The sequence below is a fragment of the Fictibacillus gelatini DSM 15865 genome (assembly GCF_000430745.1).
Classification (GTDB): domain Bacteria; phylum Bacillota; class Bacilli; order Bacillales; family Fictibacillaceae; genus Fictibacillus_A; species Fictibacillus_A gelatini.
On record NZ_AUMP01000025.1, the window covers coordinates 1 to 57,671 of the forward strand.

General features: G+C 43.5%; 51 protein-coding genes and 4 pseudogenes (1 of these 55 running past the window's edge). 14 read left to right on the forward strand and 41 right to left on the reverse strand.

From position 1 onward, the window contains the following. Nucleotides 1-220, forward strand: a 220-nt coding sequence (locus tag H538_RS0112845; RefSeq protein WP_026677952.1) for a transposase, incomplete at its 5' end; no start/stop codon positions are given. Between the two features lie 322 nt (nt 221-542). Continuing rightward, entirely contained in the window at nt 543-1,247 is a 705-nt protein-coding gene (locus H538_RS0112850) for an MBL fold metallo-hydrolase (protein WP_026677953.1), read from the forward strand. Between the two features lie 138 nt (nt 1,248-1,385). Here H538_RS0112850 and H538_RS0112855 read toward each other — a convergent pair whose 3' ends face one another. Further along, nucleotides 1,386-2,132 (reverse strand): Cof-type HAD-IIB family hydrolase, encoded by a 747-nt coding sequence (locus H538_RS0112855; RefSeq protein ID WP_035350822.1) that lies wholly within the window; start codon nt 2,130-2,132, stop codon nt 1,386-1,388. A 1,059-nt stretch (nt 2,133-3,191) separates the two neighbouring features. After that, nucleotides 3,192-4,229 (reverse strand): annotated as a pseudogene (gene ltaE, locus H538_RS0112860) (low-specificity L-threonine aldolase); the annotation flags it as partial. Between the two features lie 157 nt (nt 4,230-4,386). Between ltaE and H538_RS0112865 the strand changes: the two are divergent. Then, a complete protein-coding gene (locus H538_RS0112865; protein WP_026677956.1) occupies nt 4,387-4,794 on the forward strand; it encodes a VOC family protein in 408 nt (135 codons plus the stop codon). A gap of 55 nt (nt 4,795-4,849) precedes the next feature. Here the strand turns inward: H538_RS0112865 and H538_RS23840 are convergent. After that, nucleotides 4,850-5,731 (reverse strand): annotated as a pseudogene (locus H538_RS23840) (YitT family protein). Between the two features lie 426 nt (nt 5,732-6,157). Here H538_RS23840 and H538_RS23845 point away from each other — a divergent pair. After that, on the forward strand, nt 6,158-6,664 hold the full coding sequence (locus H538_RS23845; protein ID WP_035350825.1) for a hypothetical protein: 507 nt from the start codon (nt 6,158-6,160) through the stop codon (nt 6,662-6,664). A gap of 84 nt (nt 6,665-6,748) precedes the next feature. Here the strand turns inward: H538_RS23845 and H538_RS0112885 are convergent. The 3 genes and pseudogenes from H538_RS0112885 to H538_RS0112895 all read right to left on the reverse strand — a co-directional run bounded on the left by H538_RS0112885 (nt 6,749) and on the right by H538_RS0112895 (nt 9,784). Further along, nucleotides 6,749-7,700, reverse strand: a pseudogene (locus tag H538_RS0112885) (VanW family protein). Nucleotides 7,701-7,843: 143 nt separating this feature from the next. After that, on the reverse strand, nt 7,844-8,635 hold the full coding sequence (locus tag H538_RS0112890; protein WP_026677958.1) for a VOC family protein: 792 nt from the start codon (nt 8,633-8,635) through the stop codon (nt 7,844-7,846). Nucleotides 8,636-8,716: 81 nt separating this feature from the next. Then, a complete protein-coding gene (locus tag H538_RS0112895) occupies nt 8,717-9,784 on the reverse strand; it encodes a Gfo/Idh/MocA family protein (RefSeq protein WP_026677959.1) in 1,068 nt (355 codons plus the stop codon). 345 nt (nt 9,785-10,129) lie between these two features. Here H538_RS0112895 and H538_RS0112900 point away from each other — a divergent pair, with 345 nt between their 5' ends. Beyond that, nucleotides 10,130-11,008 carry an AraC family transcriptional regulator gene (locus H538_RS0112900; RefSeq protein WP_026677960.1) on the forward strand — a complete coding sequence of 293 codons (879 nt, stop codon included), beginning with the start codon at nt 10,130-10,132 and terminating at the stop codon, nt 11,006-11,008. 196 nt (nt 11,009-11,204) lie between these two features. Here H538_RS0112900 and H538_RS0112905 read toward each other — a convergent pair whose 3' ends face one another. Next, on the reverse strand, nt 11,205-12,629 hold the full coding sequence (locus tag H538_RS0112905) for an amino acid permease (RefSeq protein ID WP_026677961.1): 1,425 nt from the start codon (nt 12,627-12,629) through the stop codon (nt 11,205-11,207). 233 nt (nt 12,630-12,862) lie between these two features. Further along, entirely contained in the window at nt 12,863-13,627 is a 765-nt protein-coding gene (locus H538_RS0112910; RefSeq protein WP_026677962.1) for a MerR family transcriptional regulator, read from the reverse strand. A gap of 426 nt (nt 13,628-14,053) precedes the next feature. On the opposite strand from H538_RS0112910, the gene H538_RS0112915 reads away from it, so the two are divergent. Beyond that, on the forward strand, nt 14,054-14,254 hold the full coding sequence (locus H538_RS0112915) for a cold-shock protein (protein WP_026677963.1): 201 nt from the start codon (nt 14,054-14,056) through the stop codon (nt 14,252-14,254). A 35-nt stretch (nt 14,255-14,289) separates the two neighbouring features. On the opposite strand, the gene H538_RS0112920 is transcribed toward H538_RS0112915, so the two are convergent. From H538_RS0112920 to H538_RS0112960, 9 genes are all read right to left on the reverse strand, one after another. Continuing rightward, a complete protein-coding gene (locus H538_RS0112920) occupies nt 14,290-15,495 on the reverse strand; it encodes an acyl-CoA dehydrogenase family protein (protein WP_051291475.1) in 1,206 nt (401 codons plus the stop codon). Nucleotides 15,496-15,623: 128 nt separating this feature from the next. After that, entirely contained in the window at nt 15,624-16,889 is a 1,266-nt protein-coding gene (locus H538_RS0112925; protein WP_081412655.1) for a serine hydrolase, read from the reverse strand. Nucleotides 16,890-17,060: 171 nt separating this feature from the next. Continuing rightward, the gene (locus H538_RS25580; protein WP_081412656.1) at nt 17,061-17,183 is read right to left on the reverse strand and encodes an FbpB family small basic protein; all 123 of its coding nucleotides are present in this window, start codon (nt 17,181-17,183) and stop codon (nt 17,061-17,063) included. A gap of 161 nt (nt 17,184-17,344) precedes the next feature. Then, a complete protein-coding gene (locus H538_RS0112935) occupies nt 17,345-17,590 on the reverse strand; it encodes a hypothetical protein (RefSeq protein ID WP_026677966.1) in 246 nt (81 codons plus the stop codon). A gap of 28 nt (nt 17,591-17,618) precedes the next feature. Continuing rightward, the gene (locus H538_RS0112940; protein ID WP_026677967.1) at nt 17,619-19,082 is read right to left on the reverse strand and encodes an NCS1 family transporter; all 1,464 of its coding nucleotides are present in this window, start codon (nt 19,080-19,082) and stop codon (nt 17,619-17,621) included. Between the two features lie 88 nt (nt 19,083-19,170). Beyond that, nucleotides 19,171-20,586, reverse strand: a complete 1,416-nt coding sequence (gene hydA / locus H538_RS0112945) for a dihydropyrimidinase (RefSeq protein WP_026677968.1) — start codon at nt 20,584-20,586, stop codon at nt 19,171-19,173. Between the two features lie 22 nt (nt 20,587-20,608). Then, nucleotides 20,609-21,880, reverse strand: coding sequence for an NAD-dependent dihydropyrimidine dehydrogenase subunit PreA (gene preA, locus H538_RS0112950; RefSeq protein WP_026677969.1), 1,272 nt, complete (start codon nt 21,878-21,880; stop codon nt 20,609-20,611). A 29-nt stretch (nt 21,881-21,909) separates the two neighbouring features. Beyond that, entirely contained in the window at nt 21,910-23,283 is a 1,374-nt protein-coding gene (locus H538_RS0112955) for an NAD(P)-dependent oxidoreductase (protein WP_026677970.1), read from the reverse strand. 119 nt (nt 23,284-23,402) lie between these two features. Beyond that, complete coding sequence (locus H538_RS0112960; protein ID WP_026677971.1) at nt 23,403-24,293, reverse strand: nitrilase-related carbon-nitrogen hydrolase; 891 nt, start codon at nt 24,291-24,293, stop codon at nt 23,403-23,405. A gap of 499 nt (nt 24,294-24,792) precedes the next feature. On the opposite strand from H538_RS0112960, the gene H538_RS0112965 reads away from it, so the two are divergent. From H538_RS0112965 to H538_RS25585, 3 genes are read left to right on the forward strand one after another with little or no spacing between them, the layout of a single operon-like run. Then, nucleotides 24,793-25,155, forward strand: coding sequence for a CidA/LrgA family protein (locus H538_RS0112965; RefSeq protein WP_026677972.1), 363 nt, complete (start codon nt 24,793-24,795; stop codon nt 25,153-25,155). Then, nucleotides 25,152-25,844, forward strand: coding sequence for an LrgB family protein (locus H538_RS0112970; protein ID WP_026677973.1), 693 nt, complete (start codon nt 25,152-25,154; stop codon nt 25,842-25,844). Before H538_RS0112965 ends, H538_RS0112970 begins: the two co-directional genes overlap by 4 nt. A gap of 43 nt (nt 25,845-25,887) precedes the next feature. Further along, entirely contained in the window at nt 25,888-26,058 is a 171-nt protein-coding gene (locus H538_RS25585) for a Fur-regulated basic protein FbpA (RefSeq protein WP_081412657.1), read from the forward strand. 52 nt (nt 26,059-26,110) lie between these two features. On the opposite strand, the gene H538_RS0112980 is transcribed toward H538_RS25585, so the two are convergent. The 4 genes from H538_RS0112980 to purU form a co-directional block, all read right to left on the reverse strand. Continuing rightward, nucleotides 26,111-27,370, reverse strand: coding sequence for a M20 family metallo-hydrolase (locus tag H538_RS0112980; RefSeq protein WP_026677974.1), 1,260 nt, complete (start codon nt 27,368-27,370; stop codon nt 26,111-26,113). A gap of 399 nt (nt 27,371-27,769) precedes the next feature. Next, nucleotides 27,770-29,323, reverse strand: coding sequence for a PucR family transcriptional regulator (locus H538_RS23850; protein ID WP_154657976.1), 1,554 nt, complete (start codon nt 29,321-29,323; stop codon nt 27,770-27,772). Between the two features lie 94 nt (nt 29,324-29,417). Further along, complete coding sequence (locus H538_RS26135) at nt 29,418-29,567, reverse strand: hypothetical protein (protein WP_154657977.1); 150 nt, start codon at nt 29,565-29,567, stop codon at nt 29,418-29,420. 100 nt (nt 29,568-29,667) lie between these two features. Beyond that, nucleotides 29,668-30,519, reverse strand: a complete 852-nt coding sequence (purU, locus tag H538_RS23855) for a formyltetrahydrofolate deformylase (RefSeq protein WP_051291476.1) — start codon at nt 30,517-30,519, stop codon at nt 29,668-29,670. 339 nt (nt 30,520-30,858) lie between these two features. Here purU and H538_RS0113000 point away from each other — a divergent pair, with 339 nt between their 5' ends. Beyond that, complete coding sequence (locus H538_RS0113000) at nt 30,859-32,214, forward strand: arsenic transporter (RefSeq protein WP_026677975.1); 1,356 nt, start codon at nt 30,859-30,861, stop codon at nt 32,212-32,214. A 257-nt stretch (nt 32,215-32,471) separates the two neighbouring features. Continuing rightward, nucleotides 32,472-33,158: a hypothetical protein gene (locus H538_RS0113005; RefSeq protein ID WP_035350828.1), complete on the forward strand. Its 687-nt coding sequence runs from the start codon at nt 32,472-32,474 to the stop codon at nt 33,156-33,158. A gap of 169 nt (nt 33,159-33,327) precedes the next feature. Here H538_RS0113005 and H538_RS0113010 read toward each other — a convergent pair whose 3' ends face one another. From H538_RS0113010 to H538_RS0113080, 13 genes and pseudogenes are all read right to left on the reverse strand, one after another. Beyond that, entirely contained in the window at nt 33,328-34,176 is an 849-nt protein-coding gene (locus H538_RS0113010; protein ID WP_026677977.1) for a VOC family protein, read from the reverse strand. 221 nt (nt 34,177-34,397) lie between these two features. Beyond that, nucleotides 34,398-34,652 carry a GlsB/YeaQ/YmgE family stress response membrane protein gene (locus tag H538_RS0113015; RefSeq protein WP_026677978.1) on the reverse strand — a complete coding sequence of 85 codons (255 nt, stop codon included), beginning with the start codon at nt 34,650-34,652 and terminating at the stop codon, nt 34,398-34,400. 189 nt (nt 34,653-34,841) lie between these two features. Continuing rightward, nucleotides 34,842-36,089 (reverse strand): dihydrolipoamide acetyltransferase family protein, encoded by a 1,248-nt coding sequence (locus H538_RS0113020; protein WP_026677979.1) that lies wholly within the window; start codon nt 36,087-36,089, stop codon nt 34,842-34,844. Nucleotides 36,090-36,144: 55 nt separating this feature from the next. Continuing rightward, nucleotides 36,145-37,179 (reverse strand): alpha-ketoacid dehydrogenase subunit beta, encoded by a 1,035-nt coding sequence (locus H538_RS0113025; protein WP_026677980.1) that lies wholly within the window; start codon nt 37,177-37,179, stop codon nt 36,145-36,147. 15 nt (nt 37,180-37,194) lie between these two features. Continuing rightward, nucleotides 37,195-38,190 carry a thiamine pyrophosphate-dependent dehydrogenase E1 component subunit alpha gene (locus H538_RS0113030; RefSeq protein ID WP_026677981.1) on the reverse strand — a complete coding sequence of 332 codons (996 nt, stop codon included), beginning with the start codon at nt 38,188-38,190 and terminating at the stop codon, nt 37,195-37,197. A gap of 204 nt (nt 38,191-38,394) precedes the next feature. Beyond that, nucleotides 38,395-40,236 carry a sigma-54-dependent Fis family transcriptional regulator gene (locus tag H538_RS0113035; RefSeq protein WP_026677982.1) on the reverse strand — a complete coding sequence of 614 codons (1,842 nt, stop codon included), beginning with the start codon at nt 40,234-40,236 and terminating at the stop codon, nt 38,395-38,397. A 258-nt stretch (nt 40,237-40,494) separates the two neighbouring features. Continuing rightward, a pseudogene (gene panF, locus H538_RS23860) lies at nt 40,495-41,961 on the reverse strand (sodium/pantothenate symporter). Continuing rightward, complete coding sequence (locus tag H538_RS0113050; RefSeq protein WP_026677984.1) at nt 41,958-42,254, reverse strand: YhdT family protein; 297 nt, start codon at nt 42,252-42,254, stop codon at nt 41,958-41,960. The pseudogene panF and the gene H538_RS0113050 overlap by 4 nt, the downstream one beginning before the upstream one ends. A gap of 370 nt (nt 42,255-42,624) precedes the next feature. Further along, nucleotides 42,625-43,689 carry a Gfo/Idh/MocA family protein gene (locus H538_RS0113055; RefSeq protein ID WP_026677985.1) on the reverse strand — a complete coding sequence of 355 codons (1,065 nt, stop codon included), beginning with the start codon at nt 43,687-43,689 and terminating at the stop codon, nt 42,625-42,627. Nucleotides 43,690-43,919: 230 nt separating this feature from the next. Then, on the reverse strand, nt 43,920-44,162 hold the full coding sequence (locus tag H538_RS26725) for a Gfo/Idh/MocA family protein (protein ID WP_026677986.1): 243 nt from the start codon (nt 44,160-44,162) through the stop codon (nt 43,920-43,922). Continuing rightward, nucleotides 44,141-44,275 carry a hypothetical protein gene (locus tag H538_RS26965; RefSeq protein WP_281172191.1) on the reverse strand — a complete coding sequence of 45 codons (135 nt, stop codon included), beginning with the start codon at nt 44,273-44,275 and terminating at the stop codon, nt 44,141-44,143. Before H538_RS26965 ends, H538_RS26725 begins: the two co-directional genes overlap by 22 nt. A 66-nt stretch (nt 44,276-44,341) precedes the next feature. After that, a complete protein-coding gene (locus H538_RS0113075; protein ID WP_081412658.1) occupies nt 44,342-45,103 on the reverse strand; it encodes a sugar phosphate isomerase/epimerase family protein in 762 nt (253 codons plus the stop codon). Between the two features lie 599 nt (nt 45,104-45,702). Next, nucleotides 45,703-46,902, reverse strand: coding sequence for a Gfo/Idh/MocA family protein (locus H538_RS0113080; RefSeq protein WP_035350832.1), 1,200 nt, complete (start codon nt 46,900-46,902; stop codon nt 45,703-45,705). Between the two features lie 489 nt (nt 46,903-47,391). On the opposite strand from H538_RS0113080, the gene proB reads away from it, so the two are divergent. From proB to H538_RS0113100, 3 genes are all read left to right on the forward strand, one after another. Then, the gene (proB, locus tag H538_RS23865) at nt 47,392-48,531 is read left to right on the forward strand and encodes a glutamate 5-kinase (RefSeq protein WP_035350834.1); all 1,140 of its coding nucleotides are present in this window, start codon (nt 47,392-47,394) and stop codon (nt 48,529-48,531) included. An 88-nt stretch (nt 48,532-48,619) separates the two neighbouring features. After that, nucleotides 48,620-49,867 carry a glutamate-5-semialdehyde dehydrogenase gene (locus H538_RS0113090; RefSeq protein ID WP_026677989.1) on the forward strand — a complete coding sequence of 416 codons (1,248 nt, stop codon included), beginning with the start codon at nt 48,620-48,622 and terminating at the stop codon, nt 49,865-49,867. Between the two features lie 241 nt (nt 49,868-50,108). After that, nucleotides 50,109-52,199, forward strand: a complete 2,091-nt coding sequence (locus H538_RS0113100; protein WP_026677990.1) for a DNA topoisomerase III — start codon at nt 50,109-50,111, stop codon at nt 52,197-52,199. A gap of 59 nt (nt 52,200-52,258) precedes the next feature. On the opposite strand, the gene H538_RS0113105 is transcribed toward H538_RS0113100, so the two are convergent. From H538_RS0113105 to H538_RS25100, 7 genes are all read right to left on the reverse strand, one after another. Next, entirely contained in the window at nt 52,259-52,612 is a 354-nt protein-coding gene (locus H538_RS0113105; RefSeq protein WP_026677991.1) for an SCP2 sterol-binding domain-containing protein, read from the reverse strand. Between the two features lie 132 nt (nt 52,613-52,744). Beyond that, on the reverse strand, nt 52,745-54,265 hold the full coding sequence (locus H538_RS0113110; RefSeq protein WP_026677992.1) for an amino acid permease: 1,521 nt from the start codon (nt 54,263-54,265) through the stop codon (nt 52,745-52,747). A 37-nt stretch (nt 54,266-54,302) separates the two neighbouring features. Continuing rightward, on the reverse strand, nt 54,303-54,491 hold the full coding sequence (locus H538_RS23870) for a hypothetical protein (protein WP_245595237.1): 189 nt from the start codon (nt 54,489-54,491) through the stop codon (nt 54,303-54,305). 202 nt (nt 54,492-54,693) lie between these two features. Continuing rightward, nucleotides 54,694-56,058, reverse strand: a complete 1,365-nt coding sequence (eat, locus tag H538_RS0113120) for an ethanolamine permease (protein WP_026677993.1) — start codon at nt 56,056-56,058, stop codon at nt 54,694-54,696. A 330-nt stretch (nt 56,059-56,388) separates the two neighbouring features. Next, nucleotides 56,389-56,766, reverse strand: coding sequence for a BMC domain-containing protein (locus H538_RS0113125; protein ID WP_026677994.1), 378 nt, complete (start codon nt 56,764-56,766; stop codon nt 56,389-56,391). Between the two features lie 5 nt (nt 56,767-56,771). Further along, the gene (locus H538_RS0113130) at nt 56,772-57,044 is read right to left on the reverse strand and encodes a EutN/CcmL family microcompartment protein (protein ID WP_026677995.1); all 273 of its coding nucleotides are present in this window, start codon (nt 57,042-57,044) and stop codon (nt 56,772-56,774) included. Nucleotides 57,045-57,048: 4 nt separating this feature from the next. After that, nucleotides 57,049-57,671, reverse strand: the 3' portion of a protein-coding gene (locus tag H538_RS25100) for a hypothetical protein (RefSeq protein ID WP_026677996.1). The gene runs 58 nt beyond the window's last position; only the last 623 of its 681 coding nucleotides appear in the window; its start codon lies beyond the right edge, outside the window — the gene reads right to left on this strand; its stop codon occupies nt 57,049-57,051.

Below are 57,671 nucleotides of genomic sequence, written 5' to 3' on the forward strand. Positions count from 1 at the left end.
ATCAGGAGAACACCTTGAACAGGTAAAGTTCCAAGAAAGCGACTATTTCAAAGAAAAATCCAAAGAACGCTACAAAATTGAAGCAAAAAATAGTGAATTAAAAAACAGACACGGGTATAAAAACGCAAAATCCTCGGGTCTTTTTGGCATGGAAATACAAAGTGCCACGACCATATTTACCGTAAATCTTAAGAGGATAATAAAACTAATGAACCCATAAAACAGAAAAACAGCCCGCAAAAAAGAATAAAAAAGCCGACTTTTTTACATTAAAATTAGTAAAAAAATCGGCTTTTTTTCTTATGTAAAGAATGAATTAAAAAAACACCTTAGTTTTTCAGCGGCCTCGCCTTTTGCCATAGTGTTGTCCTCCAGCTCCTTGAGATTCATAATAGGTACTTTCGATAATTACCGCGAATACTCCTTCATGCTAACCTAAAATGAAAAATTCTTCTGATAGACGAATTAACGAAAAAAGAAGCTGCCCTCGCTTTGATCTCAAGTATACTTAAGATAGTATCTAATAAGGAGGACTCTGATATATGGAAATCATCCAATTGGATTTGAAATTCAACTACAATGACATGGAGATGGTTATACATCCTTCGGTAATTAAAGATGAAAAGGAGATTATTTTGGTTGATTGCGGGTATCCCAATATGCTCCCAATTTTGGAAAAAGAACTTGAAAATAAAGGAGTTTCACCTGAATCCGTAACGAAGGTGCTTATCACTCATCATGACGATGACCATATGGGCGCATTATATGAATTTAAGAAAAAATACCCCGGCATTAAAGTCTTAGCAAGCGATATCGAAAAAGACTACATTTCCGGAAAAAAGAAATCCCTGCGCTTGATCCAGGCTGAAGAAATGTTGAATCATTTGCCCGAAGAAGAGAAAGATTTCGGATTGGCATTTATTGAGAACTTAAAAAAAATAAAACACGTACCGGTTGATATTGCCGTCAAAGACGGCGATCATTTCGAATGGGCTGGAGGGTGTAAAATTCTATCAACTCCCGGCCATACCCCGGGCCATATATCCATCTATAATGAAAAATTGGATACAGTCATCACCGGCGATGCCGCGGTAGTTGAAAATGAAAAATTGAGCGTAGCCAATCCCCAATTTGCGCTAAACCTTACAGATGCAACAAAGTCTTTAGAAAAACTGGTTAACCTCAATGCCAGAAACTATTTTTGTTACCATGGCGGGACATATATAAATGAAAAACAAAAAGAGTAGCATGATTCATTTAATCCTGATGTCTAGCCGCTGCCGCCACAATAAAGTTAGAACGCCCGTTTGACCTTATTTCAAACAGGCGTTCTTTAGTTTAGTTCCATATAATCAAACTTCATTGTCAATGCTTTAGATCTATTCTCAATCTAGAACCCAATGCCGGATGGCCTTGGCCACGCCGTCTTCTTCATTTGTCCCGGTAATCCAATCTGCCGCTTCTTTCACCATATCCTGCGCGTTGCCCATCGCGACACCAAGGCCCGCTTCGGTGATCATCGCAATATCATTCAGGCTGTCCCCCATGGCGATCACTTCATCCATTGTGATCCCCAGCTCCTTACAGACTCTCTTCAACCCCCTCGCCTTATTGATCCCGAACGCATTCAATTCAATATTCGTCAGGCTGGAGTTGCTGATTTCAAGCGCGTCATTTTTTCTGAGTTCCCCTAAAATCGTTTCTCGTATTTCATCATCCACGACGTTAAACCCGAATTTCAGCCATTCAAGATCCGCGCAATTTTCCGGAAACTCATCACGCCAAACGTTATCTGTTGAAACCGCCCAAAACTTGGTTTGATGTGTTTTTGACAGTTCCAGCATGGCCTGTATATGATCAAATTCAATCACATTTCTCTCGATCAAATTTCCATTGTTATCCCATATTTCGCTTCCATTGACAGTGACAAGATAGGAAGAAAGCTTAAGGGATTGGGCATAATCCCGGCATGTCGTTAACGTTCTTCCCGTGCTCAGGACAACGTGCACTCCTCTTTCCTGCGCCTCTGCGATCGCCTTCCTGTTTCCTTCCGATACCTCCGAATGATCATTCAGCAATGTTCCATCCATATCAAGCGCAATCAATTTGAATCTGTTTTTATTGTCTCCCACTCCAAACACCCTCTCCTCTTTTTACTATTAGAGTAGCACATGTGAAAAGCGATCAGCATTCAGAAATACTTTATTTTTCCTTAAAAAAATAAATAATCGATTAGGGAGAGCAATTTCTTAATCTCGCGTGTTTATCTATTTATTCGAGATCGGTATCTTTCATTTTCGGTGTGTTATCTTTCAATTCGGGCTCGTTATCAATCAATTGTGCCAAGCAATTTCTTAATCCTGCGTTTATCGATTCATTCGAGATCGTTATCTTTCATTTTCGATGTGTTATCTTTCAATTCGGGCTCGTTATCAATCAATTGTGCCGAGCAATTTCTTAATCCTGCGTTTATCGATTCATTCGAGATCGTTATCTTTCATTTTCGATGCGTTATCTTTCAATTCGGACTCATTATCTATCAATAGTGCCGAGCAATTTCTTAATCCTGCATTTATCCATTCATTCGGGAGCCGTATCTTTCAATTTCGGTGTGTTATCTTTCAATTCAGACTCGTTATCAATTAATTAAGCGGAGCAATCACTTAATCCTGCATTTATCCATTCATTCGAGCTCGTTATCTTTCAATTTCGGTGCGTTATCTTTCAATTCGGGCTCATTATCTATCAATAGTGTCGAGCAATCACTTAATTTTGCATTTATCAATTCATTAGGGATCGGTATCTTTCAATTTCGGTGCGTTATCTTTCAATTCAGGAGCGTTTTCAATCAATTGTGCCAAGCAATCACTCAACCCTGCATTTATCGATTCATTCGGGAGCCGTATCTTTCAATTTCGGTGTGTTATCTTTCAATTCAGACTCGTTATCAATCAATAGTGCCGAGCAATCACTTAATCCTGCATTTATCGATTTATTCAAGATCGTTATCTTTCAATTCGGACTCATTATCTATCAATAGTGCCGAGCAATCACTTAATCTTGCATTTATCAATTCATTAGGGATCGGTATCTTTCATTTTCGGTGCGTTATCTTTCAATTCGGTATGCCAGGGCCCTGCAAAATAGCCGCATAAAAAAGCAGAAAGCCGGTCGCCGACTTCCTGTTTGCCTTATTTCCCTGCTATAATTTGAGCGATTCGCTCTATCGCCGTTTGCACCATTTCATTTGTCACTTCCCGATGGGTGACAAAACGAATGATTCCATCATCAAATGGTCCTGCCAAAATGCCAGCTTCCTTTAATTTTGTTAAAAATTGTTCGTTTGATAGTCCAGTTTCCCTTATATCGCAAAGAATGATATTCGTTTCAACGCCGTCGACATCGATCGTAATACCGGGAATAGCGGATAATCCTTCCGCAAACTGACGGGCATTCGCGTGGTCCTCTGCCAGCCGATCGACCATTTTTTCCAGAGCGACAATTCCCGGAGCCGCTAGTACACCGACCTGGCGCAATCCGCCTCCGAGACGCTTTCTCCATTTGCGCGCTTTTTGAATGAATGATTTGCTTCCAGCCAAAATGGATCCGACGGGTGCTGACAACCCTTTCGATAAACAAATTTGCACGGTGTCGGTATACTTCGAAAACTCTTTAACTGGTATACCCGAAGCTACTGCGGCATTAAACAGCCTTGCCCCATCAAGATGGACCGGAACATCTTTTTCTCGGGCAATCTCGTATATCTCTTTCATTGTCTGGATCGGAATAATTTTACCGCCCGCTTTATTATGCGTATTTTCCAAACAAATCAACCCTGTTTCGGGATGATGGATATCCTCGCCGCGGATCGCTTTTTTCACTTCAGATGGGTCCATCGCTCCTCTTGTCCCTTGTATTGGTCTTGTTTGAACGCCGGCAAGAGCTGACGCGGCCCCCGCCTCATATAAAAAAATATGGGATTCTGCTTCAAGAATCACTTCATCCCCCGGCTGGCAATGAGTCAAAATGGCAACTTGATTCCCCTGGGTGCCACTTGTGACAAATAGCGCATCTTCTTTCCCGAGAATCTCGGCTGCAAGTTTCTCCAATCGGTTAACGGTCGGGTCTTCCCCATACACGTCATCTCCAACTTCGGCATTCATCATCGCTTCTCTCATTTCTTTAGTCGGCTTCGTTACCGTATCGCTTCGAAAGTCCATGTCTCCTTCTCCCCAATGCGTTTTTTAATCATTATACACCGGATGTAGTTCAACCATCAGTAACGACGTTTGCATCTAATATGAACCGATCATTTGTATATATGCTCATTATTTTATATAGTTAACCAAATGGTAGTTTAAGTCATAAATAAGGTGGAAACTGAACATGAAAATCTCAAACCAAAAAATTACGACGTTTTTAACGTTTACGGGACAAGCTGAGGAAGCGATGAATTACTACACTTCCTCGTTTGATCGTTCAGAAATCGTCAGCATTACCCGCTATGGAGAGGAGGTGCCGGGCAAAGAGGGAACTGTAATGCAGGCCGTTTTTTCACTGAATGGACAAACGTTTATGTGCATTGATTCCCCTATTGAACATGAATGGACATTCACTCCTGCCGTTTCCTTATTTGTCACTTGCGAAACGGAAGAAGAGATTGATCGATTGTTTGAGGAGTTATCTAAAGATGGTGCAGTTCTCATGCCACTCGCCGAATACCCATTCAGCAAAAAGTTTGGCTGGGTCAATGATAAGTTTGGCGTTTCGTGGCAATTGAGCCTGGAAAAATAACGACTTGAAAAAGAAGCAACGGCATTTGCACCGTTGCTTCTATTTATGGAGTGAATTAATGAATATCCTTCTTCTTAAACCGGCCTCCGCGGACTTCCGCGATGTCGGCTACGGCAAGAAACGCGGATGGGTCAATTTCTTCGACGATCGTTTTCAGCTTTGCTTCTTCAAGGCGGGTAATGACGCAAAAGACAACCTTTTTATCATCCCCCGTATATGCGCCTTCTCCTTGTAAATAAGTTACGCCGCGCCCAAGACGGGCCATAATAACGTCTCCAATTTCGCGATGTTTGTCGCTGATGATCCATGCCGATTTTGATTCATCAAGCCCCTGGACAACGACATCGATGGTTTTATAGGCGATTACGTACGCTAAAATGGAGTACATTGCCCGATCCCAGCTGAATACAAAGCCAGCAGCGCCTAAAATGAACACGTTGAAGAACATAATGATTTCTCCAACCGAAAAAGGAACGTTTTTATTAATAAGAATGGCAAGTATCTCAGTGCCATCCAGTGCCCCTCCAAAGCGGATGACAAGCCCTACGCCTATGCCAAGTACCATCCCGCCAAAGATAGTGGCAAGCAAAATATCATCCGTAAATGCGGGAATCGGATGAAATAATGATGTAAAAAAAGATTAAACGATAATTCCAAAAAGGGTGGATATCGCGAAGGTTTTCCCAATTTGCTTTCGTCCGAGGAAGAAAAATGGAAGGTTGAGCAAGAAAATAAATAATCCCAGCGGCAAGCCCGACAGATGGGAAAGCATAATTGAAATGCCGGTGATCCCTCCGTCGATGACGCTGTTCGGCACGAGAAAGATTTCAAGTCCGGTTGCCATGAAAAGGGCGCCTAAAATAATGGCAATGGCCCGTTTTGCGATTTGAAGCTTAGGCAATCGTTGATGCTGCAGCTGTGATTTTACTAGTTCCATAGGATCCCTCTCTTCTATAAATGTTTTCTCGAAACAGAGGGAATGTTGTCGTTTAAAGGTGCTTTCTGCCAACTCAGATTCTGTTCTATTTCAATCTGCTTCATTCATCATGTGTCCCCGCACTTATGACCGACGCAAACGAGAATGTTCCTATTTTAGAATTCCTTTATTTAGATCTATTCTCTAGGAAGTCCTAAAATAGAAAATTCTGCAACTGTAAAAGGACTTCTTTTCTGAAATCCCCGGAACCTTTTGGCAAAGCGCCTCTTCCCTCGTCTCTCTATTATATATACGGTTTAAAGCGTAAAAGGTTTCATTTTTTTCAATGGTTACAAAAAAGAATCTACTTTGAGCGATTGCCTTGAAACAAGAGATTGATAACTTGAATACAATATAAGAGATTGCTAGAATCGAGGTGATCTTTTAGTGGATAACATAAATGAACATATCATCACAAGGCACTTGAAGGAAGTTGTCATTGTTCCAGAGCATGTAGAACGAACGGAATCCGCAGAGTTCCGAAAATCAAAGAAAAGGCTGAAAGAAGACGGTCATTATAGATGCTGGATGTGTGGATCGCAAGAGAATCTGCATGTGCATCACGTCGGCCTTGAATGGAGCCTCGCCAACATCGGAGACTTCGCAAAACTGAAAGAATTTCTTGAAATGTTTGACGTTTATGGGTATGGCCGTTTGCTCAAAAACCAGCCGATAACGTCTGTAGATGATATACGAAATATGATGGTTCTTTGCCAGGAGCACCATACCGGCGTTAATCACGAAAACGGCGGAAGCGGAACTGGCATTCACGAGATTACTTTTCCCATCTGGTTGATTCAGAAGCTGGCTAAAGATGGCGTGCATGCCGTTCCGCAAGCTGGCGAAACCTTGCAGGAAGCTGAAAAGACGGTAAAAGAACACGGGTCAGACTAAATCAGGTCGTTAGAAACGGCTCTTTTTTTGCCTTTACTTGCCGCTGATTTTTCATAGAGCTGGGCGTAATAAAAACCCGAAAATTCAGGGCATCGTTTTTTCGGGTTCTTTATAAAAATTTTGGGGGAATGTCCTGACATTAATTTCTTTTGGCACGGGTTGAAACGCCCGGAACTTTACGCGGCTCGTAATTAATGACATCCGAAGAATAAAGCATAACAACCATGCTGCCTCCGTATTTTTTTGCCCGGATTAAAATCGGCTGGTTGTATTTGTTTTGAAAGCGAAAATCAGGCCCGTACCAGCTTACTGTAGCATCTCGGCCAGGCGGAACATATGGGACGCTCCTGCTATGGGAAAAGCGTTCAACAATTCGCAGACCCGCACGGTCAACAGCATTAAACAACGTTGATGACACCTGGCAAATTCCTCCGCCAATTCCTTCTGACAGCTCTCCTTTTACGATGACGGGGGCGCGCTTATATCCCTTTTCCGCGGTTCTTATTCCAACCACCTGATTAAAGGAAAACGTTTCGTTCGGAAACACGACATAATTGTTAATAGCTTGAGCCGCGAGGGAAATGTTGTGTGCGCGGCTTTGATTACGAGCGTTAAAATAGGTCACGTATTGGCCGATCTGTTTGACGCGAATATGTGCCAGCAGCTCGCTATCCACACGGGGATAAACATTCATCTCCGGAATTTCGATTTTAGAAGGTCCCTTGCCAAAAAAGTAAGCATAAAATTGCTCTTTAAATGAAACCCGATCAAGCCTGTGCCCTGTCTTGCCCTGGATAATAGTTCCTTGATCATTTATCCTCGCATTGACTGGCGCTTCATATGTTTTCTGATCAAGCTGGTTAATAAATTGATTGTATTTTTCCGCATTCATTATCGGTGTGCCGGGAAGTGGCATCGTGAAATCCGTCCGATGAACGACCGCAATCGTCTTGCCATGTTGGGTTAATGTTAAACTGTCAGAATGATTAAGGGGTTGGATAAGTAAAAGAAGTCCAGTAATCCATGAAAGTTTCATGATGTATACCTCCAACCTTAGTATGAACATGCCCCGCTTTTTTATGACCGCTTCTTCACTTTGCCCGGGCAACTTGAAAAGACGCCTTTCCAACTGGATGGAAAAAGCGTCATTCCAGGATTTACTGAATATCCTCATTAAGGTCATTGGAATGAATTGAGGCTGGGCAAATTCAATCCCGGGATGAATGAGGCTTTAAAATCCGGGGTATGTTTGATCGAAAAATTGTAAGTTTCTTTTGAAAAGTGAAGCTCGTTTGAGTCTAATCGTGATCCTTCTATTTTCCCAGCTGCCTCGTGGATATATTCCTTATCAGGTGTGCCGAATGTCACTTTCATTTGAGGGGGCAACGCTTTCATAGCAATAGGAATCCAGGGCCTCTGTTTGGAAACAACGACAGCGTGGGCCGTTCCGCTTATGACGAAGTTAAAAAGGTCCGTTTCCTTTTCTGTTTTCATTCCGAGTCCGCTTTTTAGCCAATCGCGAAAAGCGGGAACGAAATCGACCGGAAAACCGATTTCCCTTAGATATAGTGTTTTAAGGCTACCGGAAGCAGTCAATGCATGCTCTGAAACGTATTGATGTGAAATGATTTCGAGAAGATTTCCATCTCCATCGCGAAAGTACATATTCTTCCTGCCATCGGTTTCGTCAATATATTGGCCGTGTTCTTGCCTTAATACCAATAGGCCTGATTCCAGCACAAAAGACGCTACCTTATCAAACAGAGAATATGGAACTTGAAAGGCTAAGTGTGCAGGAGCAATCGGTTCATATCTTTCTTTAAAACTTAACGTCGTAAATGGGGTGATCTGGAACCGGATAAAATCCGCCGTTTCATAGATAATAGGCAACTTCAGACGATTCAAGTAACATTGCTTCACTCCCTGTATGGACACTGTGTTTAATTCCAGATCTGCAAAATGGGTAATCATTTCATCACCTCAATCATTTTTCTAAAGTCTTTACTCAAGACGTGTATCCATTTCTTTTGAACGTTTTCAGCATTGGCATTCTTATAACGTAACTTTTTTCCCTTTATCGGATGATTGGCGAACGGCATCCAGGATGGCCTGGGTTTTATGGCCGTCGGAAAAAGTAGGCAAATCAGGATCTATTCTATTGCTCACAATCGCTTCATATAGTTTGTCAAGAAATGGCTTAAAGGCGGGATAATAACGTGAAGCCGTGTATGGCATATCTTTCGGTGCTTGAATGTCTTCTATATCAATGTTCTCTAAAGACTGGTTCTCAAACCCTAGCTGAACAATTTGATCATCATTTAAAACAACCGTGCCTTTAGATCCATAGATTTTCAAAACCGACCCGAATCCATGGTTGGCGGCACTCATCAATTGCATTTTAAACGTTGTCCCACTCTTGAACTTTCCACTAATAAAGAAGGAATCGTCTGCATCCCGATATTCTGTAATTCCATGTTCATCTGTAAATTCAGGAATATGTACGTTTAACTGCGCAATCAAAGTTGATACCTCCTCGTCCATCCACCAGAGGATAGAATCTATCATATGTGATCCCATCGCGCCTAACATGCCGCCAAAATTTTTTTGTTGGCCAGCCCATCCTATGTTTTCAGTCGTTAGTGCGTGATAACCCGGAAAACTAATATCGTAATCAATGTGGAGGACTTTACCGATTTGCTCTTCGCTCAATATTTTTTTTACAATTTGTCTGGCTGAAAGAAATCGCCATTCAAAATTGACAAAACCTGAACGTGACGATTTCTCTTGAGCGCGCATCATCTTTTTTGTTTCATCTAGATTAAGAGCCATAGGCTTTTCACATAAAACATGGGCTCCGTATGAAAAAGACGTGACCGCCATTTCACAATGCAAAGAAGGAATGGCTGCGATTGAAACCAGATCCAATTGTTCTTTTTCAAGCATTTCTTTCCAGTCGATATAAATATTTTCTATCCCTGTTTGTTTTTGGACTTTCCCAATGTTTCCCCTTGCCACACTACATACGGAGATCACGTCAAACCCCGGATGAGATTGCATGATCGGAGCATGCACATCGGCACCAAATCCTGTGCCGATGATTCCAACACGTAATGGCTTCATTTAATTTCCTCCCACTGAGCTAATTGCAAACCATTTTATCCAATATTCAGTCTATTACGAGTATAACTTTTTTATAAACTGATTGCCAAATAAAGAGAAACGGATATCGTATGGTTTTTCTACTCAGACAGGAAAAGGATTTTTTAATATCTATCACGAATCCAAGAAAATAAATACAAAAAAGGAAACCGTGCAGGATATTCGGAAAATAGCGTACCGTTTTGATATCAGTTTTAAGTACACTTCGTTAGATCAGTGAAGAATGAAAAACCGCAAAAAAAGTCAAGAACAACACCTCTTTCGCCGTTATACTTTGAATCAAAGCTAAGGGAGCCGGGTGAACACATGAAGTATTATGAAGGCATTCAGAAAGTGATCGATTATATCGAGGAAAATTTGAAGAATGAAATTTCGCTGGAGGACATCGCGAAGATTGCAGGCTATTCGATGTACCATTTCCATCGCATTTTCCAGTCGTATGTGAAGGAATCGGTATCTGAATACATTCGAAGAAGACGATTGACAAAGGCGGCATACGATATCCTTCATACGAAAGAAAAACTTGTCGATATCGCGATTGAATACCAGTTTGAAACTCATGAATCATTTACTAGAGCTTTCAAAAAAATGTTTCATGTAACGCCAGGATCATTCCGACAAAACAACGAGAGATTACTTATAAGAGAAAAACAGCGAATCACTGAGCAAAAGCTACACTATCTAAATGGAGGGATGGCAATGGAGCCAAAAATTGTTGTGAAAGATCAATTTACAGTGGTTGGTATAGCCTGTTCAACAACGTTGACCGAGAGCAAAGTTCCGGCCCTCTGGGAAGAGTTTCTTTTAAGAGTAGGAGAAATAAAAAACAGAATTTCACCCGATTTAATGATGGGAGTAAGTGAATTTGCCACGAATCACGTTCATGAAGATTTTTCATACATGGCATGCGTTCCTGTAAGCAGCGTCTATGATCTGCCAGCAGGAATGGTATGCAAGACCATCCCTAAAAGGGAGTATGTAGTTGTCACTCATAAAGGGAAGCTAGATTCACTTGGAAACGCTTTTGATTACATTTATGGCAGCTGGTTGCCGAAATCAGGATATGAGCTGGTGCAAGGAGATGATTTTGAAATCTATGATAAACGATTTTTAGGCGCAGACAATGAAGAGTCACAGGTCGATATCTACATTCCCATTCGAAAAACTGGTGAAAACGCTCTTTAGTTTAGAGAGGAAAATAAGGAGGATCAAGTGTTATTTCTTCGCCTGATCCCCCTGTCATTTTTCTTTAAAATGGCATGCTCCGTTAGACTAATGTTGATAAAAACGCGGTCATACGCTTCAAGCATCTGGTTCACTTCTTGAGTCAAAATACAAAATTCGCAACTGGCACCTTCTTCAGGTGCTTTTTTTCGAACATTTATAACGTTTCGCTCTGATTCTTCTTGAAGTCCCGGGCCTGTTTGCCGCTCACTTTTTTCCAGATAAAATAGGCAATTGTCACCGCGATCAAGAAAGGGAACCCAAGAGTCAATGTCGCCTTGAAATCAGGCGAAAACCATGTGGATAAAACGACGAGCGCCAAAAGCACGGCTCCAATGACCGTTAAATACGGGTACCCGATCATGCGAACCGGCAGTTTCCCTCCCCCCATCTGATTCCATCTTCGCCGGAAAAAAAGGTGGGTAACAAAAATCATAAACCACGCAAACATCGCCCCGAAACTCGATACGGAAATCATGCCCATGAAAGCTGTCTCCGGTGAAACGATGGTATAAATTGCAGCGATGGCAATCCCAATGGTTGATAAGGCAAGCGCCATTACGGGAACGCCTTTCCTGCTCAGCATTCCGAAGCTTTGAGGGGCATATCCTGCACGCGATAATGAAAACATCATGCGCGTTGAGATGTAAAGCTGGCTATTCATGGCTGATAGAGCAGCGATTAGGATGACAAAATTCATAATCCCTCCGGAACCGGGAATATTGATGAGCTCCATTACTTTAACGAATGGGCTTTCTTCACCGCCTGCAGCTTTCCACGGGACAATCATCAGCATGAGAGAAAGGGTCAAAAGATAAAACAGGACAAGGCGGAAAACAGCGGACTTAAGCGCTAAAGGGACGGCTTTCTCGGGCTCTTTCGCTTCCCCGGCGCTTACCGCGATCATTTCAATACTCAAATAGCTGAAAAGCGAAAGAAAAATGGCAATCCACATTCCCCAGAATCCATTAGGAAAAAATCCGCCTGCTTTCGTATAATTTTGCGGCCCCATTTCCGGATGCCTTCCCGAGCCAAACAGAACGATGCAAGCCAGGACGATAAATCCGATAATCGCGATAACTTTGATCATCGAAAACCAATACTCGACACTTCCAAATAAATTGACGCTTGTCGCGTTTACATAGAGCAAAACGGCGGAAAATAGAAGAACCCATATCCATCCGGGAAAGGAAGGAAACCAATACTTCATGTAGATCGAAATAGCCGTTACTTCCGTCCCTACCGCACAAACGAGACAAAACCAATACGAATAGCGGACGGCAAACCCCGCCCATGGGCTAATGTAACGTTCCGCATAAGCGCCAAAAGATCCTGAAGTAGGATAGGCGACGGTCATTTCCGCAAGACACCCCATAAGCAGAAGGGCAATGACAGCTCCTATGGCATAGCTGACAATGCCGCTCGGTCCCGCTGTACGGATAGCAAGGCCGCTCCCCAGAAACAAGCCTGTTCCAATCGCGCCTCCGATTGCGATCATTGAGAGTTGGCGAGTCGTCAACCCTCGATTCAATCCTTTTTCTCTTTCCATAATGTCCTGGAAATAATCTTTTTGCTCCCCCATTGAACTTCCCCTTTCGAAGTTGAAATGATTTCTTTTGATTCATAAAACGATTGCTATGCGTTCTTTGTACATAAACAATGGAACATTTGTCAATTTCGAAATTTCAGAATATGGGATTGGAAACAAAAATATTTAGATCATAAAACTTTGATTCTGGCAATAACCATCGTTTGAAAAAATGAATAACAGCCATTACCCCTTTAAAGGTAATGGCCGTTACTAAAAAGGAACGCTTATTTTTTTATGCCTGTATAGATGTGAATGGCATCCCGCAAAAATTCAGCCGCTCCGGTTCCCACCTTATCATAGTATGCAGTAAACCTTTCATCATCCACATACATTTGGGCGACGCTGGCATGGGCTTCTTTTGTGTAGCCATCCCAATAAAACAATAGCCACCTGCGATGCAAATCCGCCGCCTTCTGGGCCAACTCTCCAGCCGGGTCACCTGTTGCAAATGCCTTTTTAAGTGTAGACAAAATATCTTCGCTTAATTTTTCGACTTCCGCATATTGCTCTTTCGTCATGTTTTTAAGTTTTTGATTGGACTGATCAACAACTTCATTCCCATACTTCGAACGGATTTCCTCGCCATACATCTTTTCATTTTCATCAATCAGCTTTTGCTTGAAACCTTCAAATTTTTCTTGATCCGTCATTGTCATTCTCCCTTCTCGCGTAGCCAATGTTTTATCAACATTCGCAATCAGCTTATCCAATTGTTCTCGTTTTGCCAGAAGTTTGTCCCGATGTTCTTTCAGTGCATGGGTTAGATCAAACGACGGTGATGTTACAATTTTCTTTATTTGATCCAGGCTCACACCGAGTTCTCTGTAAAATAAAATTTGCTGCAGCAGATCGACTTCTTTTTGCCCATAAATGCGATACCCTGACGAATTGATTCTCGCCGGCTTAAGAATCCCAATTTCATCATAATACCGCAAAGTCCTCGTGCTGACCCCTGCGAGTTTTCCTAGCTTTTGCACTGTATATTCCATGTTCTCAACCTCCTGACAATTCCACTTTACACCTTTACGTAACGTCAATGTAAATAGCTTTTTGAAAAAAATTTTGCAAATTTATTTTACAATCGTTTCTTTCCATGTTATCATTAGTTAACCATTTTACTTAATTAATATATATGGATTTAAGAGCAAACCGTATTTTCATTTAGGTGTAGCGACTTTATAATCCCTGCACGTTGTAGAATGATAAATACGGTTTTTTACTTTTTCCAACGTATTAGAGGTTGTTCAAATAAGTCCGGGGGCTCACAGGACGTGAGTCAGTTCGATGTTATCACAGGATGTGATGGTGTCAGTCGTACTTCCTGGCCTGTTTGTCCCCCTTTTTGAACACTCGTAATTTTGTAATTTGGTTAAATTTTGTACTTGAAGAGTACCTAAATGGAGGAAATTATTTTTATGCAAAACGGTAAAGTAAAATGGTTTAATGCGGAAAAAGGGTTTGGTTTCATCGAAGTTGAAAATGGTGATGATGTATTCGTTCATTTCTCAGCCATTCAAAGTGACGGTTTTAAAACATTAGAAGAAGGTCAAGCGGTTACTTTTGATGTGACTGAAGGCCAACGCGGGCCTCAAGCTGCCAACGTAAGAAAAGCATAATCGCAGCCAGCGTAAGAAAACCCTTTGTTTCAGAATTAAAATGAAACAAAGGGTTTTTCGTTTGCTGTTTTTAATGCATGATTGGCCAATAAAGAAAGGGTTGAATCGTCCATTGGCGGATTATGAAGCCCTGCCCGAACGTTCAAGTAATAGCGTTGGAGAGGATTGGCCTCCGACAAGCTTCTTGCGCCTACAATTCGCATCGCGTGATCGACAATGGAGATCGCGCTATTGGTAACGATATATTTAGCAGCCGCCAGCTCGGGCTTTAGTTCATTGCGGTCGGTTGCCGAATCGTATTTTTCAGCGACGCTATAAAGAAAATGCCGCGCTTGCATCAATTCCAGCTCCATTTTTCCGATCGCCTGCTCTACCGTCGGCAATTGGCCGATCGGATGTTTTAAACTGTTTGGCTGGTAATGGGCGGCAAAATCGAGGCAATAATTCCGGGCCGCTGTCGCGATTCCTAAATAGCATGCTGGAATATGGAGGAGCCAGCCGCTGTTTTTAGCGCTTGATTTTCCTGGAATCTTTTTTTCTACTAAATATTCTTGAGGAATCTTTACTTCATGCATGACGAGATCATGGCTTGCCGTCCCGCGCATCGCCACACTGTCCCATGTCTCTTCGATCGATACGCCCTCAACCGTTTTTGGGATGAGGAATTCTCCCACTTCATCGGTCCCTTCAATGGATGCTGTTACAAGAAAATAGTCTAAAACAGGAGACATGGTCGTGAACGTTTTCCGGCCTGAAATGCTCCAGCCGCCCTTGTCTCTGGAGGCGGAAGTTGCCGGTTTCCCCCCTCTTGTCGGGCTCCCCGTCTGGCGCTCTGTTGCCGCCCGATTCAATAGCGCCCCTTTTTTGACTTGTTCACAAATATAGGAGAACATTGTCGGCTCCCACGTGCGATTTTCCGCCAGATCCATTACAATGCCGACATGCCAGCCGATCGATAACGCCGTTGAACCGCAGCCCCGGGCAATTTGTTCCTGGAATAGCAAAAAGTCATATAACGATATCTCTTCTCCCCCGAACTCTTTCGGCAATGATATGCTCGTATAGCCAATATCTTTTAAATCCTGAATATTTTCAAATGGAAACGAGCCTTTTTCTGTTAGCTCATGTTCCCGTTTCGCAAACTGAGGTGTTACGGCTTTTAATTTTTTCATTATTTTTTGCTGTGTTTTCGTTTTGATAAAACCGTCGTTCACAATCGTCACGCCCTTCTTTTTACACATTTTATTTCATCCAATGTCAGCCGAACGTTTTAGATTAATCACATTATTACACTATTCCGATAAAAACAAAAGGTTTTTGCAATAAGATAATAAAAAGTCTGTCACATAAGACAGACTTTTTCTTTGAGTTATTCCATTGCTTTATAAACGATGGTGGCGATCTGTTTCGTCAGGACACCGGTATTCGGATAGCCGTCTTTTTTCAGGCCATTATTTTGCTTATTCGTTAATACGTAAATTTGCAAATTGTTTTCAGGGTCGATGATCATTTGCGTCCCCGTCGAACCGGTATGGCCAAACGTCGAATCGGAATGCAACGTTCCCATATACCAGTTTTTGTTTCGTTCCCATCCGTACCCTTGTCCAAATCGGTGTTCGGATGTAAATTCACGCAACGTTTTTTCATGATAAAGCCTCGTTTTTCCGTAAGTTCCTCCGTTTAGCATCGCCTGCCCCAATATGCTCAAGTCTTTGGCTGTCGAAAACAAACCGGCGTTCCCGCAAACGCCCCCGTTCGAATAATAACAGATGCCATCATTCACTTCTCCGACAAGCGTGTAATGTCTCCATTTTTTAAAGGACTCCGCCTTTTCTTTAGACATTGCGTTGTATTCCTCCGGATTTCCCCACGAGGTTGCAGCTACTCGATTTTTTAATTTTTTGCCAGGCTTAAACATCGTATCGGTCATATGAAGCGGTTTGTAAAATTCTTTTTCTAAATATACATCAAGGGGCTGCTTCGTTATTTTCTCAATAATAAATTGGAGCGTAATAAAATTAAAGTCACTGTAAACCCGTTTGGATCCGGTTTTGTAATTCAGCTTCATATGATCAATGTAGTCCAACATTTCTTTCGGGTTGGCTGCTACGAGATACGAAGGTTCCCACGATGCAAGTCCGGAAGTGTGTGTCAATAAATCGGCGATCGTTATATGTCCTTTGCCGTTTTTCCTGAATTCCGGAAGATACTTCACGACGCGGTCTTGAACCGAAAGCTTTCCTTCATCAACCAGTTTCATAATCCCCTGGGTCGTTCCCATCACCTTCGTAATCGATGCGAGGTCAAACATCGTATTCGCCGTCATTTTGCGCGGCCTGCTCAGCAATTGGCCCATATCAAATTTATAGGCATAACCATACGCGCTTTCTTTAATAATCTTCCCGTCTTTTGCGACTAATACGACTGCCCCGGGAGTAACACCATGAGCAATCGCTTTTTTTACAACGTTGTCGATCTCACTAAGTTTTCTCCCGTTGACGCCGGCTTTCTCAGGAGAGCTGTAAGTTACAACGTAATGTTCCGTTTTTTTTACCTGTGCACTTTTTCCAAACAAAAGAAGGATAGCCAGGCTTAAAATCCCTATCGCCAGTCCAATTGAAAATCGTTTGATCATTTTTTTCCTCCACAAACTCTGGATCTAGTTTCTTTCCTTTATTATTACCATACTAACAAAAAATAGCTTGGAGTACTTCTTTTATCTGCAAATAAATAAGCCAATCTCTCGAAAAGAGATTGGCTTTATTTAAAAATTCGAACAATTCACGGCGTGCTTTTAAATGAAAAACTATTTCGAGTATTTATCATCAATTCGTTTTTCAATTCTTGTCATTTCTTTTTGATCTTTCAGCAGTTCTTTCTTATTCTCTGATACTAGCTGCTTGAAAGATAATTTGATTGTTCTTCTCATATTCCATCACCTTACTTTTTCAATTTTTAACTCTGATTAAGTATACCTCATTTTTTGAATAGTTAAACCGTCAAATTGTTAAAAGTTTTTGAATGTTTGGTTAATAAATTGTGAAAATAATGAATACCCCGAATCAAAACATTCGGGGCATCCCTAAATTTTCACTTTGCATGGGTGGGGTTCCGTTGTTGCTCTATGATGATAGAGGAACAATATTTTCTTGCATCTGCATTCGAGAGCTGCAACACTTCCTTTTTGTCCCTGTTATTACCTGGCATCTTTTCCCGGAGTTCAAATTCAACAATTGATCCATCTAACGTTTCTGTCACTTTCACAATCCGGTACCCTCGCTCAACAAGAAAATCGAGTTTTTCTTTTTCAGAAATGTATTCTTCATATGCTGACATCAAACCCCTCCTTTATAAAGGCTTTTTTCTATTGCACGCTTAATGGAGCCTGTTCCGGTACAAGTTCTTCGCCCAGTTCAATCGTCCAATCCCTTCCTGCAGTAATGCCAAGGTATTTCTCATCACTTGGGTCGCTCAGTTCGGCCTGCGGATATTTCTTAAACCACCAGAACTTCGCAAGCATGTAATAACTGAACGCACCTGCGGCAAACCCGACAAGAAATGAATAGGCCGGGAGAAAATAAGCGGCAATTCCGCCAATCCCCCATGAAAGCAAGCCTGCGATATTCACACCGCCCGCATAATAAAATTGCCCGTTGTTTTCATACAGGTCATGCACATTGACTCTTCGTTTTCGAATGAGATAATAATCGGCGTAAAGAATTCCGACAATTGCGGATAAAATCCCTCCGACGGTCAATAAAAACGGCACGAGCACAGCGAACAAATTCCACGGTTGGACGACGGAACCGACAATTCCCGCCGCAAACACCCCGACATAGAACGGAACTTTTGGGCCTCCTACGTTCGAGAAGATAACGGCTGCCGGAATGACATTCGCCGCCGTATTCGTTGACCATTGGGCGAAAACGATCATAAGAAGCAATATCCCTAAAACAAAGCCGTTTGCTGCTTCTTGCAGGGCAACAACCGGATCATAATTTTGCACCGCGATATAAGAGACACCGCCGATGATGATCATAAAGGTTTGCGTTAATGGAAGAGCAACCATATTTCCCATAATCGCGTTTTTGTTTCGCTTGAACCAGTTCTTTTCATACTTTGGCGCCTTTATGAAGCGGGAGATGGAAGGAATGTCGGCAGCGAGCGTCGCCCAGAATCCCATATTGCTGAAGATAACGATGATGAAAGCTGTAAACGCTGCCGTACCTGTGACCGGACTTTCTACCCAGTTCCAGACGTGGCGCCCATGGGCGAGGGCTTTATCCGATAATGTCCCGTACATCCAGATCGAAATTAAAATGATGACAGGAGCGGCCAAATCCGCGAATTTTTCAACCGCCTTAATCCCAAACGCCGTATTCAATAGTTGGACAATCGCAAAGAGGATATAACAGATAAACCAATTGTCAAACCCCGTTAATGTATTTAAAATGCCATTTAAAGCAGTCGACCCAAAATACGTGTTAATCCCAAACCAGAATGAAGCGGTAAGACCCCGGACGACGGAAGGGATGTGGGTGCCGATCGTGCCGAACGGCGCCCGCATATAAACAGGAAATGATAATCCGTGTTCGATTCCGATATCGCCAATGAGCGTAATAAAAAATCCGGTCGCAAGGGTTCCAATAACCGTCGCAAGAACGACCCAGCCTAAAGACAAATGCTTAACACCTTCTCCACCAATCGCAAACGCAGCTAAAACGACGGCCATTCCAATCCACATTGTTGAAAATCCAAAACTACCAATCTTTCGGTTTTGGTGGGTAATGGGAAGTAAATCAGGTGATTTTAAATAACTTCCTTTCATGCGACTCATCCTTTCAAAGGACTATTTTTACACAACCCTGGCTGCGTCTAACTGCAGAATAGTAGATTCGTCTTTGTCTAAACGGCTGCTATTTTGTGACAACTTGTTTCGGCGCTTCGATTTCCTGGGAAAATTTTGCCCGTTTTAAATAACGGCCTCTTCCCGGTTCAGCCACTAATTTTTTATCACGGATCACAAATTCTCCTCTTGATAGGACGGAAATCGGTTCACCTGTAATTTCCATTCCTTCAAACGCATTGTAATCAACGGCCATATGATGGGTTTTCGCTGAAATGGTACGTCTGGCGTTCGGATCGAAAATAACAAGATCGGCATCGCTTCCTGCCGCGATCGTTCCTTTTTGCGGAAACAGGCCAAACAGCTTCGCATTTTTCGTTGATACAATGTCAACGAATTGATTCAACGTGATCCGGCCTTTTTTCACTCCTTCCGAGAACAGGACGCTTACCCGATCTTCAATGAACGGGCCGCCGTTTGGAATTTTTGTAAAGTCGCCTTTTCCAAGATCCTTTTGCCCTTTAAAGTCAAATGAGCATTGATCCGATCCGAGCGTTTGCAGCTGGCCGTTTTTCAACGCGTTCCAGAGCACATCTTGATGCCACTTTTCTCTAAGAGGCGGTGACCAGACGTATTTCGCTCCCTCAAAATCTGGTTTTTCAAGGGCAGACTGGTCAAGCAGCAAGTATTGCGGGCACGTCTCCCCGTATACTTGAATTCCGTTGTTCCGCGCTTCAATAATCTTGCCTACTGCCTGGGCGCAAGAAACATGGACGACATACAATCGGGCGTTCGCAAGCCCTGTCAGCATGCATGCCCGGCCTGTTGCCTCTCCTTCAACTTCTGGCGGTCTTGTAAGGGCGTGGTAAATCGGGTCGGTCTTTCCTTCTTCAAGCGCTTTTTTACACAGGTAATCAATGACATCCCCATTTTCGGCATGAACCATAACAAGCGCGCCGTGCTCTTTCGCTGTTACAAGCGTATGGAAAAGCGTTTCATCATCTGCCTGGAATACATTTTTATACGCCATGAACACTTTGAAAGATGTAATTCCATCTTCTTCAATCACTTTCGGAATTTCCTTTAACACGTTTTCGTTAATTTCCGAAATCATTAGATGGAAGCTGTAATCAATAACGGCTTTATCTTTCGATTTGGCGTGCCATGTTTTAATCGCATCTTTCAATGGCTTCCCTTTGTCCGTCAAACAAAAATCGATGATCGTCGTTGTTCCGCCAAACGCCGCCGCTATTGTCCCCGTTTCAAAATCATCTTTCGTGACGGTTCCGCCAAACGGCATTTCCAAATGGGTATGCGGGTCAATTCCGCCGGGGAAGACATAACAGCCATTTGCATCGATCACCTCTGCACCTTCAGAAGGCAAATCCGTTCCGACCGCTTTAATTTTTTCATTTTCGATTAAAATTTCGGCTTTAAATGTATCTGTGGCGGTGACAATCGTTCCGTTCTTAATGATTTTTCTCATGATAAAAACCTCCTAGTATCGATTACGATTGATTCGTTAAACGGCTAATCGCCATCTGCCGTTCATTCCATGTCATCGGCGGTTTTTCATAAGGGAGTTCGACCATGTCAATCGCTCCATCGACCGGACAAACGATCGAGCATAAGTTGCAGCCGACGCAATCTTCCTCACGAACTTGCAAATACGGCTCTCCGTTTGCATCAATTAGTCGTTCAATGCACTGATGCGATGCGTCTTCACAAGAAATGTGACATTTATTGCAGTTAATGCATACGTCGTTGTTGATACGGGCAACGACCCGGTAGTTTAAGTCAAGATTTCCCCAATCGGAATATTTTTCAACAGATTTCCCGACAATTTCACGAACCGAGGAAATGCCTTTTTCATCGAGATACGAATTGAGGCCGTCGATCATGTCTTCAACAATGCTGAAGCCATGGTGCATCGCAGCGGTAGCGACCTGGACGTTCGTCGCGCCCATCAGCAAAAATTCTACGGTATCCTTCCAATTGGAAATGCCGCCAATCCCTGATATCGGCACATGAACGTCGGGATTGCGGGCACATTCGGCAACCATGTTCAGCGCAATCGGCTTGACGGCTGGACCGCAATATCCGCCGTGCGCTCCTTTCCCGGCCACGTGAGGAATCGTGTTCCACGTATCAATGTCTACGCCTGCAAGACTGTTGATCGTATTGATCATGCTGACCGCATCCGCTCCGCCTCTGACAGCTGCTCTTGCCGTTACAGTGATATCGGTAATATTCGGCGTTAATTTCACAATGACCGGCGTTTCTGCTACTTCTTTTACCCACATCGTTTGCGCTTCCACTAAATCCGGCTGTTGTCCGGAGGCCGCTCCCATTCCCCGTTCCGCCATCCCGTGCGGACAGCCAAAGTTAAGCTCCAGACCATCGACGCCTACATCTTCGACCCGCTTGACAATGTCATGCCATTTTTCACGTTTCGGCTCTACCATAAGCGAGGCAATGATCGCATGATCCGGAAACCGTTTCTTCGTTTCATAGATTTCCTTTAAGTTCACGTGAAGCGGACGGTCTGTAATAAGTTCAATGTTATTAAACCCGGCTACTCTCTGGCCGTTAAAACTAACAGCGGCAAATCGGGAAGTCGTATTAATAATCGGTTCGCCAAGCGTTTTCCAGACGGCCCCTCCCCATCCGGCTTCAAAAGCGCGCTGGACTTGATAGCCGGAATTCGTCGGCGGAGCCGATGCCAGCCAGAACGGATTCGGTGATTCTATTCCTGCTAGATTGCTTCGTAAATCAGCCAAAGGTAAAACCTCCCCACTACTAGATTAAGTTAAGCGCTTTCTATGCCAGCCTTTGTCAGTTGCTTATGGATCGCATACGCCGTATCTTTTCCTTGCTGAGCAGCCGTCACGACCATTGCCTCTCCATGGCCATCTCCAAAAATTACGTCGCCCGCCGCATAGATTTTCGGATTGGAAGTCTGGCAAGTTTCTAGATTGACTTTTACGATACCCCGGTGGTGTTCAAGCCCGAACGCTTCGATGACGTCAAGATGTCTTGTCTGGCCTATCGCTTTGACCACCGCATCGACTTCAAGAATAAATTCCGATCCTTCAACCGGCATCGGACGGCGGCGTCCATCCGCACCCGGCTCTCCTAATTCCATGCGCCAGCATTCGAGCTGTTTGACGTTCCCCTTTTCGTCCCCGATGATTCGTTTTGGAGCGGTCAGCCATCTAAATTCAACGCCATCCTGTTTGGCAAAGTCGTATTCAAAATCGTAGGCTGTCATTTCTTCTTGCGTTCGGCGGTAAAGAATTTTCACATTCGCTGCACCAAGCCTGACTGAACACGTTGCGGCATCAATGGCTGTATTGCCCGCACCGATTACGGCTACACGCTTTCCGACAAGTCCTTCTTTCAAATCAGCTGTCTTTGTCGCTTCAACAAACTCGATCGCATCATGCACACCGGCCAAATCTTCCCCTTCAATGCCGAGCATCGGGACTTTTCCCATCCCGATTGCCAGAACGACCGCATCAAAATTTTCCGTTATTTCATGGGCTTCAATATCGGCTCCGACCCGGACATTCGTAATCATTTCAACACCAAGCTGTTCAACTTGCTTCACTTCCCATAACGGAACTTCTTGAGGCAAACGGAACGAAACGATTCCGTATGTATTTAATCCTCCTGCCTTATCCTTTGCCTCAAAAATCGTCACTTCATAACCCAATCGCGCAAGCTCTCTTCCGGCTGATAAGCCGGCCGGTCCGCTTCCGATTATTGCTACTCTCCTTCCATTTTTTTCACCCGGCTTAAAAAGTGACTGTTCATTTTTAATCGCCCAGTCCGTCGCGTACCGCTGCAAGTCGCCAATCCTGATCGGCTTTGTCGAATGGTTTAAAACACAGGCTCCTTCGCATAGTTCTTCCGTCGGACATACCCTCGAACAACTGGCGCCAACCGGATTCGCTTCCATAATTGTTCTTGCAGACCCTTTTAAATTTCCGCTAGCGATTTTTTTAATGAAGGATGGAATGTTAATCCCGGTTGGACAGGCTTGAATGCATGGCGCGTCATAACAATAAAGGCAGCGGTTGGATTCATCCCTTGCTTCAGCTGGCGTCAAGCCTGCCTTTACTTCCTGGAAGTTCCGCGCAAGCTCGGTTAAAGAGATAAACGCACTCTTTTTTGTGCCCACAATTTTGACCTCCCTGTCGTCATTTCATACAAACATTCGATAACCTGGTTTTGTCCAGGCCTTTAGGTTCGGACTCTACTTATGCCCCGGAGTGCAAGTATTCTTGCCCATGGAAAAACCTATGGAAGAAGTGCCTGTATTTCCTGATACGTTTCCGGACGCCTGTCTCGGAAAAACTGCCATGTGTTGCGCACTTCGCGTATGAGATTCTTGTCCATTTCACCGATGATTACTTCATCCTTGTCGCGGCTGCCGATCGCGACCAAATTCCCCCTCGGGTCACACAAATATGACTGACCGTAAAATTCCCCCATATTCCACGGCGCTTCAACACCGACACGGTTAATAGCAGCAATATAATAACCGTTTGCGACAGCGTGGGCGGGCTGCTCCAGCTTCCATAAATATTCGGAAAGCCCCGCCACCGTTGCCGACGGGTTAAATACAATCTCGGCGCCACCCAGGCCAAGCAATCTTGCTCCTTCCGGGAAGTGCCGGTCATAGCAAATATAGACTCCGATTTTCGCAAAGGCGGTATCAAACACCGGATAACCCAGGTTTCCCGGCTTAAAATAATATTTTTCCCAAAAGCCGTGCCCTTCAGTTCCTACTTCAACTTGCGGGATATGGTGTTTGCGGTACTTTCCGAGATAGGATCCATCCGCGTCAATGACCGCAGCTGTGTTGTAGTATGTGGCAATGCCTTCTTTTTCGTAGATTGGCAACACAATGACCGCACCAAGCTCACGGGCGAGCGCCTGGAAGCGGCTTGTCGTCGGTCCGTTTGGAATTTCTTCTGCGGCATCGTACCACTTTGGATTTTGTTCCGTGCAAAAATATGGCCCATAAAAAATTTCTTGCAGGCAAATGATTTGCGCCCCTTTTTCAGCCGCTTCGCGGACAAGCTTTACGTGCTTTTCAATCGCCTTTTCCTTATGGACATGAACCGGCTCATTGCCATCTACATCATTTGACGCTTGAATAAGACCAATTCTCACACAACTGGACATCAAATCTCCCCTTTATATATGGATTTAGGCATGAAAAAGCAGGATGAATGGTGAGTGTACGAAAAATAAAACGAAATGACTGTAGTTTACTAAGGAAGGATATGTGCGAGTAAACAAGAGTAGACGTCTTTTACATTAAAAAAGAGCATGATATAGGCAGGAAAATGCAATAAAGGATCGAGAGTTGAACGGCTTCACCTCCACGATAATAAGTCTTGAACGAGAACTAAAACCCCACACTAATAATCTGAATATTTCTACTATACCACCTTTCCAACCGGCTTGCATTATACAGTCTGTCAAATCGTCCATCTTTTTCATTTGACATTTTGTTAATATAGAAATCTCTGAACTTTATGTCAGCATTTTTGACATCATTTTTTTATTTCTGAAATTCTATGTAAGATTTCCTTACAAACATAAAGATGATCGATCGTATGTTTATTAAACTGAGGATGAAGCTTCAAAGAGAACACATCAATGAAGGCGGTGATCCTTATTGTTACGGACCATTACTCAGTTTTTCGTTCTTTTAGCCACACTCTTCATCGGAAATTCGATCGCGGGCTTTTTCCGCCTTTCTTTCCCCGGAAGCATTATCGGCATGTTCCTTCTTTTATTTTTACTGCGAACTGGCCTTGTTAAAATAAATTGGGTTTCTACTGCCGCCAATCTCCATTTAAAGCACATGGCTGTTTTATTTATTCCAGCGATCATTGGCGTTTTTTTCAGGTTGGATTTACTGGAAGGCCTTGGCTGGAAACTGATCTTGATTTTAGCAATAAGCTGCTTGCTAAGTTTGTTCGGGGTCGGTTTTGCCGCTGAATTCTATGAAAAATTGACAAAGGGGAGAAGAAAATGACGATGGCGTTGATCGGTCATTCATTGTTCAGCACGTTTATTACAGGTGCGAGCTATTTACTCAGTTTACAACTATTCTATCGGCTGAAAAAGTTATGGCTTAATCCTCTATATACAGCAACTATCCTTCTTGCGCTGCTGCTCGCTTTTTTGAAAGTAGATTATTCAACTTATTCTAACGGCACAAGCATCTTTTCCATTCTTCAAGGAACGGCAGTTGTTTCAATGGCTATTCCCCTTTATTTGCAATGGCCCGTATTAAAAAAGCACTCCCTTAAAATCAGCTTCAGCATTGCCATAGGAAGTTTCTCAGGAATGGCGTTTATCTGGTTAACGACGAAAGCTTTGCTGATTAAAACAGATATTATCGCTTCGCTCATGCCAAAATCAGCGACCCTTCCAGTTGCATTGTCTGTTTCTGAGTCGCTTGGAGGAAAACCAACTTTAACGGTCCTTTTCGTATTGCTATCCGCTCTCTTTTCACTCATACTCGGTCCGAGCTTTTTTAACTGGGTAAACATCAAAAGCGATTTTGCCAAAAGTTTGTCGCTTGGGGCATGCGCACAGGCTCTTGGAGTCAACAAAGCCTTTCAATGGGGAGAAGAAGCTGGAGCCATCGGAAGCGTCGGCATGACCACATCCGCTGTTCTTATCTCGTTTCTTATTCCGCTCTTCGCCTTTATCATCTAAAAAATTCCCTGCGTAAGCTTTAATAGCGAAAGGGGTGAACTTTATGGGGAATCTTTTTAGAAATGCAATCGAAAAAAAGAAGCAATATTACATCCATCAGTTAATCTCTTCAGGGCATTATCAAAAATCAGATCAGCATCTATATCAATTGACATTAAGCGAGCTAGAGCATTTTTATAAATTGTTGCAAGCTTCAAATAAAGCGAATCGATAAAATAAGTCAGGGGCATGCTCTTTTTTGGCCCCTGCCTTTATCGATTATGCATTTATTTATTTCGAGCGATTTGCAGCGCTGTTCTGTACAAAAGTTCTGTTCCAAGCGCGAGATCTTCCGGCGATGAAAATTCCGCCGGATTGTGGCTGATTCCGTCTTTTGAGCGGACAAAGATCATGCCGTAATCGCAAGCATACGACATGGCGAGCGCATCATGAAATGGGCCGCTCATTAATTCTGGCGTCTCTATGCCCATGTTCGCTCCTTCTTGATGGATAATCTTTTTGATCCAATCAGCACAATATCGCGGTTCGCTGTTTGTATCTTCTCGAATTTCAAATGTCAGACCATATTTATCGGCAATGTCTTCGATTTCCCGGCGCAGTTTCTGTTCATATTGATCGCGGCGCCTTAAGTCGATGTCGCGCAGATCGACCGTAAAGGCGACTTCTTCCGGAATGATGTTTCTTGAGTTAGGAAACACTTGCATATTCCCGACCGTACCGACCGTTGGCGTATCGGGATCCTGCTGTACCATTTGATTGAGGAAGAGAATGATCTCCGCCGCACCTAAAAGCGCATCTTGCCTCATATTCATCGGCACTGAACCGGCATGGCCGGCAAATCCTTTCAGCTTGACCGTCCACCAGAGCGGGCCGGAAATCCCTGAAACAACACCAACCGGTTGATTGGCTCGATCAAGAACCGGGCCTTGCTCGATATGCAGTTCAAGGAAACAGTGAATGCTTCCTTGTTCATATTGAGATTCCGAAAACTTTGCCGGGTCGCAGCCAAAATCTCTTAACGCTTGTTCCCTCGTTATCCCTTCTTGATCTTTTCTTTGCAAGTCGCTTTCTTCAAGCTGCCCCGTGATTCCTTTGGATCCGAAAAGGCCTTTGTTAAAGCGCCAGCCTTCTTCATCGCAAAACGAAACGACTTCAATTGGACGTTCCGGAATGATTCCCTGTTCCTTTAACGTTGCGGCCACTTCAATTCCGCCGAGCACGCCAGCGGTTCCGTCATAGCGGCCGCCATATGGCTGAGAATCAAGATGGGATCCGATCATCAGCACAGGGGCATCCGGGTTCTTTCCTTCATAACGGCCGATTAAATTGCCGAAATGATCGATTCGGACACTCATTCCTGCTTCTTCCATCCAGCCTCTTGCCACATTAAACGCTTCTTTTTCAACCTCTGATAAAGCCGGACGGCACACGCCCGTTTCTCCAATTTTCCCAATTTGGCCCATAATTTCAAAGCGTTTCTTTAATCGTTCCGCATTGATTTGCAGTTGCTGAACGTTCAACTTTATGTCTCTCCTTTCTTTTTTCCAATCTTAACTGAATACTAGATAATAAATGAGGTATGGTGTATCAGGTGGCCGAAGTTCTTTAAGCTGACTTATGTGGTCTTTCAGCCAAATCGTGTGTGCTCCGGATAATAAATAACGAGGATAAAAAAACTGCGACAAACTCAATTCCAATGAGGAGATTTTTGCATGACATCATTTTATGCGGATAATCTGGTTTACACCACGTACTTTCGGCAGCCCACTTGAATTTTCCTGCTTAATTATTCTATTTTTTTGCAAGTATATTTACTATATTTAAAATTTCATATTTCAGCTTATTTATTTGAATATGTGTATGCATTTAGATAGAACAGTTAAAAGCTTAAGCGTGGCCATACAACAGCCACGCTTAGTTGTTTCTCAGGCAAGGTACTCATAGGCCATTATGGCAAATTCCAACGCCTGTCGTTTCTCCGGTTCCATAAAATCTTTTCCAAGCAATTCTTCAAGCTTTTTTATTCGGTGGTATAAAGTTTGCCGCACGATAAACAAGCTCGTCGCGGTTTCTTGCTTAGAGCCATTGCAGGCAAGGTATGCCTTTAACGTCTCCATTAAGTTCGAATTGTTTTTTTTATCATTCTCTATAATCGGTTGCAAGTAATCCGAAATCATTTCCTCAAGCTCGCTTGCAGGCAACCTCGCAATGACCCGGTACATATGTAAATCTTCATAAAGAACCCCCACTCTGTCTTTCCCCATTTTCTTTTGGACTTGAATGGTTTCTCCTGCCGTTTGATAACTGATGTGAAATTCGCTCAGCCGCTTTATCCGTTTTCCGACCCCGATAAAAAGAAGTGGAACCTTTTTATTGTTTTTCACTTGCGCAAGCCCCGATTCCAGCCTTTTCTTGTATGTTTTTTCTTCCCGTTGGTCAATCATTAAAAAAATGAGTTCATTTCGTTTGGAGAATGTAAAAAGAAAAAACCCATGCTGTTCAAAAATGGATCGGAACAAAATTTGAAAATATGTATACTGCATTGGATCAGAAAATTCCCCGAGCTGGCAAATAGATACGGCTCCCCCGCTGTTCGTTAGCTTGACCCCCACTTCCGAAATATAGCGCTTAATTTCTTCATCGGAATGCCTTCCTTCGAGCCAATCTTGAATCCAGCCCGTTTCTTTTGCCCTTCTTTTTTCTTCGACAAATAACTCCCGCAATAGTTCATTTGCTAAAGCCGTTGCGCTACGGTCGATAAACAATGCATCCGATTCACTGACATCAGCCGATTTTGAAACGATGATCAGTTCCGCAAATTGGTGGTCAAACGCCTGAATGGGCTGTTTGATGATTCGCTGGCAATCCGCCGGAACATCCTGAATGAGCCGGACCGTTTCTTCTTTTTCACTTTCGCTTAGTTCCGGAACAAAGCGGAATTTTTCGTTGCATTTATAGATCACTTGCATGCCTAGCGTTGCATGAAGCAATTGTAAAATGTTTGTTTGCGCGTTCGGCCCAAGAAGAAACTGATTCAATTTTTGCGAATAACTTTCAAGTTCCGTCACCATCTTATAATGCTGCTCCATCATATAAGAGTGCAAATCATGCGTAATATCAATAAAACGGACTTCTTCATAAAACACGATAAGGGGAAAGTCATGGGTGTCGGCAAGGCTTTTGATTTCCTCGGGAATCACAGAAAGATAAGTCCCCAATTCAATGCACAAGGCTGATACGTTATGGTCGATCAATTGCTGCAAAAAGGTGTAAAAGTCTTTTTTGTTCTCTTTCCAAGCAACACCTGTTGTTAAAATTAGTTCTTGTCCATTTAAGAGTTTTCCGATGTGGGTGACTTCCATAACGTGAGCCCATTTGACAATACGGTTTAACCCTTTTTTTCCGGCGATCACTTTCGCTTTTTGAAACGTATTTCTCTTGAGACAATCGTTCACGGTTAATTTCAAATGAAGAACCACGCGGCCGGCACCTCTATCCCGTCATTCATTTTATGATAATTTACAATACTTTTATTTTACTATAATTTGTTGTCCGAAATCTATGCGCGACTCTTTATAAAGGCTCATTTGCCATATATAGCGCGCTTTTTCGATTTTCAAGGTATTTCATCGGCTGTTCTTCTCTTATTTTATAAACATCAGATAGATGAATAGAAGTTACGATAAGCTCTTCGTTATTTCCTGCTTTTTGTGAACAACCCACCACTCTTGTTACATTTTGAAAAGGGAGACTTCTTTCAAAACATGTTAAAAGTATAGAAAAAATCCGTCCAAACTAAACAGGGACGGATTTTTTATTTTATTTAGCGAAAGACTACTGTTTTATTTCCATGTACCAGCACTTTGTCATGCAAGTGCCACTGTACCGCCCGGGCGAGCACCATCCGCTCCACGTCCCGTCCGACCCGCTTTAAGTCCTGGATTTCATGGCGGTGGTCGACCCGCTCGACATCTTGTTCGATGATCGGACCTTGATCCAATTCTTCCGTTACATAATGGGCGGTTGCGCCAATAATCTTAACGCCCCGCTCATACGCCTGGTTATACGGCTTTCCTCCTACGAATGCCGGAAGAAAAGAATGGTGGATATTGATGATTTGATTTTTATACTGGTCAATCATGCTTTTCGGGATAATTTGCATATATCGTGCCAGAATAATGGTGTCAACGTCCGCTTTTTCTAGCAATTCCAGATGTTTGACCGCTGACTCTTCGCGGTTGTCTTTCGTTGTCGGCACGTGATAATACGGAATTTCAAAAGGAGCGACAATCGTTTCCATATCAGGATGGTTGCTGATGACCATCTTAATGTCCGCCGCCATCTCCCCGATCCGCCAGCGCCATAGTAAATCTTGCAGGCAGTGGTCTTCTTTAGAGACAAAGATCGCCACCTTCTTCTTTTCATCAGCGCTTGTGATTCGCCAATCCATTGTAAACTCGTTTGCCACTTCCGCAAATTGTTCCCGCAATGTTTCTATCTTGTTCTTCAGCCCATCAAGCTGAAATTCGATCCGCATAAAAAAAAGGCCGCCTTCTGGATCAGTTGTATGTTGATCCGAGTGGACAATATTCGCTCCTTGCTCGGACAAAAATTGTGAGACAGCTGCAACAATGCCGGGACGATCGTTGCAAGAAACTAATAACCTTCCTACCATAAACTTTCTCTCCTATCCATCGCCGGAATACAATCCCTTCGATTGTTCCCCGGGAAAAAACATATGTTTATCCAATGGAAACAGTATATACAAGTATGCCCGTTATAGCAACAATAAAATGCAATTGGTAAAACCTACTTTAATATCACAAATAGATTCATCTCATTTTAGATTAAATATACTAGACTATTATCCTTGAGAGACAAACATACATTTTAGAAGAATTAAATGATTATCCAGTTCCTTCTAAATAAGGGTGAATATAATTATAGGGGATAGGACATGTAGGGTTAGATGTCTCTATGTCCTATTCCATTTGATTATGAAGGGAGAATATAAATGACTTTCAGTGTCGGCATAGCAATCGTTGTTTTTTTGATGACTATGTTAGTCATTTTTTGGAGACCGGGCGGTTTAAATGAAGCATGGCCGGCATCCATTGGAGCAGGAATTATATTGCTGACAGGTCTTGTAACACATAAAGATATTACGGACATTATCAGTAAAATCGGCGGGGCATCCATCACGATTATGGCGACCATCGTCATGGCCGTTATATTGGAAAGCTTTGGTTTTTTCCACTGGGCGGCAGCGCGGCTGGCAAGTATGTCAAAAGGTTCAGGCTATCGTCTATACTGGTACATCCAGTTGCTTTGCTTTTTGATGACCCTTTTATTTAATAATGATGGCAGCATCTTGATTACAACTCCGATTTTAATTTTACTCCTCAAAAATCTTCAATTAAAGCCGCATCAACAAATCCCATATCTTTTAACAGGGGCACTTACCGCTACAGCTTCGAGCGCTCCCATCGGGGTAAGCAACATCGTTAACTTAATCGCATTAAAGATCGTCCACATGACGCTATATATGCATACGGCAATGATGTTCATACCAGCATCGCTAGGATTGTTGTTCATGTCCTGGTTGATGTACGTTATGGTGAGAAAGAAACTGCCGAAAAAGCTGCCAAATTCAGCGTTTGACATTGAGCATATATTCTTTACAAAAAACTTCCATCCGCTAAAAGGGCAAATTTCAGTGGAAACGAAGCGGCAACGAACCAAATTCATGTTGAAAATCTTGCTGTTTGTTTTCATCATGCGCTGTTCCCTCTTTGTTGCTTCTTTTCTATCCATTCCAATTGAGTTTGTCGCAGTGCTCGGATCAATTGTTTTGCTTATGTGGAGATGGTACCACTTACGAATCAACCCTATTGATATTGTAAAAAAGACGCCGTGGCACATTTTGATTTTCGCTTTCTCCATGTATGTTATTATTTACGGCCTTCACAACGCAGGCTTAACAACGCTCCTTTTAGAAGTATGCGAGCCAATCGTCAAGCAGGGATTATTTCAAGCAAGCTTTATCATGGGCGGATTAGTCTCCGTTTTATCTAACTTTTTTAATAATCATCCGGCCTTATTGATCGGAACCCTTACATTGACGGAAATGCACCTGAATCTCATTACGCTAAAAACAATGTATCTCGCAAGCATTATCGGAAGCGATATCGGGTCATTGCTGCTGCCCATCGGGACGCTTGCCTCGTTAATGTGGATGTTCATCTTAAGAAAAAACAATATTAAAGTGAAATGGAAAGATTATTTGAACATATCGCTTATTGTCATTCCGTTAACCGTATTTGTCACATTGTTTTTGTTGTATAACTGGATCCAAATCGTCTTCTCTTAAAAGAAGAACTTTCTTTTTGATGAAACCTTTGCACGAAATATGGTGACGAGTCGATGCCCTATTTTTCATTTGATGGTAAAATTCTGCCGGAATAAAAAAGAGCCTTTCGTCCACAGACGAAAGACTCTTGAAAGATTTCCCAAACGGGAGGATTTTTAAACAATTTATACTTTTATTATATTGAACGACAAATCATATGGTGATTTTGAAAATAGAAAATGGTATGTTTTTTAAAATTATTGAAAAGAGGGTTATTTATGAGCAATGCCAAAAATGAATATGAGCACTTAAAAGGAAAGATTCTCGAAATTGAAGTCTCAGGGAAAAACTTCATCATCGGAAAATTGCTGGACTACGGCCCCGACATTTTTGTCATCCACAACGGAAAAGACTTTTTATATGTGCCATCGATTCATTTACAACGAATACAAGTTGCGGATGAAATAGCCGAGTCGTCAAGCGGTGTTGACTTTCAGCATTTAGCGATTGATTATTCCGAAGAATCTCCCATTTCTTTAAGGAAAATATTAATGAATGCCAAAGGACAATTTGTCCAGGTGTATGTAACCGGAAATAAATCCATCCACGGTTATGTGACAAACATCATGAATGATTATTTTGTATTTTATTCCCCCATTTATAAAACGACGTTTATTTCACTACAACATTTAAAATGGCTCATTCCTTACCGCGAAAACCACACACCCTATTCATTAAATGATGAAATGCTGCCTGTCCGGCCAGCTACCGTCCCTTTATCACGAACATTTGAAGAGCAATGCAAAAGGATGCAAAATAACCTGGTTGTTTTTGATTTAGGAGAGAATACAAAGAAAATAGGGCTTCTAAAAGATGTAGTAAACAACAAAATAAAACTGGTCAGCGCGAGAGGAGAAACCGTTTACTGGAACTTGCAACATTTGAAAACCCTTCATACGCCTTAAGCTTTTATGTAAAAGATCGGAATCGGCAATTCGCCGATTCCTGTTTTGTTTTGGCATTTTTTAGAGATTGGCTGATAAATTTTTGAAAGTGGCTGATATTTAACAAAAAGCGGCTGATAAATATCTTAAAGTGGCTGATATCCAAACACAAAAAGTTGAAATCGGTTCTTTATATATCCAGTCGGATCCGGTTTCCTGAAGGATCCTCGGTCAGGCAACTACCATTTTCCTCTTCTACAGGAGCTCCTATCGCCTCTAACCGTTCAATTGCACCTGCCCTTGCCTCTAGAGAGGGGTAAACAAGGTTAAAGCATTTCAATCCAACGCTGTTTTCCAATGGCGCGGGAGCCCCAGCCCCGTTCCATGTATTAAGCCCGATGTGATGATGGTAACTCCCGGTTGATATAAAGAGCGCATGGCTGCCATATCTGCTTACGACGTTAAAGCCAAGAGCTTTGCAATAAAATTCTTCCGCTTTCGATAAATCGGAAACGTGCAAATGAATGTGACCCATTAATGTGCCGGCAGGAAGCCCTTTCCATTCTCCTGTTCCTTCAGAAAGAAGGTTTTCCGCATTCAGCGGTTCGGTCGCCATAATGACTTCGCTATTTTTCCAGTTCCATTTGGAAGAAGGCCGATCCGCGTAAATCTCAATCCCGTTCCCATCCGGGTCAGCCAAATAAATCGCTTCACTTACAAGATGGTCCGACGCTCCTTGAAGGGGATAACCGGTATTAATTAAATGGTTCAATGCATTGGCTAAATCAGAACGTTCGGGCAAAAGCAGGGCAAAATGATAAAGCCCCGTTGTGCGTGGCTGTTTTGGAATTACATTCTCCGGTTGTTCAATTGTCAGGAGCGCTGTTTTGCCGTCGGTTGTCAACACAGCTTTTCTTTCCGCTTGTTGAAGTACTTTAAAGCCGATTACTTTTTGATAAAATGCAAGTGACCGTTCTAAATTGGCCACTTTTAAATAAACTTGCCCCACAAATGTATTAGGTGCTCGATGAAAGTTCATTCTATTCCTCCTGCTAAACTTGGTGGCAATCGGCGGCCCTTATATGATATTTTCTTATCATTTACGCCAATCGCATGATTTATTTAATTTCCCCAACACGAACATTATTGTTAGTTAGTTACTTTATGTAAGTTATTTTATTTTTGTTATTATAATTTGTCAAGCACCTGCAAACTAAAAAAGAGATCATTTTCTAAGAATGATCTCTACATCTCTATCGTTTAAAACCGGCCTCGTGAGTTTCTTAAAACCAGCCCTGCGATAAAGACGATAATGATGGCGCCTAATAAAGCGGGAACAATGTGAAAACCTTCTATGACTGGCCCAATTGGCCCTAAGACTTCTGAACCGAGCCATGCACCAAGGAAACCGGCGATAATATTTCCGAGAATTCCTCCTGGCATATCACGCCCGATCAGAATGCTTCCGAGCCAACCAATAATGCCTCCGACAATAATCATCCAAATCAATTCCATAAGTGCCCTCTCCCCTCTTTTAAGTGATCAAATGGTACTCGAAGTTCCCCTATATTCTTATTTCTTTAGTCTATTCACTCATGAGGAGTTCCGTTATAGCTCCACTCAAAATTGCTTTCGCAAAGAGAGAGGTGCCGACTCCATTTTAAAAGCCGATTGCGTATCGAAACAATCGGCTTTTGCCATGGTCTAGTAAACAACCATCCGGTATGGGTTCTCTAAATACATCTTAATGGTCGATAAAAATTCGCTTGCAGGCGCTCCATCTATTGCACGATGGTCAAACGTCAAACTGAGGGGCAGTGAATGGCAAGGCTTCAATTCTTGGCCGACGTAAGCTGGTGCAGTCGTAATCGTCCCGACTCCAAGAATTCCGACCTCTGGGGGATTTAACACTGGCGTAAAGAATTCGACGCCATAAGCCCCCAATGTTGTAATCGTAAACGTTGATCCCTCCATTTCATCTCTGCTTAAAGTTTGTGATCTTGCTTTTTCGCTGAGTTGGCGTATTTTCTCCGAAAGTCGGCCAATGGGTAATTCCTCAGCGTTCATAACGACAGGAACGACAAGTCCTCCGTCTATGGCAACCGCTATTCCGAGATGAACGCCTTCATATGTGTAAATTCGATTATCTTTATATAAACTGTTCATGCGCTCATGTTTCTGAAGTGCCAAAATGGCAGCCCTTGCAACAAAGTCAGTTACAGTTAATTTCACCCGTTCCCCGGCTTCTTGCATGGAAGCTCTCATTTTTTTTTGCAAATCAAGTAATTCTGTAACATCGGCCCGCATTTGAATCGTCAATTGGGCGCTCTCCTTGAGACTGTCAAACATTCTTTTTGCAATAACCTTTCTTATCCCCGCTACAGGATGGATGGTAACTCCATTCTTCCACGTTTCTTGCCTCTCTTGATCTATATTTTTTATAGCTTGATTGTCTTCTTCTTTATTTCTTTCCTTGCTGTCCCTTATTTTTATGGCCCTCTCAATATCAGATCTCGTCACCCTTCCCTGCGGCCCCGTGCCTGTTATATCCTTAACATCTATGCCAGAGGCTCTCGCAAGTTTCCGGGCTGCGGGCGAAATGCGCGGCTTCACATGAAGATCAGGCAACTTTCGTTCGATTTTCGGTATGCTTTCAACGGCTGAAGCGGTTTCTTGCGCGCCAGGACTTGTTTCCCCCGTATCGATTGTTTCGCCAATCTGCCCGATAAAGCCGATCGCCTTGCCGACTTCCACTGTTTCGTCTTGTTCAGCGGAAATTTCCAGCAATATGCCATCATCCGGGGCTTCAATGTCCTTTTCAATTTTTTCGGAACTGATGACGACGACCGTCTCTCCTTTTGTTACCGATTCTCCTTTCTTTTTCACCCATTCGACAATCGTCCCTTCTTCCATGCTCATTCCGAGTTTTGGCATAATGATTTCAGTTGGCATGACGCCACACTCCCCCTTTCGATCTTTAAATCAGTAACTTTTTTTCTAATCTCCATCAAACAGCAACAATCGTTTCATCGCCAATGATTTCAGCAACCGCTTGCAAGACTTTTTCAGGCGTGGGCAAATAGAGATCTTCTAAAACGGGGGAAAATGGCACCGGGCAATGTGGGCCGGTAATCATTTTGATCGGAGCATCTAAATTATCAAATCCCTTATCCGCCACAAGCGCTGAAATATCGGTTGCCGCGCTGCACCTTGGGGTCGCTTCATCAATGACGATAAGCCTGTTCGTTTTCGCAACGGACGTCAATATGGTTTCCTCGTCAAGTGGCGACAAGCTTCTTGGATCGATCACTTCCGCTTCGATCCCTTTTTTCGTCAGCATTTCAGCTGCTTTAAGCGCCGTATGGACTTGTTTTCCTATAGCGACAATAGTGAGATCGGTTCCTTTCCTTTTCACATCCGCTTTTCCGATCGGTATCGAATAAAATCCGTCCTCCACTTCCCCTTTTACGTTATAAAGTGTTTTATCTTCGAAAAAGATGACCGGGTCGTCATCAAAAACTGCTGAAAGCAAAAGCCCCTTGGCGTCAGCCGGTGTTGACGGGACGACGACTTTCAGCCCGGGAATATGGGTGAAAAGGGCATATAAGCTTTGTGAATGTTGCGCCGCCGCACGAAAGCCTGCTCCGTGCATCGTCCGGATGGTCAAAGGAACTTTCGCCTTTCCCCCGAACATGTAGCGAAGCTTTGCCGCCTGGTTCATTACCTCATCAAGACAGCTGCCAATGAAATCATTGAACATTAGCTCGGCAATTGGCCGCAGTCCGGTTGCCGCCGCTGTTACAGAAGCTCCAATATATCCCGCCTCCGCAATCGGAGTGTCAATGACCCGCTCCCTTCCAAATTGTTGGACAAGCCCTTTCGTGACCCCCATGACCCCGCCCCATGCTTCGTCATCCTGCAAATGATCGACGGCGGCGCCTCCTGCCACATCTTCGCCCATTAAAATGACATTCTCATCACGTTGCATCGCAAGCTTCATCGCTTCATTAACAGCCTGGGAAAACGATAGTTTTCTAGTCATCTTTATACCTCCGGATTATTGATAAGTGACATAAACATCCGTCAATAGTTCCTTTTCATCTGGATAAGGGCTTTTCTCGGCAAATTCGACAGCATTCTCGACAGCCGCCTCGACTTTTTCCTCAATATCATTGAGTTCTCGCTCTGACAATAGCCGCATAGAGAGAATATGCTCTTTAAATCGGGAAATCGCATCCAAGTCGTTAAGATGCTTTTCTTTTTCTTGCGAGGACTTATACGTCTGGGCATCTCCTTCAAAATGGCCGTAATTCCGAAATGTCTTACATTCAATCAATGTGGGGCCTCTTCCGTTTCGCGCCCGTTCGATGGCATGTTCTGCCGCTTCAAAAACAGCGATTGCGTCTTTTCCGTCAACGGCAACGCCAGGGATGTTGTAAGCGGCCGCCCTGTCGGATATGTTGGTGCAACTGGAAGCGTATGTGAACGGGGTCGCTTCAGCGAAGCCATTGTTTTCCGCAACAAAAATAACGGGGAGATTCCAGATGGCGGCTAAATTAATCCCTTCATGGAACGTCCCATGGTTGTTTGCCCCATCGCCAAAAAAACAAACAGCTACCGCTCCGGATTTTTTTATTTTGGCCGTTAAAGCGGCCCCCACGGCTAGCGGAAATCCCCCGCCGACAATGCCATTGGCTCCAAGCATTCCTTTTTCGACATCGGCAATATGCATCGATCCCCCTTTGCCTTTGCATAACCCTGTAGCCTTTCCGTAAATTTCCGCCATCATTCCATCGAGATCGCATCCTTTGGCTATGCAATGCCCGTGGCCGCGGTGCGTGCTCGTAATGTAATCTTTACCGTTCAAATGAGCGCATATGCCAACGGCTACCGCTTCTTCACCGGCATAAAGGTGGACAAATCCAGGAAGAACGCCTTTACTGAAAATGTCATGAACTTTGTCTTCAAATCGGCGAATTTCACACATTTTCTCGTACATCCATTTCGCTTTTTCGCGCGTAAGGCTTTTTAATTCCGATCGAACCACCGTCATCCTTTCTCCTCCATTCATTATAAAATTTAAGGGTAAAGCACCCTCTCATTCATCGAAAATGCAAAATTCATGCCAAAAAAGAAAACGGTTACAATAACCATTTTCTCAAAGATCCGCTTTATTTTTCACTTTGAAAATGTGAGACGAAATGAGACATCGTTCCAATTTGTCTCATTTTTTCTCATTGGCCCTAAAAACTTCCCTTTATAGGTGATATTTCTTCATTTTCCTGTAAAACGTGCTTCTTGCCATTTGTAGTTTTGATGCGGCGAGCGAAACGTTCCCTCTCGTTTTTTCCAGGGCGTCTATCATTCTCTTTTTTTCCATTCGCTCACGATAAGAAAGACCCATTTCCCCTAGAGATGAAGCCTCATTATTTTGAATCGGGCCAGCCGCAATCATTTCTTCGATGGAAAAATGACGAGGCAAATCATTGCCATAATGGATCCTGAGCCGTTCCATAAAGTTGAAGAGTTCACGCACATTTCCCGGCCATCCATATTCCATCATCTGGTCCATCACCTCTTTTGGCAATGCTGCCAGCCAATTATTTTTCTCGCAATAATAGTGAATTAAGTAAGTAAGATCTTCTTTTCGTTCTCGCAGCGGGGGGATATGGATCGGGTAAACAAAAATTCTGTAAAAAAGGTCTTCGCGAAATGTGCCCTTTCTAACCAGTTCCCGCAAGTCGCGATGCGTTGCCGTAATAACTCGCACATCAAGTGGAACAGGATCCGTCCCTCCGATTGGAACTATTTGCTTTTCTTGTAGCACCCTGAGCAGCGCTACTTGCATTTCATGGGGAATTTCGCCGATTTCATCAAGGAAAAGCGTGCCGCCATTCGCTTGCTCAAATTTCCCTTTATGCCCTGAGCGTTTCGCGCCAGTAAATGATCCGGGCATAAAGCCGAACAATTCGCTCGCCATCAATTCTTTTGGAATCGCTCCACAATTGACCGCAATGAAAGGTCCTTCTTTCCTGGAACTGTTCAGATGAATGGAGCGGGCCAACACTTCCTTGCCAGTCCCGGTCTCTCCCCAAATATGGATGGCCGCGTCCGTTTTTGCGGCCCGTTCCGCATTTTTCAAGACCCTTTCAAACTCTTTACTTGTTCCTCTTACGCCGTCAAAATGGAACGAGGAAGAGAAATTCCAGCTTTTTGTTGTCGGATGGTTGTTTTCCAAATGGATGCGATAGCCGATCAATTCGTGATGAGCGCTGGAGTAGACGGGAATCCTTTCTTGAATGTGATAGCCATATAACGCGATATCCCGCAATTGTAACCCGTGCCAAAGAGAAAAGGTTTCATGAAGGCAACGGTTCATCCAGACCACTTGTTCTTTTGGGTTGCAGAAGAGGATCGGAACATGAAGGTTTGCGACATTCGGTATTTGCTCTAACAATTCGAGTTCGTCTTCTTTCGCTTGTCTTTGCAGTTGCTGCTCGATTGCATAGGAAGCGGCGACGACCATCGCGAGGATATGTTCGTGAATGTAGTGATCGATTGGGTAGGACACATCAAGGACGCCGGCCAGTCCTTCTTCAACAAGAATGGGGGCTGAGGAACAAACCCACTGTTGGGATGCAATCGAAAAGTGCTCCGTTCCCATTACAGTGATCGGCTCTTTTATTCGTAACGCCGTGCCGATGGCATTAGTGCCCACCTCATCTTCGGTCCATTTGACGCCTTCGTGGAAATTGATCGATTCCGCTAATTTTACCGCTTGTTCATGGCCGTTGGCATATAGCACATATCCTTCGGGGTCGACAAGCAGAAACATTGATTTTGTTCCGTTAAAGAACGTTTCTAATTTTTTTATGAATGGAAGGGCTGCTTTCAGAAGCTTTTGATTCTCTGTTTTTCTTTTCATTAATGATTCTTTCGAAAGAATCTTTTCACCTTTTCCATTATAAGGGTTTACTCCAGCATGACGGCAAAGGTGCCAGGACTCTGCAATTCTCTTATTGATTCTCGATTCATCAAGCGAGCCTTCCCGGACAAAACGTTTCCAGACCTCTTTCCTCAATGGGCTTGCAATATCCATTTCCTTCACCTCGACAAAGGTTTATAGAACTCTGTGAATGTATTCTATGAAGCCGTTTAATTTCCTTTCGTACAGCATTGATTTTTGTTCAAAGCCAAACTTGCCGCTGCACAAGTTGCCTTCTCCATTTTCATTAGCGTTCCGCCCCTATTGGAAGAAGCTTTTTTTAATACGGCATAAAAAATAGGCGGAGGATAAACCCCGCCTATTTCCGCTAAAGTTGCGAAATTTCGCCGCATTCGTTTACGCTAATTCTCACTATACATTCCAAAATTTGCTTGCGGTTAACCGCTCTTCTTCTCTTGTCATGCTTCGCGTTGCCAAACTAGCAAAAATGTAAGCGGCGAACGATAAAACAATCGGAACGACAACGGTATGCATCCCTAAAAGATTAGGAGAAAACCGGTCAAGACAAATATAAGAAATGACGCCAACAACCATCGAGCTTACCGCCCCGTAGGCATTTCCTTTTTTCCAGTAAAGCCCCAATACAATGGGCCAAATAAAAGCGGCTTCCAGACCTCCGAAAGAGAATAAGTTCAACCATATTAAAAAATCGGGCGGATGGATGGAAGCAAAAAATACAAGAATACCGATTACTGCGGTTACCCCTAAACTCATGTTCCTCACTTTTGCCTCGGATGCATGTTTATCCATATAATTTATATATACATCCTTGACGAGGGCGGAACTCACCAACAGCAACAGCGCGTTCACTGTTGACATAACGGCCGCAATGGGAGCGGCAAGGACAATACCGGCAAGCCATGAAGGCAGGACTTTCATTGTAATGAGCGGCATGACCGTATCCCCCACTTTAATTCCCGGCATGACGGCCCTTGCAAAAACGCCTGTTAAATGCATCCCTAGCATGATGAAACCGACGACGACCGTTCCAATAATCATCGCCATATGCATCGCTTTCGAGTTTTTATAAGACATCGCCCGGACCGAAATTTGCGGCAATCCAACGACCCCGACTCCGACCAATATCCAAAAAGAGGAGATATACAACGGCGTTAATGAATGATCGGCGCCGAATGGCGATATGAGATCGGGGTTTTCAGCCGCCAGGTCTTTCATAATATTGGAAACGCCACCCCCGGCAATAATCGTTCCAACTAATATGATGAGCGTCCCGATAAACATAACCATTCCCTGGATCGTATCTGTAAGAGCGACTGCCCGAAATCCTCCGATAACGACAAAAACTAGGACGGATACCGAAAAGATGAAAAGCGCAGTCGGATAAGAAACGCCCATAAATGACTCAAGCAAACGACCTCCGCCAACCCATTGGGCAGCCATCGACGAAAAAAGAAAAATGACAATGCTGATCGACGATAAAATGACGACCCATTTGCTGCTATACCGCTCTTTCAAGAAATCATTCAATGTGACCGCGTTAATTTTCCTGGCTATGATCGCAAACTTTTTTCCTAATACCGCCAATGTAAAATAGCCAGTCACAAGCTGTGACATTGAAAGCAATACCCAGGCAAGGCCTGTATTATAAGCGATTCAAGGTCCCCCAATAAAACTTGACGCGCTTCCATAAGTGGCGACCATCGTCATCGCGAGTACGAATCCGCCAAGATTGCGCCCCCCTAAAAAATACTCTTGAAGAAATTCGGGGCCTTGTTTCACATATTTTGAAGCATAAAACCCGACAAGAAAGATGACCGCGAGAAAAAACAGTAAAGGAATCACGACTCCCCAATTCATTGTTTGTCCCCCTTGCCGCTTTCCTTCTCAAACGGCACGTCCGAAAAGAAAAACTTTACCATTATATAGACGGCGATGGAAAATACGATAAATCCTACTATACAGCTATAAAAAAACCATGCAGGAAGCCCAAGAATATAATCATACTCTTTTACCGGTTTTCCACCAAAGCCGTATGCAAAACCGTACCACCAAATAAAATTGAGAATGGCCAGCCCAATTCCCATCAGCGCTTCTCGGTTCGATATTTTATACCTTGGATCCATCCGGTCTGTTTCCTTCGACCTTTTCATCATTATCACCCATTCTTCATTAATCCTTCTTTTCGTGAAAATTATACATGTTTTCAACCCGTCCTTAAAATGATGGATACTTTACCTTATAGCTGTCGCAACTAATAAATCCGCCGATCCAGGTTTAGCCATTCAAGTAAAGGAGCTGACGAAAGTTGCATACGGGCGTTTCCTGTACGAGCTGTAGCTTATTGTCTGAACGGAGTTATTTATTGTCCAAACTGATCAACTGATAAGCGAAAAATCAAATTTTTTTGTCCATAGATAAAGAATGATTGTCCGAATCGCACTTTTCCATATATTATTTAGGAACTGTTATCCTCTAGCAAAAGAAAGCCCCTCTCCTATTATAAGGAAAGGGGATTTCTCACTATGCTTTAACACTTACATCGGAAAGTATAACAGAACTTCCTTTCTTAGCAGATTCGTATAATCCGTTAATGAGCTTCTGCAATATTACGCCTTGTTCCGCTGTGCAAATCGGCTGTTTGCCAGCTGAAGCGCATTCGACGAACCTCTCAATTTGAAGGTCGTAACCCGCTTTTTTCGGCAGGGAAGACGGAGTAATATCAACAAGTGTTTCGTGCATTTCTCGATAAATTTTAAGTGGAAAGACGTCGGCCCCGCCTTGATCACCCATAAGCGATACATTCATTTCCTCATGTTTTTCCACATTGGCAGCGAATGCTGATTCTAATAAGATCGACGCGCCATTTTTAAACGTTATCATTCCTCGCGCCATATCTTCGACGGAAAAGTTTTGCCAATCCCAATCCCCCATCAAGCCTACACCTTTACGAGTGCCCAGCTTTTGATAGGTGACCCCAAGCACCGTGTCCGGTTCTGGATAGCCCATTAAATACAATGCCGTATCCAGCATATGGACACCGATGTCAATGAGCGGGCCTCCGCCTTGGAGTTCTTTATTCGTGAAGACTCCCCAGCCCGGAATTCCTCGCCTTCGCAATGCGTGAACGCGTGCGGCATAAATTTCTCCAAGTTCTCCTGCGTCAATAAACCGCTTTAACACCTCAACTTCCGGGGAATGCCGGTAATGGAGCCCATACGTTAAGATTTTCCCCGCTTTTTCGGCCTCTTTTGCCATTTGTTCAGCTTCTTCGACCGTCATCGCCGGCGGTTTTTCACATAGGACATGGCAACCTGCCCGGAGTGCTGCAATCGTTGCCGGAGCGTGGAATTTGTTCGGAGTACAAATACTTACCGCATCAAGTTCCACTTCCTTAAGCATTACTTCATAGTCAGAGAACACGTGTGTTATTCCAAATTGATTTCCAGCTTGAACAGCCTTCTCTTTCACAACATCCGATATAGCGACAATTTTCACTTTGTCACCACATTTCATATAGTTTGGAATATGCACAGCTGTCGCAATTCCGCCTGCCCCGATAATTCCTACACGTAAACTATTTGCCATTTTTAATTGCCTCCACTATTTCTTTAATTTCTACCCTTCGACCTTCTTGATGAGACTTTGTGCTCGCTTCGTTAATTAATGTTAAATGGTGTATATCTTCTTTTGAAATCGTAATTGCCGCTCCGCCCACTATTGAATGAACCCATTGCTCATAGGCATCGGGCAACTTCTCAGGAGTGACCCACCCGTTTTCCTTAAAATGCCGGCTTTTGATTCGAACTTGATTGTCTTCAATCAGCAGCGCGCCTTCTGTTCAATGAAACCATTAATTGAACGTTGGCTTCTTCAACCGCTGAAAAAATCTCATCGCAATCTTCCACAGATAAAGCAAGCACTTTTTCTGTGAAAATATGTTTTTTATGTCGTGCCACTTCGATCATGATGTCCTTATGTAAATTCGTCGGTGCATCCACAATGACCGCATCAATCGAAGGATCGGCAAGCACTTTCTTCAATTCCGGTTCAAACGCCACCCCGAGCTCCCTCGCCCATTGTCTTCATCCCAGACAAGTTGAATCGATAAATGAGCATTTTCCTGGGCCTGCCTGGCATAATCGTTAGCATGAACGTGCCACCTGCTTAACATTGGACACTTCCTATTAATGGCTAAAAGTAGTAACGGTCATTATTTTCAAGGGATATTAATTGATTCTCAATTGACGCCGACCAAATCTATTAAGTTTTTAATATTCGTTTTTGCACTTTCCATAGGATCCGAATCAAACTGCTCCTGCTCCACGATAAACCATTTTGTATCATATTTCTCGCCAGCTTGAATGAATCCTTTTATATTCAATACCCCTTTGCCGATTTCGATGCTTCGCTGTTGGCCATTTTTTCTACCCATGTCTTTAATGTGTAGCGAAACGACGCGTTCACCGTATTTCTTGATCAACTTCGCAGGCTCAAGCCCGGCAAAAGTTGCCCAATAACAGTCTAATTCCACTTTCACCAAATCCGGGTCGCAATTCTCAAACAAGAGATCGAATCCCGACTTTCCATTAAACCGCTCAAACTCAAAAGCATGGTTATGGTATGCAAAAACAAAACCGTTTTGTTTGCATTTCTGACCGATTTCATTAAACATTTCCGCTGTTTTTTTATAATCATCGCCTGTATTTCTAAACTCTTCAGGCAAATAAGGGCATATGATCAAGTTATTTTCGATTTTATGATTATATTCCAGCGTCTCTTCCAACTGGTCCCCCCGCAATAAATCAAGGCTGGTATGACTTCCCGCCGCCACAATGCCTTTATCGTCCATTACTTTTTTTAGCTCTTTTGCGGGCGTGTTGAAAAAACCAGCAAATTGCACCCCGCTATACCCCATCTCAGCTACCCGATTTACCGTCCCTAGAAAGTCTTTCTCAGCCGCTTCTTTTACGGAATATAATTGCAATCCGAATTTGCCCAAATTGATCTCCTCCTCTTTTACTATTTTTTCAAAAAAGCATTTTTCCTCCTCATTATGCGAAAAATCTTTTAACGAATTTTTTTAAATCATTCAAATTAAATCCCAAAATGGGTTCCACGTGTGACATAGAAAGCGGTTAAAAAATCTTTAATTCCCCGACTAGTGCCCTTTCAGCTAAGAAAGTTCTTATTTTCAAGAATCCATTTTCGCCTGTAAAAACATAGAACTTCTCTAGTGTGGTGCTATTTTCATGGCATTTGGACAATAAACAGTGGATTTCCGACAATAAATCGCTTCCATCGGACAATAAATAGCCTGTGTCGGACAATAAAATTGGTAGTTTTTTCGCTTATTGTCCAAAAGTAAGATGTTATTGTCTAAACCGGATGACTTATTGTCCAAATAAGAGCACTTTTTGTCCGAGAACAAAATCATTTTACATCATGTAACGATTCGTGATCGTTTTTCCTCATTTCAAAGATCTAACGAGGTGTTCTTAAAATAAAAATGTTCGATTACTGAAATTCAAACTATTTTTCTAGAAGGGGCACTAGTTCGGTTGCCGAATAACTATTTTGGCTAACTATGAGTAAAGGATGCTACTTTTGATCATTCGGCACTTGAGCTTCAATTTCTTTGACTGATACCCATCTCTTCGTTTCGGCAGATTTCTCTACGGCTTCTAATACAGCCTGGTTTTTGGCGCCATCCTCAAAATTCGGCTCAGGACTGTAACCTTTATTTATACCATCCATTAGGTTTTTCACTAAATGAATAAAGGTGTGTTCATACCCAATAATATGACCGGATGGCCAATAGGCCCCTGCAAAGGGATGAACCTCTTCCGTGCAATGAATCGTCCGGAATCCTTGCAGCCCCTCTTCATCATCTGCAAAATAAACTTGGAGATGATTCATGTGCTCCAAATCCCAGCGAATCGATCCTTTTTCGCCATTAATTTCAAAGCGGTTTCCATTCCTGTTACCACCCGCAAACCTTGTAGCTTCAAACGTTCCAATCGCTCCATTCTCAAATCGCGCGAGGAAAAGGGAAGCATCGTCTACATCCACTTTTCCTTTCGAACTTAAAGGTCCTGTGGCGGTCCATCCATCGCTATTTGCAACGATAGGACGCTCTTTAATAAAGGTTTCAAGGATGCCTGTAACTTCTTTAAATTCACCGACTAAAAAACGGGCTAAATCAATGCTGTGGGCGGCGATATCGCCATGGGCTCCTGACCCGCATACCTTTTTGCTCAATCGCCAGACAAGCGGAAACTCAGGATCCATCATCCAATCTTGCAAATATGTAGCGCGGATGTGATGAATCTTCCCTATTCTGCCAGCTTCAATGAGCTTCTTTGCCAATTGTACCGCCGGGGCAAACCGGTAATTGTGGCAGATGGCGTGGGTAACCCCATTTTTTTCGGCTACTTCATGCATTTTTTTCGCTTGTTTATAATTCATGGCGAGCGGTTTTTCACATAATACATGTTTTCCTGCCTCCGCAGCAGCAATCGCAATCTCCGCGTGCATGTTATTCGGCGTCGCAATGTCAATCAGGTCAATGTCATCCCGTTCAATGAGCTTGTGCCAATCGGTTTCATACGTATTCCACCCCATCTTATCCGCCGCCTGTTTGACACCGCCTTCGTTTCGGCCGCAAATCGCCTGAAGCACGGGGATGCAATCGGAATCAAAGAAAAACGGCATATCCCTGTAAGCGTGGCTATGGGCTTTCCCCATGAATTTGTATCCGACCATCCCAATCCGAACTTGCTTTTTGCTTACACCCACCATCGCTATTTTGCATCCTCCCTCGTCCGTTAAATTCGATTATTTTCACGTAAGTACTTCTGTATGAAATGTTTTTTCCCTTCTAGAATAATTTTCACCAACAAGAATATTTAGATTTGCGGGAAAAGTCATTGACTTTTTCTTTTCTCTTCTGCATAATATTTTTTAAAAATTATGTTACGGTGTTAACAGGGGACTAGTAGATAGAACTTGAAGTGATAGAGAGCGGATTCCAGTGTAAAAATGAACAATGCCATTATTGTTTGTGAATTTACCAGGCTGAAAGATTCTGCCACTAAAAGCTATTGAACCTGCCCCTTGAGCTGTCTGGCTAATAACCAGACCGTCGCCCTCGTTACGGGAATGAAGAGAGCATTCGCTTTTAGTCTTAATGAATGCTAAAAAAGGTGGTACCGCGGATCCAGACTTTTTCCGTCCTTTTATATAAGGATGGAAAAAGTCTTTTTTAGTTTGAATAGGAGGATGGGTCAAATGAAGAAAAAGCGGGTGGCCGTAAAAATCGGAAGCAGTTCATTGATCAATGAAAACGGCGGATTAAGCCGGGAGAAAGTATTCGAACACGCTCAGGCGATTGCCTGCTTAAAGAAACAAGGATATGAAGTGCTGCTTATTTCTTCCGGGGCTGTTGCTGCCGGCTATGCGGACCTCGGATTCCCCTCGCGTCCTACTACCATCGCAGGCAAACAGGCGGCAGCAGCCGTCGGGCAAGGATTGCTCATCCAGGCTTATACCGAAACGTTTAAACAATTTGGTATCGTAAGCGCACAGCTTCTTTTAACACGGAATGATTTTAAACGGAAGGAACAATACCAAAATGCTCATGCCACTTTAATGGAACTTTTAAAAAGAGGCGTCCTTCCGATCATTAATGAAAATGATTCTGTTTCAATCGAGGAATTAACGTTTGGCGATAACGATATGCTCTCTTCTTTAGTGAGCGGTCTTGTCCATGCCGACTTTTTGATCATTTTGACGGACGTTAACGGCTTTTACAGCGGCAATCCCCGCACAGATCCTTCTGCCAAACGTTATGACTTTCTTCCGGAAATAACGGATGACTATATTCTTCAAACGAAAAATTTCTTCGGTTCCAAAGTGGGCACGGGGGGCATGATGTCGAAACTATTAGCCGCCAAAACCGCCTTATCACTTGGCGTCAACGTGTTTATCGGCACAGGCTCTGGAGAAAAGAAGCTAATAGAAATTATGGAAGGAAAGGGAGATGGAACGTATATCGGAAATACTCCAGGAACGTTGTTAAAAACACCAAAGCAATGGATCGCGCTGCATTCTCCCATCTCCGGGACGATCTGTGTGGATGATGGGGCAGCAAATGCCGTTTTATATGAAGGAAAAAGCTTATTGCCGATCGGAATTCGAGAGGTGAACGGACAGTTTTCGCCGGGAGACGTCGTTGAAATTGTGAATAGCGCAAAAGAAGTCATTGGAAAAGGACAGGTGAATTACTCTTCGCAAGAATTAAAGTGGATCAAAGGGATGACAAGCCAATATGCAATGGAAACAACAAAAAGAAGCCACCCTGAAGTCATTCATCGGGATCAATGGGTGGCAGTGAACAACATTGCAAACAGCAATGTTGTTCGGAAGTGAAAATGAAGGACGGGAATGGCTAAAATCGGCTAATCCGGATTCCAGCTATCTTTTTGGAAAGGAGAAACATTATATGAATGAATTAATGGTGAATGAGTTATTTGTGAAAGCAGAAAGAGCAAAAGGAGCATCCAGGGAACTCGCGGCGAAAACGACCGCGCAAAAAAATTACGCCTTAGCGCTGATTTCCAAACAATTGGTTGAAGATGCCGATTACCTTTTAAAAGAAAACGAAAAGGATGTCAAAAACGCAAAGCATGACGGGGTTCATGAATCATTGATTGACCGCCTTTTATTAACTAAAGAGCGAATTTTGAGCATGGCGGAATCATTGCAGCAACTTGCTGAACTCGAGGATCCGACCGGTGAAGTATTGGAAGAATGGAAACGCCCCAATGGACTGTTCATTCAAAAGGTTAGAGTGCCGCTTGGCGTAGTCGGAATGATTTATGAAGCAAGGCCGAATGTTACTGTTGATGCATCAAGCCTTTGTTTAAAAACGGGAAATGCTGTGCTCTTGCGCGGAAGCTCATCGACCATTCATTCGAATCGGGCCATTGTGAAAAGCATTCATCGCGCCATTGAACAAACGGATCTCCCTGTCGATTGTATCCAGTTGATCGAAGATACATCAAGGGAAACCGCCGCAAAAATGTTCACATTAAAGGAATATCTCGATGTACTCATACCGCGTGGCGGGAAGAAATTGATCCAGACGGTCGTCGAAAATGCGTCCGTTCCTGTTTTAGAAACGGGTGCCGGAAACTGCCACATATTTATTGATCATTCCGCAGAGAAAGAAATGGCGATTGACATCGTCTTGAATGCAAAAACACAGCGCCCTTCTGTCTGCAATGCGATTGAAACCGTGCTTGTACACGAAGATTGGGAACACGGCCATCTAAAAGAGCTCATCGAACGCCTTGAACAAAGCGGTGTCGAACTGCGTGGCGATGAAAATTTGCAACGCCGTTTCCCTTCTCTTCTGCTGGCGACTGAAGAGGATTGGGAAACTGAATATTTAGATACCATTTTAGCGATGAAGCTTGTCCGTGATGCAGATGAAGCGATCGCCCATATTAACCGTTACGGCACTAAACATTCCGAAGCGATCATTTCAGAAACAGCGAAAAATGTGGAGCGCTTTTTCCAATTGGTCGATGCATCTACGCTATACCATAATGCCTCGACTCGCTTTACCGACGGATTTGAATTTGGCTTTGGCGCTGAAATCGGCATCAGCACGCAAAAGCTGCACGCCCGCGGGCCGATGGGGCTTCCGGCGTTAACCTCAACGAAATACGTCATAAAAGGAAATGGCCAGATACGAACGTAACCGATTTTTTTGTTATACTAGTGATTGAATGTTTCCTCCGGATAAAAAAAGCGCTGCTTTGGAAAATAAAATTCAAGGTTTGGAAAATAATTTCGTGAGTTTGGAAAATAAGTTTGCGAGTTTAGAAAATAAAAACTAAAGTTCGGACAATATTGCAGTTAGGTGTTCAATAAATAACGTGCAATAAGACTATTTTCCTGCGTTTTTTTAGAAACTTTTCGCATCATGAAAGGAGTTCTGCATGAAATCACTAGTACTTGCTGAAAAACCGAGCGTCGCGCGGGACCTTGCCCGCGTTCTCGGCTGCAATAATAAACAAAAGCATTACATTGAAGGTCCACGCTATGTCGTCACATGGGCGCTTGGCCATCTCGTCGAATTAAAAATGCCAGAGGATTATAACAAAGACTATAAAACGTGGCGCCTTGAAGACTTGCCAATCATTCCAAAACAGATGGGGCTGAAAGTGATCCGGCAAACGAGCCCGCAATTCCGCGGAATTGAACAGCTTGCAAAACGAAAAGACATAAAAGAACTTATCATTGCGACCGATGCCGGACGCGAAGGAGAACTTGTCGCCCGCTGGATCATGGAAAAAGTCCGCTGGCAGAAACCGGTGAAGCGGCTCTGGATCTCTTCTCAGACTGACCGGGCCATCCGCGATGGTTTCAAACAGTTGAAACCGGGAAAAAATTACGATTCTCTCTATCAATCCGCCGTTTGCCGCGCCGAAGCCGACTGGCTAATTGGATTGAACGTCACGCGGGCGTTGACAACAAAATATAACGATCCATTGTCAGCTGGCCGTGTTCAGACTCCGACGCTGGCGATGATTCTAGAACGGGAAAAAGAAATTCAGTCGTTCGTCCCAAAAGAGTATTGGACAATTCACGCGAAAATCGGCCCACTTGAAGCGATGTGGGAACGGAATGGAGAAAAACGGATTTTTGACGGCGAAAAGGCTACTGCCCTATTCAACAAAGTGAAAGGGCAAAAAGGAATCGTGAAAAAAGTAGAACGCAAAGAAAAAAGCGAGCCCCAGCCGCTTCCGTATGATTTAACTGAGTTGCAGCGGGATGCGAACCGCCGTTTTGGCTTTTCCGCTAAAAAAACGTCAAGCGTGCTGCAAAGCCTATACGAACAGCATAAACTCGTCACGTACCCGCGCACCGATTCCCGCTATTTGACGAAAGAGATGGAATCAACGATGGCGGACCGGCTTCAAGCCATCTCCTCCGGCTATAAAGAAGAAGTGCAGCCTATTTTAAAACAAAAAGGGAAAGTGCTAGCCAAACGCGTCTTCAACGATGATAAGGTAACAGATCATCATGCGATCATACCGACGGATGAGCCGCTTCATTTAGGGGACCTTTCGACCGACGAACGAAAGCTGTATGATTTGATTGTCCGGCGTTTCCTTGCGTTATTCTATCCTGCGTATCGGTATGAAACGGTTCATGTGCAACTGGAGGTCGAAGGCGAAACGTTTACTGCCCGCGAAACTTCCATAATCGACAAAGGCTTTAAAACAGTAACCGGGAAAGATGACGAAGAAGACTCTTCAAAACCTCTTTCATCTCTTACCGTTGGACAAACGCTATCGGTCAAAAACGAAAAGTTGGAGAAAAAGCTGACCGAACCGCCAGCGCGTTTCACAGAGGCCGATTTATTAAGCAAAATGGAAAAATACGGGCTCGGCACGCCGGCAACACGGGCAGACATCATTGAACGCCTTCTTGGTACAGAAGCAATTGAACGGAAGAACAACCGCCTGACGCCGACGCCTAAAGGAAAGCAACTGATCGAGCTTGTCAATGATGAATTAAAATCGCCCGAGTTGACCGCCCGCTGGGAACGCGAGCTTGAATCGATCGCCCGCGGCAAAGGGAATGCCGAAGAATTTTTGCGCAACATCCGAAAGCAAACGAAACAGCTTGTCTTTGAAATTAAAGGAAGCGAAAAGTCGTACCGGGCGCATAATTTAACAGGCTCCAAATGTCCGGAGTGCGGGTCATTTATGAAAGAAGTCAATAGCAAGGATGGAAAAGTGCTTGTCTGTTCCGACAGAGAATGCGGCTTCCGTAAGCGAAAAGACCCGAAGCTCTCCAATCGCCGCTGCCCGCAATGCCATAAGCGCATGGAGATGCACAAAGGAAAATCGGGGCTTTACTTCCAATGCCGTCCATGTAATGTCGTTGAAAAAGCACAGGATAAGAAAAAAACCGTATCCAAGCGTGAAGAGCGCCAGCTCCTGAAAAAATACGCAAAAGAAGAGCCGGTCGGCAACAGCCTTGCCGATGCCCTTAAGGCGGCGCTGAAAAACAAAGAATAGCAACGTTAAACCGCAAGCGAAATAGCTTGCGGTTTTTCTGCGATTTCTCATTAGAGGCATTATTCGATATCGTATTGATGCAGCACTTTCTCGATCTTGATCGCTTTACCCATATCACCTTTCACCTTTAACTTCCCCGTCATATAGGCTACTGCTCCATTTAACTTTCCGACGATCAATTTTTTAAAATCTTTCATCTTCAACTGCAACGTGCAATCCGCTTTAATCGGCGATTCTTGTTTAATCACAGCTTTTCCATCTGCCAAATGCAGCTGGAACGAATCACTCTCATCAATGATGTCAAATTGATAGATCGCGTTCATTCCTTCAATCGGCTTCGGATTGGCATTCAACACCATTTCCATTTTCTCTTTCGTCTCCTGTAGCGTATAATCGAGGATGCTTTTAGCCATACTCCGCTTTCCCCTCCAATAATTGTAATGTTCTGAATTAATACTATATCAAATGGTTGGGGAACACAATGATTTACACGGGAAACAACTCATAGGATGAAGCAACTGCCCGCACAATCCTAATAGTTTAAATTATTTATACTCCGCTTCTTTTTGCTTAATTTCTTCCGCTGATAGATTGAGAGCCGCCTGCGGCCCTTCAAACCGCTTTTTATAATAGCCGAAGTCCATAATAACTAAAAGGATGAACATTCCAATTAGTGCATAGGCAGCGTTTTGATTCGGCGGGATGACCATGACGATGCAAATAAATACAATCCAGATTAAGCTTAAAACATTGATTGCTTTGCTCCAGCTTCCCAGATTCCACGGCCCGAGGTGCTTCGGTTGAAAAATTCCTTTTGCTTCGGCCCTCAGCTTTAAAAAAATGGGAATGCCGTAGGCCACATAAAGCCCGACAACGCTGACCGCCGTTAAAAAGGCAATCGTCGTATATGTCGTATCAGGGTTCACTTTTTTAATCACGTAATCGACAAGTGCAAGCACAAAAGATAGGATGACGGCAAGCCAGATCGCTTTTGCAGGTGTACGGTATTTTCGGCTGACTTCAGACCATTGATTGCTAAAGGGCATCCCTTTATCGCGGGAGAAAGCGTACATCATCCTTGAAAATGATGTAATCGAAGCCAGCCCGCAAAACCACATCGCAAGGGTGACGAGCCATAATACGACATAGCCGAAAGTTCCCCCAAGCGCATGATCAATGACATAAATAAAGGCATTGTCGGAAGCGACCGCTCCTTGAGCATCTTTAATTGAAAGGGTGACGAAGGAAAGCATGATAAAGCCAAAAACAAACGAGAAAGCGACAGATGAGAATATCCCCCACGGGGCGCGCACTCTCGGCATGACGGTTTCTTCAATTGCATGGGCGGACGCATCATAACCGGTAAACGTCCATTGCGATTGCAAAAGTCCGATTAAAAAGGCTAGAAAATACGGTTTTTCCGAAAACGTCTGGCCGACTTGAAACAAATAATCTACCGGCTTTAAGCCGCCTTTTGTGAAGAACGCAAGACTGATGACAAGAATGAAGACAACGATGATGTGATACCATGCGGAAAAATCATTCAGACGGGCAACCACGCGAATACCGACATGATTTAAAATGCCATGAAGCAATAAAACGATTCCAAAAACGATCAATATCGTCGTATCCGTAGAGGTGTAGCCAAAGACATTAGCTATAAGTGGGTCGGCAAACAAGGCGACAGAATAATCGATGCCCGCGACGATTCCGATCTGGCCAATCAGATTGATCCAGGCCGTATACCATCCCCACCTTTTATTGTTAAGAATAGCAGCCCAGTGATACAATGCACCCGCTGTCGGGATCGCTGATGCCAGCTCCGCCAGCGAGGCGGCGACGAGCAAACAGAAAAGGGCAACAATTGGCCAGCCAAATCCCATCATGCCCGGTCCCCCATACAAAAGGCCATGTCCATATAGCGACACCGCGCCTGTTAAAATCGATATGATAGAAAATGAGATGGCAAAATTTGAAAATCCGCCCATGTCCCGAAGCAATTCTTGCGCATAGCCGAAGCGGTTTAAATCCTCTTTATCTTGCAGCACTTGCTTATTATCTGCCATAAACAAACCTCCCTTAATCGACAATTGTCATTGCACCCTATACATCTACATTTGCATTTGAAACTTCCAAATCCACGCCTGACCGATTTGTCTTCCCTTTTGCCCCGAGAAAATGTTCATGATGAGCTTCATCAAAAGCCCGAACGCTTTGATTGGCTTTCATGCCAATCGCAACTGCTGCGCCGAGCGTCAAACAGACGAATAAAATGCCGAGAATTAGCATCATTTCACCTCCTTTCCTTTCATCAAAAAATGTAATAAAAAAGAAGCCGACAAATATACTCCGGCGGGGAGTAGATTTGGCAAGCTTCTTTGCTCATTTATTTACTTGCTTTCATTATAAAAACAGTACAGATAGTTGTCAATATTCAAACTATTCATTCAACCAATAACAAAACCGCATGCCTTTGCATGCGGTCTGTTGCCGGTCAACCAGCTTTTTCATCTATAAACTCTTCGGACATCGGTCTGATTTTTTTCGAACCGACCAGCGCATAGTAGACGATGGCCAGAGCTAATATAGCGATGATCACAACCCAGAGCGGAAGAACTAACCCGAAAATTGGCAATTTTGTTGTCATAATGCTATATTTCAAAATGCAAAATAATGTAAACAAGCCTAAAATTAAAGATACTGCCGGAACGATCGGATAACTTACTTTAAATGGTCGTTCTAAATTTGGTTCTTTCTTTCTTAAAAGAAAGAGAGAAATCAAGCTAATGCAATACATGAGCATAGCGCCAAATACCGACAATATAATAAGCGCGTTGGCAAAATTCGCGGAACCGGCACAAATTACCCCGATCGCGCCTGGAACGATTAATCCCCAGTGCGGCACTCCTTTTGGATTGAGCCTGGATAAAAACTTTGGCAAATAGCCTGCTCTCGCCATTGCAAACGTTTGGCGGGAATAACCGATAATAATGCCGTGCAAACTTGCAATTAAGCCGAACAATCCGATAACGGCCAAAAATTTCGGCAGCACGCTTCCCTCGCCATATGCATTTGCCAGTGCTTGCGGTAGCGGAAAATCTGCAGGAGTGCCTTTTCCCCCGCCTAACCCGGCAGTGACGATTAACGTGAATATGGTTGCCGTTGCTAACGTGATGATTCCGGATATAAACCCTTTCGGAATGTCTTTCTTTGGATTTTTTACTTCTTCTGCCGCCATCGCCCCGCCTTCGATCGCAAGGAAAAACCAGACAGCAAAAGGAAGAGCTGCCATTACGCTCGCAAACCCATTCGGAAGGGCTTTTTCATTAAAAATATTGGCCGCTTCAACATGGGGAATGCCGGCAACATAATAAGTAGCCAACCCAATTAAGGCGAAAATGGTTGCAACCAATTCAATAAGAGCCGCTCCCTTAACACCGATCATATTAATCAAAATAAAAAAGATAAATACGCCTACCGTGGCATACACCGGGTTAACGCCAGAAATCAAGAAATGAATATATGCCCCTGTTGAAACAGCGATGGCGGGTGGTGCAAAAACAAACTCCAGCAAACATGCGATCCCGGCAATATATCCGCCGAAGGGACCCATTGCCCTTCTCGCATAAGCCGACGGTCCTCCGGCATGCGGAATAGACGTGGACAACTCCGCATAGCTGAAAATAAAGGTAGTATAAAAGATCGTCACGATGACAGCGGCAACGATCAATCCAACAACGCCGCCTTCATGGAAACCGTAATTCCAGCCAAAATACTGTCCGGATATGACCATGCCAACCGCAATCGCCCATAAATGAATAGGAGTAAGCGACTTTTTCAAATCGTTCTTTTTCTCCATGCGATCCCTCCTTTACGATTAAAAATCTAGTGCCCTTTCTAGAAAAGCAGTTTCGATTTCAGTTACTTTTGTGAAATCAGAAAAAGAATATCATGATTATTCCAATTCATTAAAAATATCTCGTTCTCGGACAATAATTTACAATTTTAGGACAATAAGTACACCATTTTGGACAATAAAACTTACTTTTTGGACAAAAAGTGAAAAAAATACAAATTTTATTGTCCGATTGAGGACCCTTATTGTCCGACACAACCGATTTATTATCGGAAATCGATAGTTTATTGTCCGAACGTCTTAAATTTAGATTAAAAGTAGAAAGTCGGGGCACTAGTCCTCTTTTTTCTTTCTTTTGCTTTTCGGTTCATCCTTTTTCTCGGAAGAAGCTGCCGATGATGCCTCATTACCTTTTGAGGTGGCTGTCTCTTTAGTATTTTTTACCGGTTTCAATAATATGCCGACTTCCGAGTCTGGACGCGGGATCACATGTGATGAAACGAGCTCGCCGACGCGCTTTGCTGCTTCCCTGCCGGCTTCGACAGCCGCCTGGACGGCCCCGACGTCGCCTTCTACTAAAACGGTCACCAATGCTCCATCAATCTTTTCTTGCTTGATGAGTTTGACATCGGCTGATTTAACCATCGCATCCGCCGCTTCAATCGAGCCGATCAATCCTTTTGTTTCAATCATCCCTAAAGCCTTTCCCATTTTCTTCACCTGCTTTCTACATCAATTGAATCAACGATCCCAACAACGACAGAATCAATGGGCAAATCTTTTTCCGGTACGGCAAACCTCGCCGCACTTCCGGTCGTGACCATCACTTTATCCCCGATTCCGGCCCCGATTTGATCCGCAGCAATAATTGGCGCTTCCACAGGGGACCCGTCCGGCATTTCAAATTGCACAACCAAAAACTTTAGCCCGGTCAATCCATCTTCTTTCCGGGTCGCCCATACATTTCCGATCACTGTTCCTAATCGCATTGCATCACCGCCCACTATCCTCAAAACAAAGTTGAATTCCTTTTTTCCTTGCGGCATCTTTAGCCAGTGGCGTAACAATTGTGGCTTTGTTCAACAAAACCTTCTCACTATGAATGTGATTTATTTTGCTTTCCGTCAATAATTTTTCGTGATAAACAACTATGTTTTCCGGTTTTCCAGTGAAAGCCGCTTTTGAAAGCGCTCCATCTAATTGCTCAAGAGTCGTGACAAAAGCGCCAAACGTTTCAAGCCGTTTTCTCTGGTTTTCTAAATATTGTTTATAAGCGGAAGTCGTTTCCGAGCCCCTTGCCCACTCTTCTTTTTCAGACAAAACAAGAGTGGCAGGAATGTTTAAATGAAGCACTCTGGCTAATAGCTTGGACTTATAAGTGTCGGTTAGGCCAATCGCACCGCGAACGATGAAATCTTGATCGCTATTTAAAAAAATGACATGGGAAAATTCATTGGTTATTTCCTCTTCCTGGGTGCTTGCCGCCACGCTAATGTTCCAATATGGCCGGCATTTTTCAATGACTGTCTCAAGTCCGGCCCCGCCTTTACTTTCATCGTCGATAATCAATAATCGGGGCTTGCTATAGGCTTCTTTTTCTTCGGAAAGCAGCCGCC

What these genes read in the sequence shown, in the direction of transcription:
- H538_RS0113055 (WP_026677985.1), bottom strand. Translation starts at nt 43,689, where the DNA reads ATGGCAAATAGTTTACGTGTAGGAATTATCGGGGCAGGCGGAATTGCG.
- H538_RS0113000 (WP_026677975.1), top strand. Translation starts at nt 30,859, where the DNA reads ATGACTTTCAGTGTCGGCATAGCAATCGTTGTTTTTTTGATGACTATG.
- H538_RS0112935 (WP_026677966.1), bottom strand. Translation starts at nt 17,590, where the DNA reads ATGTCAGCATATGAAGAATACATTTCTGAAAAAGAAAAACTCGATTTT.
- H538_RS0113130 (WP_026677995.1), bottom strand. Translation starts at nt 57,044, where the DNA reads ATGCGATTAGGAACAGTGATCGGAAATGTATGGGCGACCCGGAAAGAA.
- eat (WP_026677993.1), bottom strand. Translation starts at nt 56,058, where the DNA reads ATGGAGAAAAAGAACGATTTGAAAAAGTCGCTTACTCCTATTCATTTA.
- H538_RS0113050 (WP_026677984.1), bottom strand. Translation starts at nt 42,254, where the DNA reads ATGAAAAGGTCGAAGGAAACAGACCGGATGGATCCAAGGTATAAAATA.
- hydA (WP_026677968.1), bottom strand. Translation starts at nt 20,586, where the DNA reads ATGAGAAAAATCATTAAGAACGGAACGATTGTCACCGCCACAGATACA.
- H538_RS0113125 (WP_026677994.1), bottom strand. Translation starts at nt 56,766, where the DNA reads ATGGGAAAGGCTTTAGGGATGATTGAAACAAAAGGATTGATCGGCTCG.
- H538_RS0113030 (WP_026677981.1), bottom strand. Translation starts at nt 38,190, where the DNA reads ATGACGGTGGTTCGATCGGAATTAAAAAGCCTTACGCGCGAAAAAGCG.
- H538_RS0112915 (WP_026677963.1), top strand. Translation starts at nt 14,054, where the DNA reads ATGCAAAACGGTAAAGTAAAATGGTTTAATGCGGAAAAAGGGTTTGGT.
- H538_RS0112865 (WP_026677956.1), top strand. Translation starts at nt 4,387, where the DNA reads ATGAAAATCTCAAACCAAAAAATTACGACGTTTTTAACGTTTACGGGA.
- H538_RS0112910 (WP_026677962.1), bottom strand. Translation starts at nt 13,627, where the DNA reads ATGGAATATACAGTGCAAAAGCTAGGAAAACTCGCAGGGGTCAGCACG.
- H538_RS0112960 (WP_026677971.1), bottom strand. Translation starts at nt 24,293, where the DNA reads ATGTCCAGTTGTGTGAGAATTGGTCTTATTCAAGCGTCAAATGATGTA.
- H538_RS0112970 (WP_026677973.1), top strand. Translation starts at nt 25,152, where the DNA reads ATGACGATGGCGTTGATCGGTCATTCATTGTTCAGCACGTTTATTACA.
- H538_RS0112900 (WP_026677960.1), top strand. Translation starts at nt 10,130, where the DNA reads ATGAAGTATTATGAAGGCATTCAGAAAGTGATCGATTATATCGAGGAA.
- H538_RS0113005 (WP_035350828.1), top strand. Translation starts at nt 32,472, where the DNA reads ATGAGCAATGCCAAAAATGAATATGAGCACTTAAAAGGAAAGATTCTC.
- H538_RS0112890 (WP_026677958.1), bottom strand. Translation starts at nt 8,635, where the DNA reads ATGATTACCCATTTTGCAGATCTGGAATTAAACACAGTGTCCATACAG.
- H538_RS0113020 (WP_026677979.1), bottom strand. Translation starts at nt 36,089, where the DNA reads ATGCCAACTGAAATCATTATGCCAAAACTCGGAATGAGCATGGAAGAA.
- H538_RS0112905 (WP_026677961.1), bottom strand. Translation starts at nt 12,629, where the DNA reads ATGGGGGAGCAAAAAGATTATTTCCAGGACATTATGGAAAGAGAAAAA.
- H538_RS25580 (WP_081412656.1), bottom strand. Translation starts at nt 17,183, where the DNA reads ATGAGAAGAACAATCAAATTATCTTTCAAGCAGCTAGTATCAGAGAAT.
- purU (WP_051291476.1), bottom strand. Translation starts at nt 30,519, where the DNA reads ATGGTAGGAAGGTTATTAGTTTCTTGCAACGATCGTCCCGGCATTGTT.
- proB (WP_035350834.1), top strand. Translation starts at nt 47,392, where the DNA reads ATGAAGAAAAAGCGGGTGGCCGTAAAAATCGGAAGCAGTTCATTGATC.
- H538_RS26965 (WP_281172191.1), bottom strand. Translation starts at nt 44,275, where the DNA reads ATGTTAAGCAGGTGGCACGTTCATGCTAACGATTATGCCAGGCAGGCC.
- H538_RS0113035 (WP_026677982.1), bottom strand. Translation starts at nt 40,236, where the DNA reads ATGGATATTGCAAGCCCATTGAGGAAAGAGGTCTGGAAACGTTTTGTC.
- H538_RS0113015 (WP_026677978.1), bottom strand. Translation starts at nt 34,652, where the DNA reads ATGGAATTGATTTGGATGATTATTGTCGGAGGCATTATTGGTTGGCTC.
- H538_RS0113025 (WP_026677980.1), bottom strand. Translation starts at nt 37,179, where the DNA reads ATGACTAGAAAACTATCGTTTTCCCAGGCTGTTAATGAAGCGATGAAG.
- H538_RS0113080 (WP_035350832.1), bottom strand. Translation starts at nt 46,902, where the DNA reads ATGGTGGGTGTAAGCAAAAAGCAAGTTCGGATTGGGATGGTCGGATAC.
- H538_RS0112850 (WP_026677953.1), top strand. Translation starts at nt 543, where the DNA reads ATGGAAATCATCCAATTGGATTTGAAATTCAACTACAATGACATGGAG.
- H538_RS0112925 (WP_081412655.1), bottom strand. Translation starts at nt 16,889, where the DNA reads ATGATCAAACGATTTTCAATTGGACTGGCGATAGGGATTTTAAGCCTG.
- H538_RS23870 (WP_245595237.1), bottom strand. Translation starts at nt 54,491, where the DNA reads ATGATGCTAATTCTCGGCATTTTATTCGTCTGTTTGACGCTCGGCGCA.
- H538_RS0113100 (WP_026677990.1), top strand. Translation starts at nt 50,109, where the DNA reads ATGAAATCACTAGTACTTGCTGAAAAACCGAGCGTCGCGCGGGACCTT.
- H538_RS25585 (WP_081412657.1), top strand. Translation starts at nt 25,888, where the DNA reads ATGGGGAATCTTTTTAGAAATGCAATCGAAAAAAAGAAGCAATATTAC.
- H538_RS0113010 (WP_026677977.1), bottom strand. Translation starts at nt 34,176, where the DNA reads ATGAACTTTCATCGAGCACCTAATACATTTGTGGGGCAAGTTTATTTA.
- H538_RS0113105 (WP_026677991.1), bottom strand. Translation starts at nt 52,612, where the DNA reads ATGGCTAAAAGCATCCTCGATTATACGCTACAGGAGACGAAAGAGAAA.
- H538_RS0112940 (WP_026677967.1), bottom strand. Translation starts at nt 19,082, where the DNA reads ATGAAAGGAAGTTATTTAAAATCACCTGATTTACTTCCCATTACCCAC.
- H538_RS0112895 (WP_026677959.1), bottom strand. Translation starts at nt 9,784, where the DNA reads ATGAAGCCATTACGTGTTGGAATCATCGGCACAGGATTTGGTGCCGAT.
- H538_RS0112920 (WP_051291475.1), bottom strand. Translation starts at nt 15,495, where the DNA reads ATGTGTAAAAAGAAGGGCGTGACGATTGTGAACGACGGTTTTATCAAA.
- H538_RS0113110 (WP_026677992.1), bottom strand. Translation starts at nt 54,265, where the DNA reads ATGGCAGATAATAAGCAAGTGCTGCAAGATAAAGAGGATTTAAACCGC.